The organism is Streptomyces sp. CA189 (assembly GCF_056428985.1).
On record NZ_JBWJVM010000061.1, the window covers coordinates 1 to 54,248 of the forward strand.

Genomic DNA, 54,248 nt, shown 5'->3' on the forward strand with positions numbered 1-54,248 from the left:
TCGCCGCCCACCGCGTCCAGCGCCCTGCCCTCGCGGAACCAGCGACAGGCACTCGGGGGACATGTATCCCACGCCTTCGCCGACTCCTTGAGATCCATGCAGTCGACCGTAACGGCACTCACCCAAATGGACCATCACTCACAAGAGTGGACCAAAGAACCAGCAGTTCCCTACCCCTCGCACGCGTCCCGCGGCTCGGCCTCCACCACCTCCAGCACCCGCACGGGCGAGAGGCCGCGTACCAGCGTCAGCGTGTACCCGCCCTCCAGCGCGTACGCGAACAGCGAGGGCGAGGCCCGTATCCAGCTGTAGTCGGCGGCGGTGGCCGAGCTCGCTGATGTCATACGGCGCATCCTCACACCCCCCACTGACAAGCCGCAGCCCCCGCCCGGACGGACGGGGGCGGGGGCTGCGGTGGTTGGGCGGCGGGGGTCAGGCGGTGACGAGGACCTTCGCCGGGTCGGCGTCGGAGTCGGAGTCGGCCTCCGTGGAGTCGGACTGGGCCTTGGCCTCGGACGGGGCGGGCTCGTCCAGCAGGGACGAGGAGGCGGACGCGTAGGCCGCCTTGTCCAGGATGCCTTCGCGGGCCGCCACGATGACCGGGATCAGCGCCTGCCCGGCCACGTTCGTCGCGGTGCGCATCATGTCCAGGATCGGGTCGATCGCCATCAGCAGGCCCACACCCTCCAGCGGGAGGCCCAGCGTGGAGAGGGTCAGGGTCAGCATGACCGTGGCGCCCGTCAGGCCGGCCGTCGCGGCGGAGCCGATGACCGAGACGAAGGCGATCAGCAGGTAGTCGGTGATGCCGAGCTGCACACCGAAGATCTCCGCGATGAAGATCGCGGCGAGCGCCGGGTAGATCGCGGCGCAGCCGTCCATCTTCGTGGTGGCGCCGAACGGGACGGCGAAGGAGGCGTACTCCTTCGGGACGCCGAGGCGCTCGGTGACCTTCTGGGTGACCGGCATGGTGCCGACCGAGGAGCGGGAGACGAAGGCCAGCTGGATGGCCGGCCAGGCGCCCTTGAAGAACTGGAGCGGGTTGACCTTGGCGACGGTCCACAGGAGCAGCGGGTAGACGCCGAACATCACGAGCGCGGAGCCGACGTACACGTCCACGGTGAAGGTGGCGTACTTGCCGAGCAGGTCCCAGCCGTACGTGGCGATCGCGGTGCCGATCAGGCCGACGGTGCCGATCGGGGCGAGGCGGATGACCCACCACAGGGCCTTCTGGAGCAGCTCCAGGACGGACTCGGCGAGGTTCAGCACCGGCTGGGCCTTGCTGCCGAGCTGGAGGGCGGCGATACCGGCGACGGCGGCGAGGAAGACGATCTGCAGGACGTTCAGCTCGGTGAACGGCGTGATGACGTCGGTCGGCACGATGCCGGTCAGGAAGTCCAGCCAGGACCCTTCGCGCTTCGGCAGCTTGCCGTCCTGCGGGGTGAGGCCGGTGCCGGAGCCCGGGTTGGTGAGCAGGCCGATGGCGAGGCCGATGGCCACCGCGATCAGCGACGTGATCATGAACCAGAGCAGCGTGCGCGAGGCCAGCCGCGCGGCGTTGTTCACCTTCCGGAGGTTGGTGATCGACACCAGGATGGCGAAGAAGACGAGCGGGGCGACGGCCAGCTTCAGGAGCTGGACGAATATGTCGCCGATCTGCTCCAGGGTCGTACCGAGCCAGCTGATCTCCTGGCTGCGGGAGAGCCAGCCGAGCAGCACACCGAGCACGAGGCCGGTGACGATCTGGGCCCAGAAGGGGAACGAGAACGAGGACTTCTTCACCGGGGCGGGGGCCTCGGCGGCAGGGGTCTGCGGTGACGCGGACACGGACACTCTCCGGGTGGTTCTGCGGTGTGTGCGGTGGGGTGGTGGTGCGGTGCGGCAGCACCCGGAAAAGCCAAGAGCCGGGCGGGCGGGACCGCTGCTGTGCCAGGGCTGGTCGCGGGACTCAGCGACAACAGCAACAGGCCGCGGACGCGCGGCGGCAGAGGTCGACGTGCAGGCGCGCCACGAGCGGAACGCTCGTGATCGTCTGGTGCGCTGCTGTCGTCAACATGTTGAACACGCTAACACTTCACCTTTGAGAATCTCAAAGGGTCCCTTTGGGTCTGCGCGGGCCGGAAACCCCGGCGAACTCCCCGGAAAACGCCGAAAGCCCCGGCATGACGGGCGGTGACCCGATGCCGAGGCAATTCGATGTGTGATGAAGCTAACTGGCGCGCGCGGCCTCGTCGACCGCGTCGTCCTCCTGGCTGCGGTTCGCGGCGAGCTTGTCCTTCGCGCCCGCGACGCGTCCGGAGATGGCCGCGGACATCTCGTCGCGCTGCTTGCGCAGCAGGACGAAGGAGAGCGGCGCGGAGAGCACGAGGGCGAGCAGCACGACCCAGGCGGGGTTGGCGTCACCGAGACCGGAGGGCACCCAGCCCAGCCGGACCAGACCGGCGACGAGGACGAGGCACCCGACGAAGATCCCCAGGCGCATCGCGGTGTAACGGATCGTCGCGCTCGGCTTGAGGGACACGGTGACCCCTTCTCTCTCGTCGTCCTACGGCGGTACGTGTGCCCGTCCAGTGAAGCACGCCGGACCCCCGCTCCGGCCCGGCGGGGTCGCGCCCCGCGGGGCCCCGCAGGTCAGTGCAGCGGCAGCAGGAGGGTGACGTCGTCGCGGTCGTCGCCCGGGGCCACGCGGATGGCGCCGGGGACGCGGCCGACCTCCTTGTAGCCGCAGGCGGCGTAGAAGTCCTCCAGACCCAGCCCGCCCCGGCAGCTGAGGCGGATCGCCTCGATGCCGTCCATCGTGCGGGCGGCGTCCGCGAGGGCCGCCATCAGCGCGCGGCCGGCGCCGCGGCCCTGGAGGGCGGGGTCGACCATGACCGTGTAGACCCAGACCCAGTGCTTCTGCAGCCGGTGCTGGTTGGGGGCGATGACGGCGGTGGCGCGCACCCGCCCGGCGGCGTCGCGCCCGACGAGCAGCCGGCTGCGGCCCTCGGCGGCCGCGGCGAGGTGCTTGCCCACGTCGGGGCGGACGTCCTCGATCGCCACGGGCGGTACGAAGCCCACCGCGCCGCCGGCGTTGGACACGTCGGTCCAGAGCGCGGCGAAGTCTTCAGCCAGGGCGGGGTCCACGACCGGATCGAAGGTGAAGGTAAGGGCCATTAGGCTAGATTACCTATTACCCGATGGGGTGCGCAATGTGCCCCGACCCCCCACGAGGGGAGGACCGGGGCACAGGGCATCAGGACAGCCGGACAATCGACCAGACAAGCAGCCGGACGTCAGACCCGCATCGCCTGCGGGGTCTCGCGGAGCTCCGCGTCCGGGCCGGGGTACTCGCGGATGATCTCGTAGCGCGTGTTGCGCTCGACCGGGCGGAAGCCCGCCTCGCGGATCAGTTCCAACAGGTCCTCGCGGCCCAGCTTGTTCGGGGTGCCGTAGTTGTCCGCGTCGTGCGTGATCTTGTACTCGACGACCGAGCCGTCCATGTCGTCCGCGCCGTGCTGGAGGGCGAGCTGCGCCGTCTGCACGCCGTGCATCACCCAGAACACCTTGACGTGCGGGACGTTGTCGAAGAGCAGACGGGAGACCGCGAAGGTCTTCAGCGCCTCGGCGCCCGTCGCCATCGTCGTACGCGCCTGGAGCTTGTTGCGTACCTTGCCGTCCTTCATGTCCACGAAGTCGTGCTGGTAGCGCAGCGGGATGAAGACCTGGAAGCCGCCGGTCTCGTCCTGCAGTTCGCGCAGCCGGAGCACGTGGTCCACGCGGTGGCGCGGCTCCTCGATGTGCCCGTAGAGCATCGTCGCCGGGGTCTTGAGGCCCTTGGAGTGCGCGAGGCGGTGGATGCGCGACCAGTCTTCCCAGTGGGTGCGGTGGTCGACGATGTGCTGGCGGACCTCCCAGTCGAAGATCTCCGCACCGCCGCCGGTGAGCGACTCCAGACCGGCCTCGATCAGCTCGTCCAGGATGTCGGAGGCCGACATGCCGGAGATCGTCTCGAAGTGGTGGATCTCGGTCGCCGTGAACGCCTTCAGCGAGACGTTCGGCAGCGCCTCCTTCAGCGCGGAGAGCGAGCGCGGGTAATACCGCCAGGGCAGGCTGGGGTGCAGGCCGTTGACGATGTGCAGCTCGGTGAGGCTCTCGTTCTCCATGGACTTCGCCAGGCGGACGGCTTCCTCGATGCGCATCGTGTACGCGTCCTTCTCGCCCGGCTTGCGCTGGAACGAGCAGTACGCGCACGAGGCCGTGCACACGTTCGTCATGTTGAGGTGGCGGTTGACGTTGAAGTGGACGACGTCGCCGTTCTTGCGCGTGCGCACCTCGTGGGCGAGGCCGCCGAGCCAGGCCAGGTCGTCCGACTCGTAGAGGGCGATGCCGTCCTCACGGGTCAGCCGCTCGCCGGAGCGAACCTTGTCCTCCAGCTCACGCTTGAGCCCAGCGTCCATGCCGGTCCTCTCCATCTGTCCTCGAATCCGCGCGGTCCGTGTGCCCCACAACCGCGCCCCAACCGTACTCTCAGCGCCCTCAGGCCTCCTCCGGCAGGCCCCCGACCCGGTTCTCCCACTTGGTGGAGAGCACGATCGTCGTGCGCGTGCGCGAGACGCCCTTGGTGCTGGAGAGCTTGCGGATGATCCGCTCCAGCCCGTCCACGTCGCCGGCCCGGACCTTGAGCATGTACGAGTCGTCGCCGGCGATGAACCAGCAGTCCTCGATCTCGGTGAGGTCGCGCAGCCGGCGGGCCACGTCCTCGTGGTCCGCGGCGTCGGAGAGCGAGATGCCGATCAGTGCCGTGACGCCGAGGCCGAGCGAGGCCGCGTCCACGGTCGCGCGGTAGCCGGTGATGACCCCGGCCGTCTCCAGCCGGTTGATCCGGTCGGTGACGCTGGGGCCGGAGAGGCCCACGAGCCGGCCCAGCTCGGCGTACGAGGCGCGTCCGTTCTCACGAAGTGCCTGGATGAGCTGCTTGTCCACCGCGTCCATGTACCTGGAACCTTCCATTATTCGGCATTCCCTCAAGTTTACGTATAGAATCAAAGGCACACAGGGTCGACACCCTGTGAATCTTTCAACAGATCAAAGACGATCTGACGATTTTCAGGAGTGGTTCACCGTGTACACGATCGAGATGGCCTACGCGCACATGCGACAGCTCCAGGAGCTGGCCAACCGATCCCGCACCGACCAGCCCGCCGCCGCACACCGAGTCGACAAGACCCGCAAGCCGGGGCGCGCCAAGAAGCGCTAAGCGCCACCGCTCGCCTCCCGGGCCTGCCCGGGAGCGGGCAGACGGGAGCCACCGAGCTCCCCCTCCCACCGGCGGTACAGCCCGTGCGGCACCCCTGCCGCGTCGAGCACCCGCCCCGCGACGAAGTCCACCAGATCCTGGATGTGCGTCGCACCCGCGTAGAACGCCGGAGAGGCGGGCAGCACCACTGCGCCCGCCTCGTCCAGGCTCACCAGATGCTTCAGCGTCTGCCCGCTCAGCGGGGTCTCCCGAACCGTCACCACCAGCCGGCGCCGCTCCTTGAGCGTCACGCTCGCGACCCGCTGGAGCAGGTCCTTCGACAGCCCGAGCGCCACTCCGGCCACACAGGCCGTGGACGCGGGCACGATCAGCATCCCCTTCACCGGGTACGAGCCGCTGCTCGGTCCGGCCGCCAAGTCCCCCGCGGGCCAGTAGCGCACGCCGTCCAGGTCCGGGCTCGCGAAGGTCGCGGGCTTGCCGTCGGCCCCCCGCTCCAGCCACTCCCCCAGATCGTCCCGCCAGTGCGCGTCGCGGAAGGCGATCCCCGTCTCGTCCAGCAGGGTCAGCCTGGACGCCCGGCTCACCACCAGGTCCACGCTCTCGCCCGCCGCCAGCAGCCCGCGGATCACGGCGGCCGCGTACGGCGTCCCGGACGCCCCGGAAACCCCGACCACCCACGGGGTGCGCTTGCCCTCAGTCATACCTCCGAGACTATCCGGCCACCGCCGAGGGGCACTGGCTAAGGTGTCCGCACGTTCAAGGGGTGGACACGCAAGCGTGGGGAGCAGGGTCGTCATGAGCGGGAGCGGAAGCGGAAGCGGGATGCGCGCGGGCGGTACGGACGCGGCGGCGGGTGCGGGCCGATGGACCCGGACCGGGCGGGCCCTGACCGCCGCGAAGCTGATGCTGGGCTGGATTGCGCTGCTCTGGCTGATCGAGGCCGTCGACTACGCCACGGGCCACGCGCTCGACTCCTACGGGATCACCGCGCGGGAGGCCGACGGCCTGAGCGGGATACCTCTGGCGCCCTTCCTGCACTTCGGCTTCGACCACGTGGCCTCCAACAGCGTCCCGCTGCTGGTACTCGGCTTCGTCACCGCGCTCAGCGGCATCGGCCGCTTCCTGGCCGTCAGCGCGGCCATCGTGCTGGCCGACGGCTTCGCCGTCTGGCTGATCTCCCCGCCCCACAGCGTCACGGCGGGCGCCTCGGGCCTGGTCTTCGGCCTCTTCGGCTACCTGCTGGTCCGCGGCTTCGTGGAACGCAGCCCCCTGGGCGTGGCGGTCGCCGTCGTCATCGCCGCCGTCTGGGGCACGACCTTCCTGGCCGGAGCCCTGCCGACGGACTCGATGGTCAGCTGGCAGGCCCACCTCTTCGGCCTCCTGGCCGGCGCGGCGGTGGCCCTGGTGGCCCGGCCGCGGCCGGAGGTGGCGGCGGTCTAGGCGGCGGAGCCGGGGTCGACGGGGAGGATCGCCGTGTCCACCGAGACCCTGCCGATGCCTGTCTCCACCGTGACCGTCTTCCCGTACGGGATCACGTCACGGCCCCGGTAGCCGTCGGGGCCGGGATTCCACAGGGTCGTGCACCGCGCCTTGTAGGGGTCGAAGATCAGGTAGTGCGGGATGCCGCGCCGGGCGTAGGCCCGGTCCTTGATCTCGTAGTCGTTGCGCACGCTGCTCGGGGAGACGACCTCGATGACGAGCTCGACCAGGTCAGGCGGGTAGGCGCTGAGGTTCCTGTCCGCCTCCGCCTCGGGAATGACAGCGAGGTCGGGGCAGAACTCGTTCTCACCGTCGAAGGGGACGGCAACGTCGCTGATAAAACCCCACTCCGGCGGAATCTGGGCTTCCAGCGTGTTCCACAGCAACCGGATGGTCCTGGCGTGGTGCGGCTTCAGTGGACTCATCACGATGGCGCCCTCGACAATCTCCATCCGGTACCCGGGGAACATGTCCTCGAACCGGCTGAGCTGTGAGTGCAGGCGCTCGGTCTCCGAGACGGTCACGTCAGCCTCCCTGTCCATGCACTCGATGGTATGCCGCACGCTAGCCACCGGGGCAGGTCGCGAACCGCCGAATCCGGCAGGGCACACACGATCGAGTTACAGCGACAGCCCCCGCACCACCAGGTCCAGCAGGGCGCAGACGAACAGCGCCATGCCGATGAAACCGTTCACCGTGAAGAAGGCGCGGTTCAGGCGGGACAGGTCGTGGGGCGTGACGATGGTGTGCTCGTAGACGAAGGCGGCCACGACGATCAGCAGGCCGACCCAGAACAGCCGGCCCGCGTCCGTCGCCACCGCGTACCAGGCCAGCAGGGCCGTGGCCACGACGTGCGCGCCGCGCGCGCCCCACAGGGCGGCCGGGATGCCGTAGCGGGCGGGGACGGACTTGACGCCCTCCGCGCGGTCCGCGGCCACGTCCTGGCAGGCGAAGATCAGGTCGAAGCCGCCGATCCACACGCCCACCGCGAGGCCGAGGATCACCGCGTCCCAGGACCACTCGCCGGTGATCGCGATCCAGGCCCCGACCGGGCCCATCGCCTGGGCGAGGCCGAGGATGGCGTGCGGGAAGTTCGTGAACCGCTTCCCGTACGGGTACACCACCATCGGCACCACGGCGATCGGCGCCAGCATCAGGCAGAGCGGGTTCAGCAGCGCGGCCGCGCCCAGGAAGACCGCGAGGGCGATCCCGGCCCCGGTCCAGGCGGAGCGGACCGAGACGGCGCCCGTCACCAGCTCCCGGCCGGCGGTCCGCGGGTTCCGCGCGTCGATCTCCCGGTCGATGATCCGGTTGGCGGCCATCGCGAAGGTCCGCAGCCCCACCATGCAGACGGTGACGAGCAGCAGCTTGCCCCAGTGCATCCGCTCGTCGAGCGTGTACATGGCGGTGAGCGCGGCGATGTAGGCGAAGGGCAGCGCGAAGACCGAGTGCTCGATCATCACGAGCCGCAGGAACGCCTTGACCTTGCCGGTGGCCTGCGGCGCGGGACCGGATCCGACGACCTCGTCGGCGGTGGTCATCATGCGAGGGTTCTCCGGAACTCTTCGATGTCGGCCAGCAGCTCCGCCGCCGGCAGAGCGCCCAGCTCCAGGCTCTGGGGGGCGGCCCCGTCCTCCTCGCCCTCGGGCGGGGTGACATGGGCGGTGACCAGCCAGGCGTCGCCCGAGGGGCGGGCCTCCAGGCGCAGGAAGTTGCCCGCCTCGGCCGTGAACGGCTCGGCCGCCGCCAGCGCGAGCTGCAGCTGCTCCGCGAAGCCGTCCGCCTCGGTGTCCCGGGCGCCCGGCAGCTCGAAGCCACCGCCGTCCTCGGCCACCTCGAACATCACGGCCCAGGTGTCCCCGGGCCCGGCGAACTCCTCGGGGCTCACTCCCGCCTCGCGCGCGGCCAGCACCACCCCGGGCTGCGCCGGGTCGATCTCCGGGCGCGCCAGGGCCACGTACGCATCGGGCGTGCCGATGACCAGCTCCGGGCCGCCCACCTCGATCGGGCTCACAGTCCGTACTCCTTCCAGCGGCTGTCCACCAGGGCGGCGGTGGCCGGGTCGGACTCGACCATGTCAGGCCAGCCGCCGTCCCGGGTGTAACCCTCCGTCGGCAGCTTCTTCGTGGCGTCGATCCCCGCCTTGCCTCCCCAGAACTGCTGGTAGGAGGCGTGGTCCAGGTGGTCCACCGGGCCCTCCACGACGGTGAGGTCGCGGGCGTAGTCCGTATTGCCGAGCGCCCGCCAGGAGACCTCGTGGAGGTCGTGGACGTCGCAGTCCTTGTCCACCACGATGATCAGCTTGGTCAGCGACATCATGTGCGCGCCCCAGATGGCGTGCATGACCTTCTGCGCGTGCTTCGGGTACTTCTTGTCGATCGAGACGATCGCGCAGTTGTGGAAGCCGCCCGACTCGGGGAGGTGGTAGTCCACGATGTCCGGGACGATGATCTTGAGGAGCGGGAGGAAGAAGCGTTCCGTCGCCCGGCCCAGCGGGCCGTCCTCCGTCGGCGGCCGGCCGACGACGATCGACTGGATCAGCGGACGCTTCCGCATCGTCACGCAGTCGATCGTCAGCGCGGGGAACGGCTCCTGCGGGGTGTAGAAGCCGGTGTGGTCGCCGAAGGGGCCCTCGGGGAGCGTCTCCCCGGGCTCCAGCCAGCCCTCGATGACCACCTCGGCGTTGGCCGGGACCTGGAGCGGGACGGTCTTGCAGTCCACCATCTCGATCCGCTTGCCCGCCACGAACCCGGCGAAGAGGTACTCGTCGATGTCGCCCGGCAGCGGCGCGGTCGACGCGTACGTCACGGCCGGCGGGCAGCCGAAGGCGATCGCGACCGGCAGCCGCTCACCGCGCGCCGCGGCCACCGCGTAGTGGTTGCGGCTGTCCTTGTGGATCTGCCAGTGCATGCCGATGGTGCGCTTGTCGTGGCGCTGGAGGCGGTACAGGCCGAGGTTGCGCACGCCCGTCTCCGGGTGCTTGGTGTGCGTCAGGCCGAGGTTGAAGAAGGAGCCGCCGTCCTTGGGCCAGGTGAAGAGGGCCGGGAGCTGGTCCAGGTCCACGTCGTCGCCGGTGAGGACGACCTCCTGGACGGGCGCGGAGTCGCCCTTCACCTTCTTCGGCGGGACGTGCACCATCGAGCCGAGCTTGCCGAAGGCCTCGCGGACTCCGATGAAGCCCTGCGGCAGCTCCGGCTTCAGCAGGCCGCCGATCTTCTCGCTGATCTCGGCGTACGACTTCAGGCCGAGGGCCTTCAGCAGTCGCCGGTCGGTGCCGAAGACGTTCATGGCCAGCGGCATCGCCGAGCCCTTGACGTTCTCGAAGAGCAGCGCGGGTCCACCCGCCTTGTTCACTCTGTCGACGATCTCCCCGACCTCTAGGTACGGGTCCACTTCGGCCTTGATGCGCTTGAGGTCGCCCTCCCGCTCGAGGGCCCGGAGCAGCGAGCGGAGATCGTCGTAAGCCATGCACGCAATTGTGGCATCCCCGCCCAGGGCCCGAACCGCGGCGGGCCCTCTACCCTGGAAGAGTCCACGGCGGGCCTGCCCGGTCCGCACCGTTCTTCTGGGGGTCGGTCCCACACCGTGCTGCGCTATCTGCCGTTCCTGCTGATCATCGCGCTGACCATCTACGCCTTCATCGACTGCCTGAACACGCCGGAAGAGGAGGTCAAGCACCTTCCGAAGGTCGTCTGGGTCATGATCATCCTGCTCTTCTCGATCATCGGTCCTGTGGTGTGGCTCTTCGCGGGCAAGAAGCGGGTGCCCGGCGGTGGCGGCCGGCCGCGTCCGGGCCGCCGCACGTGGGTGGCCCCGGACGACAATCCGGAGTTCCTGAAGTCCCTGCGCGAGGAGCGGGACGAGAAGAAAGAGGAGAAGGACAAGGACAAGGACTGAGTCCTACGGGGCTGCGGCGCCCGGCCCCTACGGGGCCCCGGCCCCGGCCCGCGCCGCCGCCCGCTGCGCCGCCTGCGCGAAGGCCCGTACCGCCCCGGTGTCCTCGCCCGCTCGCCAGACCAGTCCGTACCCGACCGGCTCGGCGTCCGCCACCGGTACGTGGGTGACCCCGGGGCGGGCGTGGTAGGCCGCCGCGTGGGCCGAGGTCAGCAGGGCGCCCCGGCCCGCCGCGACCAGCATCAGCGCCTCCTGCAGGTTCGTCACCTCCGGGCCGCGCCGGATCGGCCGACCGCCCGGGGTGCGCGCCGGGGCCTGGTGTTCGCGCAGGTACGCGGGCAGGTCCCCGGCGACGGCCAGCAGCGCGACCCCCGCCAGCTCCTCCAGCGTCACGGAGTCCCGCGCGGCCAGCGGATGCCCGGCGGCCACGGCCAGCGCCCGCGCCTCGGTGAACAGCGCCGGCCCCTCCCCCAGATCGGGTTCGCGGACCGGGAACTCCGCGAAGGCCACGTCGAAGGCCCCGCCGCGCAGTTGCCCGTACGGGTCGGAGAGCGGCACCTCGCACACCTCGACGCTGATGCCGGGGTGCGTGCTGCGCATGGCCTGCGCGGCGCGCAGGACGAGCTCACCCGCGGGCGGGGTGGTGAAGCCGACGTGCAGCACCCCGTCCGCCGCGCGGGCGGTGGCCGCGGCCCGCTCCAGGGCGGCGGCGATGCCGCGGTGGTGGGGTTCCAGGTCGGCGCGGAGCTGGGCGCCGAGCGCGGTGAGGGCGACGCTGCGGCTGGTACGCAGGAAGAGCGGGGCGCCGACGCGCCGTTCGAGGCGCTGTACGAGCTGGCTGACGCGGGCTCGGGAGAGCAGCATGCGCTCGGCGGTGCGGCCGAAGTGCAGCTCCTCGGCCAGGATCAGGAAGCAGTCCAGCTCATCGCGATCGGTAAGCATGACTGAACGAACGTTGAGGTCTTCGCCGTTGTTCCCGTACGGGCGGCGGGCGAGGGTTGTTGAGCCGGCAACTTCCCGCTCTTCCCTCCCTCTTCTTCCCTTCTGCGAGGTCTCCGTGGACTCCATCGATCCCATCCGGGGGCGCCGGCTCGGCGTCCTGCTCGTCCTGTGCGGCGCCATCTTCCTCGAAGGCATCGACGTCGCGATGCTGAACGTGGCCCTGCCGTCCATCCGCGCCGACCTCGGCCTCGAAACCGGCACGCTCCAGTGGGTGATGAGCGCCTACGTGCTCGGCTACGGCGGCTTCATGCTGCTCGGCGGCCGCGCGGCCGACCTCTTCGGACGCCGCCAGATGTTCATCGCCTGGCTGACGGTGTTCCTGCTCTTCTCCGGCCTCGGCGGGCTCGCCACCGAGGGCTGGCAGTTGATCGCCGCCCGCTTCGTGACCGGGGTCGCCGCCGCCTTCATGACCCCGGCGGGCCTCTCCATCATCACCACCGGCTTCGACGAGGGGCCCCAGCGGGAGAAGGCGCTGCTCGTGTACTCGGGCACGGCCGCCGCCGGGTTCTCCGTCGGGCTGGTCGCGGGCGGGCTGCTCGCCTCGGTGGGCTGGCGCTGGGTGTTCTTCGCCCCCGTGGCGCTGGCCGCGCTGATCCTGGCAGGCGCGCTGGCCTTCGTACCGAAGGAGGCCGGTTCCGAGCGGGCCGCACGCCGCGAGCGGGGCCGGATCGACGTGTGGGGCGGGCTGCTCGTGACCGCGGGCGTCGTGCTGCTCGTCCTCGGCGTGGAGGAGCTCTCGGCGCTGCCCGCGGTGGCGGGGCTGGCGCTGCTCGGGGCGTTCGCCCTCGTCGAGCGGCGCACGGCCGAGCCCCTGGTCCGGCTCGGCATCCTGCGCTCGCCCGGGCTGCTGCGGGCCAACGCGGCGGCGCTGCTGTTCTCGGCCGCGTTCTTCGGCTTCCAGTTCCTGGTGGTGCTCTACCTCCAGGAGGTGCGCGGCTGGTCCACCCTGCAGACCAGCCTCGCGATGCTGGTGATCGGGATCGACGCGGTCCTGTCGCCGACCGTGGTGCCGAAGCTGGTGGCGCGGTACGGCAACGGCCGGCTGATCCTCGGCGGCCTGCTGCTGGCGGCGCTGGCGTACGGGATGTTCCTGCCGCTGGGCGCCGACTGGTCCTACCTGCTGATGCTGCCGAGCCTGATCCTGCTCGGGCTGGCCTTCGCGCTGGTCTACGGGCCGCTGACCATCGTCGCCACCGAGGGGATCGCGGAGGAGGAGCAGGGCCTGGCGGGCGGCCTCCTCTACACGGCGTTCCAGTTCGGCGCGGCGCTCGGGCTGGCCGGTGTGACGGGGGTGGCGGCCGGCGCCGCCGAGCCCCTGGACGGGTACCGGGCGGCGCTGCTCGTCCCCTTCGTGGCGGCGCTGGTGGCCGCGGCCGTCAGCCTGCCGGGGGTCCGGCGGGGCTCACACCGCCCAGGGCAGGGGGCGGGTGCCCTCGGTGCCGGGGACGGAGACGAGGCCGTCGGCGCGCATGGCGACGTACACCTCGGTGTCCGCCAGGGCGTGGACGTGGCGCAGGACGTCCGGGGGTAGCACCACGGAGTCACCTGCGGCGACCTTCTCGGTACGGCCGCCGCAGGTGACGTCCAGGGCCCCGGCGGTGACCGTCCAGACCTGCTCGCGGCTGACGGAGTGCTCGGGTCCGGTGATTCCGGCGGGGATGGCGGCGTGCCAGGTGCTCAGTTCGGCGCTGCCCCGGCTGGGGGAGGCGAAGCCGGTCATGGTCGCGTTCGGGGTGCTGATGACGTGGTCGGCGGACGGGGTGATGACGCGCAAGGCGGTTCCTTCGCTTCCGGGACAGGTGAGTCAAGCTGCTTTACTCAGACGAGTAAAGCAGCTTGACTCACCTGTGTCACCATGTTTCCGTGACCACCCACCAGAGCGACGACGGCAGCGGCGACCACGACGGCATCGAGCTGACCTTCCTCCTCGGCCTCGGCTTCCAGCTCCTGCTCGGCGAGTTCACCCGCCGCCTCGAAGAGGCCGGGTACGCCGACGGCCTGCGCCCCCTGCACGGCATGGCCTTCCAGGCCCTGGGGGCCTCCGGCGCCACCGCGACCGAGCTCGCCGAACGGCTCGGGGTGACCAAGCAGGCCGCCGGGCAGCTCGTGGACGACCTGGAGCGGCGCGGCTACCTGCGCCGCACCCCGCACCCCGAGGGCGGCCGCCGCAAGCTGGTGGTCCTGACGGAGGCCGCGACCGCCCACCTGGGGGCGGCCGGACGGGTGCTGCACGAGCTGGAGGCCGAGCTCGGCCGCGGCAGCGTCGACCTCGGCGCCCTGCGCACCGAACTGGGCCGCCTGGTCCACACCCTGAACGGGGACGGCCCCCTCCCGCCGCTGCGCCCCACCTGGTGACGGGGCGGCGGCGGACCGAGAACACCGGAAACACAGGAGGGGCCGGGCGGCCTTTCGGCTGCCCGACCCCTCCTGTGTTCCGTCCGACTGTTCGTCCGACTGGGGCTAGACGCCCGCGTACGAGTGCTTGCCGCTCAGCAGGATGTTCACGCCGTAGTAGTTCCAGATCCAGCAGGCGAACGCGAAGAGCGCGAGGTACGCGGCCTTGCGGCCCTTCCAGCCGGCCGTGGCGCGGGCGTGCAGGTAGCAGGCGTACGCCACCCAGGTCACGAAGGACCAGACCTCCTTGGGGTCCCAGCCCCAGTAGCGGCCCCACGCGTCGCCGGCCCAGATCGCGCCCGCGATGATCGTGAAGGTCCACAGCGGGAAGACGGCCGCGTTGATGCGGTACGAGAACTTGTCGAGCGAGGCCGCCGACGGGAAGCGCTCCATGACCGAGGTGGCGAACTTGCCGGGCTGCCCGCCCCGCACGAGCTTCGCCTCGTAGGAATCGCGGAAGAGGTACAGGACCGCGCCGGCCGCACCGATGTAGAAGACCGCACCGCAGATGATCGCGGTGGAGACGTGGATCAGCAGCCAGTACGACTTCAGCGCGGGGACCAGCTGGTCGCTGTCGGTGTAGAGCACCGTGGTGGCGATGCCCAGGTCGAGCAGGACCGTGGTGACCAGGAACAGGCCGAGCCAGCGGACGTTCTTCTTCAGCGCCAGGAGCAGCAGGTACGTGCCGACGGCCACCGTGGAGAAGGTGATCGAGAACTCGTACATGTTGCCCCAGGGGGCCCGCTCCACGGACATCGCGCGGGCGACGACGCCGGCGGCCGCGAGGAGGAAGCCGAGGGTGGTCAGCGAGACCGCGATGCGCCCGTACAGGTCGCCCTGGACGGTGCCGCCGGCCGCGCCGGGGCCGTCCGGGACGTCACGGGTGCCGGCGGCGCTGCGCGTGACCACCGTGGGCTTGTCGAGGACGGCGGTGCCGGCCTTGCCCCGCACCTGGACGGCGGGAGCGGCGGCCTTGGCCCCGGACGCGGCGCCGGACGCGGCCCCGGAGTTGGTGAGCGCGGCGGCCGTACGGGCCACCTTGCTGCGGCTGCCGAAGATCCACTCGGCGATGTGGGCGAAGAAGGCGAGGGTGTAGACCGCCATGGACGCGTAGATCAGGTTGTTGCTGAGGTGAGCCAGACTCTCGTTGGCTGCGGCCGCGAGCTGCATCACGCGCGCTCCCCTTCGACTTCTTCGGCTTCTTCGGCAGGTTGGGTGGATTCGACAGGCGAGGCGGGCGCCGCCGTGGGCGCCTGCTGGTGAAGCGCGCCGGCCAGGACCGCCAGCTCCTCCGGAAGCTTGGCGGACTCGCTGCGGCCGAGGCCCGCCATCTCGACCACGGTCACCCCGTCCTTGCCCCGGACCGCGCGCACCCAGATCCGGCGGCGCTGGATGAAGAGGGAGCCGGCGAGTCCCGCGATGGCGGCGACGGCGCCCGCGAGGGCGAGGCCGCTGCCGGGCTGGTGGGTGATCGAGAAGGTCGCCCAGCGCTCGATGGACTCGAACTTCACGGTGCCCTGGCCGCCGGGCAGTTCCATGGTCTCCCCGGGCAGCATCCGCTTCGCGAGCGGCTGGCCGTCCTCGGTCTTGAACTGCTCCATCTTGGAGGTGTCCAGCTGGTACACGTTCTGCGGCAGGCCCGAGTCCACCCCGAGGCTGCCGTGCCACGCGTTCAGCGCGAGTGCCGGGAAGTCCAGCTCCGGGAACTGCGAGAACATCGTGCCCTGGCCGGCGCCCGCGAAGGTCGGCACGAACATCGCCGCGAAGCCGAGCTGCGTCGTCTTCCCGTCCTTGTCCTTGTAGCCGTCGGTGACCTTGATGGCGCCGGTCGAGGTGAGGTTGCCGTCCTGCGGCAGCATCGGCACGGCGTCCTTGTAGATCACCTTGCCGGTGGAGTCGGTCACCGAGATGACCGGCGCGTAGCCGTGGCCGAGCAGGTAGACCTTGGAGCCGTCCACCTCCATCGGCTTGTTGACCTGGATCTCGCGCTTCTCCGGCTTGCCGTGCGCGCCGTTGCTGAAGGTGACGTACGCCTTGAAGTCGCGCGGGGTGCCCTTCTGCGGGCCCGTGCGCTCGAACGTCGCGTCGAACTTGTCCAGGGTGAAGGAGAAGGGCGGCAGGTCCGCGGAGTCGAAGAGGCCGCCGGCCTTGAAGTCGTCGTACTGGGTCAGCGTGTTCGAGAAGCCCTTGCCGCGCAGGACGAGCTTGCCGCCCTCGGACTTGAAGTACTGGCCCCAGGCGAAGGCGATCAGCATGACGATCAGCGCCACGTGGAAGATCAGGTTCCCGGCCTCGCGCAGATAGCCTTTCTCGGCCGAGACCGATCCCGACCCCGATCCCGTACCTGTCTCCGTACGGAAGCGGCGGCGGCCGAGCAGGCCGTGCGCGGAGGCGAGCACCTCGTCCGGGGGGGTGTCCGTGCGCCAGGTCGCGTACGCGGGCATCCGGTCGAGCCGCTTGGGCGCGGCCGGCGGCCGGCCGGTGAGCTGGCCGACGAACTGCCAGGAGCGCGGCAGGATGCAGCCGATCAGCGAGATGAACAGCAGCAGGTAGATCGCGGAGAACCACACCGAGCTGTAGACGTCGAACAGCTGGAGCTTCTCGGCGACGCCCACCCAGGAGGCGTGCTCCTTCTTCCAGGCGGCGACCTTCATCAGGTCGACCTGGTTCTGCGGGACCAGCGAGCCCGGGATGGACGCCAGCGACAGCATGAAGAGCAGGATCAGCGCCACCCGCATGGAGGTGAGCTGCCGCCAGAACCAGCGGGCCCAGCCGAGCACCCCGATGCCCACGGGGCCGCCGGGGGCGTCCTCCAGGGGGGCGGTGGACAGCTGCGCGCCGGCGGCCGCCTCGGCCGAAGCCTCGGCGGAAGCGGAATCCTCGGACTCCGGGGCATCGTGCGGCGCCTCGGTGGACGCCTTGTCGGTCGTACTCATGTCCGTGTAGTCCTCAGATCCCCACCGTGAAGCCTTGGGTCCAGCTCTGCATGTCGCTGACGATGCTGCTCCACAATCCTGTGACGAGCAGCAGACCGGTCAGGATCAGCATGCCGCCGCCGATGCGCATCACCCACGCATAGTGCTTCTTCACCCAGCCGAACGCGCCGAGCGCCTTGCGGAAGGCGAGGGCGGTGGCGATGAACGGCAGCCCCAGTCCCAGGCAGAAGACCACGGTCAGCAGCGCGCCGCGGCCCGCGGTGGCCTGGTCGAGGGAGAGGGTGCCGACGGCCGCGAGGGTCGGGCCCATGCAGGGGGTCCAGCCGAGGCCGAAGAGCACGCCGAGCACGGGTGCGCCGATCAGGCCGACGGTCGGCTTCTTGTGGAAGCGGAACTCGCGCATCGTCAGACCGGGGATCGCGCCCATGAAGAACAGGCCGAGCAGGATCACCAGGCCGCCGAGGACCCGGGAGATGACTTCCTTGTTCGCGTCGAGGGTCTGCCCGAAGTAGCCGAACAGCGCGCCGGTCGAGACGAACACGGCCGTGAACCCGAGGACGAACAGGCTCGCACCGCCCAGCATCCGGCCGCGGCGGGCCTCGGCGAGGTCGGCGCCGCCGACGCCGGTCACGTAGGAGAGGTAGCCGGGGACCAGGGGCAGCACGCAGGGCGAGAAGAAGGAGACCAGCCCGGCGAGCAGGGCGATCGGCAGGGCCAGCAGCAGGGCGCCGTTGAGGACGGTCGTGTTCACGCCGGTCGGTTCGGCGGCGAGGACCACGTCGGAGAGCGGCCCGGAGAGCCCTGCGAGTCCGGGGAGTGCGGTGACCACGAGGTCACTTCTCCGCGAGGACGGGCTCGATCATCGAGCGCAGCTGCTCCTCGCTGACCGCGGCCAGGGTGCGGGAGGCGATCTTGCCGTCCTTGTCGAGGACGAGCGTGGAGGGGATGGCCTGGGGGTTCAGCGTGCCCTTGGGGAACCGGAGCATCAGCTTGCCGTCCGGGTCGTAGAGGCTCGGGTAGGTGATCCCGTAGGTCTCTTCGAAGGAGACGGCGTTCTGCTTGGTGTTGTCGCGGGTGTTGATGCCGACGAAGGCGATGTCCTGACCGGCGTCCGCCATCTCCTTGGAGACCTTGGCGAAGGACGGGGCCTCGGCCCGGCACGGCGGGCACCAGGAGCCCCAGACGTTGAGGACGACGACCTTGCCCTTGAGGGTGGTGGTGTCCAGCGTCTTGCCGTCCACCGTCTCCCCGTCGAGCTTGGGGGCCTCGGTGCGGTCGGCCTTGGCGACGGTGGAGACGCCTCTGGAGCCCGTCACGTAGTTGCCGCCGGCGGAACCGGAGGATTTGCTGCCGCCGTCCGCATCGCTGCACGCCGTGAGGGTGAGGGCGCCGGCGAGGGTCACCGCGGTCAGCAGGGTGGCGCGGCCGCTGGTCGAGCGGCTGCGGCGGGGGGCGCGGCTAAGGCTCATGTGAAAAGTTTCGCATGTGCCGTTTGCGGATCTTCCGCGCCCCCCGGACGGTCTGTTAAGCCGCTGGTCAGGTGCTGACCCGGGGCGGGTCAGACGGCCGTGAGATACGTGCCCCAGCCACCGGTCGGCGCCTGACCGGGGCCGAGCGTGCGCAGCTTGGCGAGCACCTTGGGGTCCTGGACGTCCAGCCAGTCGGTGAACTGCCGGAAGGATACGAGGCGTACGTCCTTTTTGTCCGCCATACCCTTGAGGGACTCCTCGACGGCGTCCATGTAGATGCCGCCGTTCCACTCCTCGAAGTGGTTGCCGATGAAGAGGGGCGCGCGGTTGCTCTCGTAGGCCCGCTTGAAGCCGCCCAGGTAGGCGCCGGTGGCCTGGGTGCGCCAGGCCGGGTAGTTGGACGGGACGCCCTTGGTGGTGTTCTTGGACTGGTTCGCGAGGATGTTGTAGTCCATCGACAGCACCTCGAAGGAGTGCCCGGGGAAGGGGAGCGACTGCAGCGGCAGGTCCCACAGGCCGCCGCGCTTGACCGGCCACTGCTGGAGGCCGCCGGGCGAGCTGGAGTCGTAGCGCCAGCCCAGCTTCTGGGCGGTGGGCAGCAGGTTGTCCTGGCCGAGCAGGCAGGGGGTGCGGGCGCCGACGAGCTCCTTGCGGTAGTCGAAGGGCAGCGGTTCGAGGTCGGTCCAGCCGGTGTTGGTGCGCCAGTTGGTGACGAAGGACACGGCCTGGTCTATCTCGCTCTGCCAGTCCTCCGGGGTCCACTTGCCGACCGACCCGGAGCCGCCGCAGAAGTGCCCGTTGAAGTGGGTGCCTATCTCGTGGCCGTCCAGCCAGGCCTCGCGCACGTACTTCAGGGTGTTGCGGACGTTCTCGTCCTTGAGGTAGCCGATGTCGGAGGCGCCGACGGGGTTCTTCGGCGGGCGGTAGAGGTGCTTCTTCGACTCGGGCAGGAGGTAGATCCCGGACAGGAAGAAGGTCATCGCCGCGCCGTGGTCCTTGGCGAGCTTGAGGAAGCGGGGGAAGAGGCCGTTGCCGATCTCCCCCGCGCCGTCCCAGCTGAACACCACGAACTGGGGCGGGGTCTCGCCCGGCTGGAGGGGTACGGGGGCGGCCGGCTGGTGCGGCTGCGGCCCGGTGTCGGCGGTGGATCCGTCGCCGATCGGCTTGACCGCCGGGCCGGGCGGGGCGGTGGGCGGCGTGGCGCCCGACGGGTTGACCGGTCCGGGGTTGCCCGCTCCGGACGGGCCGCCGACGCTGCAGCCGGCCATGCCGGCCGCCGCGGCGGCTCCAAGTCCGAGCCCGAGTACTCCTCTTCGGCTGAAGCCGCGCATATCGCTCATGAACTTCATACAAACGGACATTTCGGCGATGTCGAGGGGTGACACGGCCTCATCCGGCAACTTGTATGAAATTAGCCAGAGTCTTGACCAAACGGGCACGGACCGAGGGGTTGCGCCTCGAACCGGGCTGCGCCCTGGGCTCATGACTCCGGGCCCAGCCCCCGAGGGGGACGGGCCCGGAGTCATCCGTACCGTGCGGCCGGGGCTAGGCGCCGAACGCCTTGGACTTGCCCTTCACCGGCTTCGCCCCCGCGAGGAGGTGCGCCGGGACCAGGTCCCGGGCCGGCTCGCTGTAGCCCACCGACACCAGCTTGTCGCCCTGGTACGTGAACGAGGTCAGCGAGGCCAGCGTGCACTGGCGGCGGCGCGGGTCGTGCCACAGCCGCCGCTTCTCCGCGAAGCTCCGCACGATCCAGATCGGGAGCTGGTGGCTGACCGCCACCGCCTCGTGGCCGCGGGCCGCGTCACGGGCGGACTCGATCGCGCTCATCATCCGCACGACCTGCTCGACGTACGGCTCGCCCCAGGACGGCTTGAACGGGTTCGTCAGGTGCTTCCAGTTCTCGGGCCTGCGCAGCGCGCCGTCCCCGACCCCGAAGGTCTTGCCCTCGAAGACGTTGCCCGCCTCCAGGAGGCGGCCGTCCGTCGCCAGGTCCAGCCCGTGCGACTTGGCGATCGGCGCCGCCGTCTCCTGGGCCCGCTCCAGCGGGGAGGCCACGACGTACGTCACGTCCCGGTTCTCCAGGTGCTCCGCGACCCGGTCCGCCATCTTGCGACCCAGCTCGGAGAGGTGGTAGCCGGAGCGGCGGCCGTAGAGCACGCCGTCCGGGTTGTGCACCTCGCCGTGGCGGACCACGTGGACGACGGTGACCTCGTTGCCCCCGACCGGGGCTCCGGCGCTCGCTCCGGCGCTCACGCGGTGGCCTCCGCGGCGGCCCGGGCGGCGGCCGGCAGGGCGGCCGCGATGCGCTCGATCGCCTTGTCGTCGTGGGAGGTGGACACGAACCACGACTCGAACGCCGACGGCGGCAGGTAGACACCCTGTGCCAGCATCGAGTGGAAGAAGCCGTTGAAGCGGAACGCCTCCTGCTTCTTCGCATCGTCGTAGGTGCGGACCTCGTCCTCGGTGAAGAACACGGAGAACATGTTGGAGGCGGTCTGCACCCGGTGCGCGACGCCCTCCTTGGTCAGCGCCTCGGTGACCAGCCCCTGGATCCGGCTCGACACCGCGTCGACCTTCTCGTACGCCGCCGCGTCCAGCAGCCGCAGCTGCGCGAGACCGGCGGCCGTCGCGATCGGGTTCCCGGACAGCGTGCCCGCCTGGTAGACGGGACCCGCGGGCGCGAGGTGGCCCATGACGTCCGCCCGGCCGCCGAACGCCGCGGCCGGGAAGCCGCCGCCCATGACCTTGCCGAAGGTCATCAGGTCGGGCTTGACCCCGTCCACGCCGTACCAGCCGGCGCGCGAGGTACGGAAGCCCGTCATGACCTCGTCGGAGATGTACAGGGCGCCGTTCGCCCGGCACAGGTCGGCGAGCCCCTGGTTAAAGCCCTCCCCCGGGGGCACGACGCCCATGTTGCCGGGCGCGGCCTCGGTGATCACACAGGCGATCTCGCCGGGGTGCGCGGCGAAGGCCGCCCGAACCGATTCCAGATCGTTGTAGGGGAGCACGATCGTGTCCCCGGCCTGCGCGCCCGTCACCCCGGGGGTGTCCGGCAGCGCGAAGGTCGCGAGCCCGGAGCCGGCGGCGGCCAGCAGCGAGTCCACGTGCCCGTGGTAGCAGCCGGCGAACTTCACGATCTTGGCGCGGCCGGTGAACCCGCGGGCGAGGCGGATCGCGGACATGGTCGCCTCGGTCCCGGAGGACACCAGGCGGACCTGCTCCACGGGCTCGATCCGCGCGACGATCTCCTCGGCGAGCGCGACCTCCCCCTCACCGGGGGTGCCGAAGGAGGTGCCGCGGACGACGGCGGCCTGGATGGCCTCCACCACGGCCGGGTGGGCGTGGCCGAGGATCATCGGCCCCCACGAGCAGACCAGGTCGACGTACTCGCGCCCGTCGGCATCGGTCAGGTACGGACCGGTACCGGACACCATGAACCTGGGCGTTCCGCCCACGGCTCGGAAGGCGCGCACGGGAGAGTTCACGCCGCCAGGCGTCACGAGGGACGCGCGGTCAAAGAGAGTCTGCGAGACTTTGGCTTCATACGGGTACGGGTAGCTCACACCAGCCATGGTCTCAGAGGCCGCGACTGACTTGCGGACGGGCGTTTCACCGCGCCGCCCCGGGGGAGGTCACTGCCATGATGATCAGGCTGCGTGGCGGGGGTCACGGGGCCGGGGCAGGCAAGACCAGTCGGGTGGAGATATGCAACGCGGTGGTGGACCGGGCGAGGGCACGGACGGCCTGGACCCGCAGCGCGCCCGGGAACGTCGCCGCGGCAAGCACCGCCGACGCGCCACGGACGCGGCAGAACCCGTACCGGGCCCGACGCAGGACCCCGACGGCCTCCCCAGGGGCCGCGGCATGGGCGTGACGTACAAGTACTTCGGCGCACCCGACGGAGCCACGGCCGCGCGCGTCCCGGTGACGATGCGGCCGGAGGAGCTGGGCGGCGACGAGCTCGGCATGGGCGGCATGTTCACCAAGATCAAGCCGGAAACGGTCGCGGCGATGGTCCTGACCGGCATCGAGGGCATACCCCTGCACAAGGTGCCCCCGCTGGAGCTGGTCGTCCTCCACCCCGACTACGCCGTCGTGAAGCTCCCGATGACCGTCGTCGACCCGCTGCGCGGCATCGGCGAGGAATCGGTCGGCGCCGCCGCCTTCATCTGGTCCACGGTCCCCGACCGCGGCGGCCCCCGCGACGCCTTCAACGTCTACCAGCTGCTCCACGAGTGGCAGGATTTCAGCCATCGCCTCCACGAGGCGGGGCACCAGCCGTACTGCCTGGTCTGGCCCTGACCGATCTGGCCCTGACCGGTCTCGCCCTGACACGCCTGGCCCCGACCGGTGTGGCCCCGACTGGTGTGGCCCCGACCGGTTCGCGAGAGCCGCGGGCCCGCCCCGGGCGACGTGACGTCTGAGGGGCAGGCCCCGCGGGCCGGGGAGTGAGCCTTTCGCTACGGGCAGCTCAGGCGGGTGTCGCCCGAGTCGGTGGTGCACGTGTCGGTGCCGAGGCCGCCGTTGGCGGTGTCGTTGCCGGAGACGCCGTCGACCGTGTTGAGCAGGTCGTTGCCGTAGTAGCCGGTCAGCGTGTCGTTTCCGCTGCCGCCGTTCAGTGTGTCGGTGCCGAAGCCGCCGTCCACGTTGTCGTTGCCGGGGCCCGCGTGGACGGTGTCGTTGCCGTAGCCGGCCCGGACGATGTCGTTGCCGCTGAGGGCGCAGATCACGTCGTTGAAGTAGCCCCCGGTCAGGGTGTCCGCACCGCTGGTGCCGACGATCGTGCAGCCCCGCGCGTTGTTGACCGTGCTGGTCGCCGTCGCCGTGTTGTTGGCGGGCACCGGGTCGGTTTGTGCCGCGCTGACCGTGGCCCGGTCGGACAGGGTGCCCGTGGCCCGGGGTTCGGCGACCACCGTCACCGTCGCCTGGGCGCCCGGGGCGAGGGAGCCCAGAGCGCAGGTGGCGCTGGTGGACGTGGTGGTGCAGGTGCCCTGGCCGGGCGTGGCGGACAGGAGGGAGCCGGGTCCGGTGAGGGTGTCGGCCAGCGTGACGCCGGTGGCAGCCGTCGTGGTGCTCGTGTTCGTCACCGTCACGGTGTAGGTGGCCTGGTCGCCGATGGAGACGGCGGCGGGTCCGGTCTTGGTGACGGACAGGTTCACTCCGGGCGGGGGCGGCGGCGTCGCGGCGACCTGGTAGCGGACCAGTCCTTGGTCGTCGCCGTTGTTGCCGGCGAGGACGATCTTGCCGTCGGACTGCAGTGCCACCGCACTGGCGGTGTCGAAGAAGCCGAAGTACACGTCGGTGGTGACCTTGCCGCCGGTTCCGAAGCCGCCGTCCAGGGTGCCGTCGGTGTTGTAGCGGGCCACCGCGAAGTCGGTCTGGCTGATGCCCGCGGCGACGATCTTGCCGTCGGGCTGCAACGCCAGGTCGGAGCTTCCGTCCAGGGTGCCGGTTCCGAAGTCGGTCGTGACCTTGCCGTCGCCGTCGAAGCCGCTGTCGAGACTGCCGTCGGTGTTGTAGCGGGCCAGTGCGAAGTTGAAGGCGCTGGTCCCCGCCACGACGGTCTTCCCGTCGGGCTGCACCTTCACTCCACCGGCCACGTCGGCCTCGGCGAAGGCGGTGGTCACCCTGCCGTCGCCGTCGAAGCCGGTGTCCAGGCTGCCGTCCGCGTTGTAGCGGGCGACCGCGAAGTCGGAGGCGTTCGCCGGGTAGTTGTACCCGGCGCGACCGGTGATGACGATCTTGTCGTCCGCCGGCAGCAACGCCACGTCGAAGGCGGTCGCGGAGCCGCCTTCGAAGGCGGTGCTGACCATGCCGTCGCCGTCGAACCCGGTGTCGGGACTGCCGTCGGGGTGGTAGCGGGCCACCGCCACCTCGGCCCCGCTCATTCCGACGGCGACGATCGCACCATCGGCCCGCACCGCTACCGCGAAGGCCTCCTGCGAGCCACCCGTTCCGAAGTCGGTGAGCACGGTGCCGTCGCCGCCGAAGCCGGTGTCGAGGCTGCCGTCGGTGTTGTAGCGGACCACCGTGAACGCGTACCAGCCGCTCACCGGATGCACGCTGCGGCCGACCACGACGATCTTGCCGTCCGGCTGCACCGCCACCCCGTTGGCCACGTCCTCGTTCTCGTTCTCGTTGCCGCCGCTCACGTCGGTCAGGACCCGACCGTCGCCGTCGAAGCTGGTGTCGAGGCTGCCGTTGGTGTTGTACCGGGCCAGCGCGAAGTCGGCCGCGCCGCCCGGCGGAGGCTCGGCGAGACCGACGGTGACGATCTTGCCGTCCGGCTGCAACGCCATGTCGCGGCTCTCGTCGTAGCCGCCGAAGTTGGTGACGACCTTGCCGTCGCCGTCGAAGGTCGGATCGAGGTCGCCCGGCGCGGCGAGCGCGGCTCCCGGCAGGGTCAGGACCAACGCCAGACCGGTGGCGGCCGCCACCCCGGTTCGCTCCAGCGTTCTTCTCAGACCAGCAGTGAATGTGGACATGGAGGCCTTTCGTCTGCTCGCCGCCGGCGTCCGGCGGTTCGCCGCCTTCAGTGACAGGCCACAGCCTGTTGGCACCTTCGCGGCGGAGCGGCTACGGCTGGCCCCCCTGCGCCCACTGGCTGCCTCGATCCACCCCCACGGGTGAGGCCGCCGCCCGGCCTCAGGCCGTCAGGACGATGCGGCCCCGGGTGCCCGGGTCCGCGAGGTGGGCGTGCGCCTCGGGGGCCTCCGCCAGCGGGAAGGTCCGCGCCACCCTGAGCGCCAGCTCCCCCGCGTCGACCAGCGACACCAGCCGGGCCAGGTGTGCACCGTCCGCCGCGACCTCCTGTTCCACCACGCGGACGCCCCGCTCCGCCGCCGGGGCCGCGCCGGGGATCAGACCGACGTAGGCGCCGCCGTCGCGGACGAAGGCCAGGGCCGGCCCGCCGAGGACCGCCGTGTCCACGACGCCGTCCACGGCGGCGGCCGGAGCCGAGCCGCGCGGGACGAAGTGGGCCGCGCCCAGGGACCGTACGAGCTCCTCGTCACCGGCCCCCGCCAGGGCCGTCACCACGTAGCCCGCCCGCGCCGCCAGTTGGACCGCCAGCCCGCCGACCGCCCCCGCCGCGCCCGTGACCAGGACCGAAGACCCCGGGGCCAGTTCCAGCAGGTCCACCGCGCGGGCGGCGGTCAGTCCGCTCAGCGGCAGCGCGGCCGCCGTCACCCGGTCGACCGAGGCCGGGGCCGGAGCGAGCGCCGACGCGTCGAGCACCGCGTACTCCGCGTGCGTACCGAGCGGCTTGACCGGGCCGTAGTGCAGGCCCACCACCCGGTCGGCGACCGCCCAGCCGTCCACGTCCGCGCCCAGCTCGTCGATCTCGCCCGCCACGTCCCACCCGAAGCCCAGCCGCTCCCCCGTACCGCCGAAGACCCCGGCGCGTACCGCACCGTCGACCGGGTTCAGGCCGGCCGCCCGGACCCGTACCCGGACCTGCCCGGCGGCCGGCCGCGGGACCGGCACCCGTACGACCTCGACCCGCTCGGGGCCGCCGAAGCCTTCGGCCACGGCCGCCAGCATCGTCGTCGGGCCGGTCGTCTGCTTGGTCTCGCTCATCGTGATCGCCTCTTCCGCAGGCTCGTTCTCCGGTTCCGGTGTTCCCGGTGAGAACTAACCTAGGGAGAGTTACTCTCGAATCGTAAGTACGCACCTCCGAGTGCGTACCCGACCCGGAAGTGGGGCACCCATGGCCACCCGTACCGCCGAGGCCCGCCGCGAAGAGGCCCGCGAGGCCTACGACGCCTTCCTGAAGGAGTGCCCCACCAGCCGGCTCCTGGCCCGCATCAGCGACAAGTGGGTCGGCCTCATCGTCAGCGCGCTCGCCCAGGCCGAGGACCGGACCATGCGCTACAGCGAGCTCGGCCGCAGGATCCCCGGCGTCAGCCAGAAGATGCTGACCCAGACCCTGCGCTCCCTGGAGCGCGACGGCCTCGTCGCCCGCACCGTCACGCCCACCGTCCCGGTCCGCGTCGACTACCGGCTCACCGACCTCGGCGGCAACCTCGGCTGCCTGCTCAGCTCCGTGAAGGAATGGGCCGAGAACCACTTCGACGAGGTCAACGCCCATCGCGAACGGCACGACGCGGCAGCCGCGGCAGTCGCGGCCGTCGCGGCGGCGGACACGTAAATCCGCCGCCGACCCCCGCCCCTCGATGGCATGCTGAGCCCGTGAACGGACCCGGCATTCAGCTCACCCTCGCCCCCGAACTGCACGTGTTCGCCGCGCCCGCGCGCCGCGGCACCCGCGTACCGACCACCACCGACGGCGCCTCCAGCCTCGGCCACGTCGTCGAATCGGCCGGCGTCCCCCTCACCGAAGTCGGCCGGATCCTCGTCGACGGCGCCGAGACGCCCCTCGCCCACGTGCCCCGGGAGGGCGAATCCGTCGAGGTCTTCGGCGTCGACCGCCCCCAGCACCTCCCCGGCGTCCCCGAGACCACGCCGCTGCGCTTCCTCCTCGACGTCCACCTCGGCACCCTCGCCCGCCGCCTGCGGCTGCTGGGCGTGGACGCGGCGTACGAGAACGAGGACATCGGCGACCCCGCCCTGGCCACCCGCTCCGCCGCCGAGCAGCGCGTCCTGCTCTCCCGCGACCGCGGACTGCTGCGCCGCCGCGAGCTGTTCGCCGGCGCGTACGTCTACAGCGACAACCCCGACGAGCAGGTCCGCGACATCCTGGGCCGGTTCGCCCCGGCCCTCGCGCCGTGGACCCGCTGCACCGCGTGCAACGGCACCCTGCGCGAGGCCGACAAGGACAGCGTCGGCGACCGGCTTGAGGGCGGCACGCAGCGCTCGTACGAGGTCTTCGCCCAGTGCGCCGACTGCGAGCGCGTCTACTGGCGCGGCGCCCACCACGCCCGGCTGGAGCGGATCGTCGACGAGGCCGTCGCCGAGTTCGGCGGCGTCGGCACCCCGTAGCGGCGCACGCGCCGGGGCCCGTACGCGGCAGCCGGGCCGGCCGGCAACGGGCCACCGGCCCGCAGCCGGCTCAGAACGCGTACATGTCCCCCGTGTCCAGGGCCAGCACCACGTGCTCGTTGTTGGCGTGGTTCCGGTCCGTCGCGCCGCCGTTCCACCACGTGTCGACCCGCACCACCACCTCCGTGGCCGGCTCCTTCAGCCGCAGCACCAGCCCGATGTGCCGCCCCCGCCCGCGCAGCGGCAGCTCCCCGGTCTCGCACACCACCTCGCGCAGCCCGGCCCGCGCGCAGCCCTCCGCCAGTTCCTGCCGGTCCGCGAGGTCCGCCGACAGGCGCAGCCGTACGGTCGCGTTCGCCAGGGCGGACGGACCCTCGTTCTCCGGAACCAGCAGGATCCGCAGCCGGCCCCCGGTCAGGGCCACCCGCCCGTGATAGGCCACATCGGCCTCCGCCTCGGGCCCCGGCCCGGCGGCGCGGGCGTTCCCCACACCGCTCCCCGTCCCGCCGAGCAGCACCAGCAGCCCGGCCATCACCACACTCCGTACGGCACCTCGGCGCACCGCGACCACCTCCACGCGCGGACGCTAGCCCTCCCGCCCACCCGATGGTCGGACCATCACACGAACGTGGGCGAGCCCTCCTCCCCCGCTCGCTCATTCGCTCCGCATAGGGTTCCGGCCATGCTCATCGCCCGCTCCGCCGCCCTCTTCGCCCTCGCCGCACTCCTGGAGATCGGCGGCGCCTGGCTCGTCTGGCAGGGCGTCCGCGAGCACCGGGGCTGGGCCTGGATCGGCGTCGGAGTCATCGCCCTCGGCCTCTACGGGTTCGTCGCCACCCTCCAGCCCACGGGCGACTTCGCCCGCGTCCTCGCCGCCTACGGCGGGGTCTTCGTCGCCGGATCCCTCCTCTGGGGCGTGGTCGCCGACGGCTACCGGCCCGACCGGTGGGACATCGCGGGCGCCCTCGTCTGCCTCGCCGGCATGGCGGTGATCATGTACGCCCCGCGCGGCCGGTGACCTGCGCGGCGACCCGCCTATGCTGGCCCGTACTCACCCGCACTCACCCGTACGAACGCACGAGGAGCCAGCATGAGCACGGCCACCCGAACCGCCGTAGTCACCGGCGCGAGCAGCGGCATCGGCGCGGCCACCGCCCGGCAGCTCGCCGCGGCCGGCTACCACGTCGTCCTCACCGCCCGCCGCAAGGACCGCATCGAGGCCCTCGCCGCCGAGATCACGGCGGCCGGCCACGCCGCGACCGCGCACGCCCTCGACGTCACCGACCGCGCCGCCGTGGACGCCCTCGCCGCCTCCCTCGACCGCTGCGACGTGCTCGTCAACAACGCCGGCGGCGCCATCGGAGCCGACCCCGTCGCCACCGGCGACCCCGCCGACTGGCGCACGATGTACGAGGTCAACGTCATCGGCACGCTCAACGTCACCCAGGCCCTGCTCCCGGCCCTGACCGCCTCGGGCGACGGCACGGTGGTCGTACTCTCCTCCACCGCCGGCCACGCCACCTACGAGGGCGGCGCCGGCTACGTGGCCGCCAAGAACGGCGCCCGCGTCCTCGCCGAGACCCTCCGCCTGGAGATCGTCGGCCAGCCCGTCCGCGTCATCGAGATCGCCCCCGGCCTGGTCAAGACCGAGGAGTTCGCGAAGACCCGGTTCCGCGGCGACGCGGAGCGCGCGGAGAAGGTCTACGCCGGCGTGGCCGAGCCCCTCTCCGCCGACGACGTGGCCGACACCATCACCTGGGCGGTGACCCGTCCCAGCCACGTCAACATCGACCTCCTGGTGGTCCGCCCCCGCGCCCAGGCCTCGAACACGAAGCTCCACCGCGAGCCGTAGCCGGTCCTCCCTTACGGGACCAACCCGGCACTCTTCAGGTGCGGCATCAGGGCCGCCGGCCTCAGCCCGGCGGCCTTCGCCGCGTCCAGGGCCCGCTTCAGGTCCGCGCCGAGCGTCGGCGTGAAGTGCAGCAGCACGATGTCCCCGGCCTGCAACTGCGGCGTGGCCGGCGTCTCGCCCCACGTCGTGAAGTCGTGCGTCCACGTGATCAGCGCCTTGACCCCGCACGCCTTCGCGGCCAGCCGCACCTCGTCGTTGACGGCCCCGTACGGCGGCCGCAGCAGCTTCGGCTCCCGCCCGAAGGCCGCGGCGACCTGCTCCCCGGCCCCGCACACCTCGGCGTCCTTCCCCGCGGCGTCGAGCGTCGTCAGATCAGGATGGTTGACGGTGTGGTTCTCCACGTTCACCGACCGCCCCTGCTCGACCAGCCCGGTGAAGTACTGGGCGTCGTACGAGAACGCCCCCGGCAGCAGGAACAGCGAAGCGGGAACCCGCTGCTCAACCAGCGTCTGCGCAACGGCAGGATCGTGCGCCCACCCGTCGTCAATGGTGATGAACACGACCTTCTCACTGGTCGGCACATGCGACACGACGGGCGGCAGCCCGACGCTCCGCCCGGCAGCCCGAGCCACTTCCGCCGTCCCCACGGCATCGGCGGTCCCCACGGCCGCGAGAGTGAGCGACAACGACGCGAGCGCGGCAAGCACCGCACGAGATCTCCACATGCGGCACACCTTGGTCTAGACCAACTCCCAGCGTCAAGACCCCGGACGGCGACTTCCTCCAGCCGAACCCACCTGCGCTTTAACGGAGTTGACGACTCCGGCCTCCCGGCGGGCCGAATATGCCCGTACGGGTGAAGTCGAGCGAAATCTCGACGCCCACGACCACACCCCGGCAGCGTGAGTCGCCAGAAGGAGGTAGCCACGCCCATGCCCCACCACACGACCCCGATCGCGGAAGCCGCCGACCGGCTCTCCAGGGAGCTTCCCGGACACCGAGTGGAGATCCTCCCGGGGAGGCTCACTGCGGCACCACCAGCCGACGGGCGGCACGCCCGGACCCTGACCCTGCTCACTGTGACCTTCCACGAGGCCGGAACCGAGAAGGCCGGCCTGGAAGTCCTCCAGGGCATCGGCATTTCACTTCCCACCGGCGAGGACGACTACGCGGTCCCGGATTTCTCTCTCGTGGAGGCCGACTTCCTTGACCGTGAGGTCACAAAGAACTGCTTCCGACCCGACGCCTTCCGCATGATCCTGGAGGTCACCTCCTCGAACTGGGCGAACGACACCACCAGGGTGGAGAGCTACGCCCGGGCCGATGTCCCCGTCTACGTCATCGCTGACTGCCAGCACGACGAAGTCGTGATCTACACGGACCCTCGCGCCACCTGCTACCGCTTGCGCAGAACCTTCAAGCGCGGCACGCTGCTCCCCCTCCCCGACTACCTCGGGGTGACCCTCGAACTGCCGGTGGACATGCTCCTCGACTGACGGCTCCACGCAGCCGAATTCATCACCCCTCAGCGACATGTGACACTCCACCATGCGTTCGAGTGAAGCCCCTCCCGAAGGCCCCAAGTCGCCTGAATTCACGCCTAGGTTCGGTGGCAACAGAAACGGCCCCCGCCCGGGATGGCAGTCCCGGGCGAGGGCCTCACCGACAAGGAAGCAGGACTTCCTCATGGCTGGTCAGGACCCTAGCGCCCCCGCGCGCTTCATGGATCTCCAAGACCCCCGCTACGCTTACATGTTCGGCTTCCTCCAGGCCGACGGACACCTGTCCCAGCAGAGCCGCCAGCGCGGCCGCCTCACGGTGGAGCTCAACGTGCGCGACATCGACCTGCTGCACGAGTTCCAGCAGCTCACCCCGTACAACAGCTCCGTGACGGAGCGCACACGATCCACCAACTTCGCCGCCTCCTCGCACACCGCGATCTGGTCGACCTACTCCCAGGAGGCGCGCACCATCGTCAACGAGCTCGGAATTCCGTACGGCCGCAAGTCCAGGACCATCACACCGCCCCACGTCGACTTCTCCCGCCCCGATTACGTACGCGGCGTGATCGACGCAGACGGATCGGTCGGCTACACGGGCCAGGGCTTCCCCTTCGTCTCGCTGACGACCGCGAGTACGGCCATCGGCGCCTACCTCTGCCACTACGCCAAGAAGATCACCGGAGCAGAGCGCACCATCAAGCGGAACACCCGAGATGGCGTCTACAACATCATCTACACCAACGAAACAGCCGTTGGACTGGCCTCACACCTGTACTACGACGGCTGCTTGTCCTTGGATCGCAAGAGGACGTCGGCAGAGTCCTTGAAGGGATGGATCCGACCGAAAGGCATGCCTAGGGTCACCCCGCGCCGCCGCTGGACCCTGGCAGAGGACTTGAAACTGCTCGAACTCGGCGACGCCGCTATCGGCGCCGCCGCACTGGGCCGCACCGAAGGGGGTTGCAGGCAGCGCCTCACCCGGTTGCGCACAAGTGGCGGACCTTGGCTCCAGAGCTGACGCACTCAGCCTGAAAGGCCGGAACCCATAGGGTTCCGGCCTTCCGTCGTTCCACTCGGCCCCGACTCAGCCCTTCACGCAGATAACGGCCTTGAGCTTGGCCACGACCTCGACCAGGTCGGTCTGCTGGTCGATGACCTGCTCGATCGACTTGTACGCGCCCGGGATCTCGTCCACGACGCCCGAGTCCTTGCGGCACTCCACTCCCTTGGTCTGCTCCGCGAGGTCGCGCACCGAGAACTTCCTCTTCGCCGCCGTACGGCTCATCTTCCGACCAGCACCGTGCGAGGCCGAGTTGAAGGACTTCTCGTTCCCGAGTCCCTTCACGATGTACGAGCCCGTACCCATCGAGCCCGGGATGATCCCGAAGTCACCGCTGCCGGCGCGGATCGCGCCCTTCCGCGTGACCAGCAGGTCCATGCCGTCGTACCGCTCCTCCGCCACATAGTTGTGGTGGCAGCTGATCTCCTGTTCGAAGGAGACCTTGGCCTTGCGGAACTGCTTGCGGACTACCTCCTTGAGCAGGCTCATCATCACGGCACGGTTGAACTTCGCGTACTCCTGAGCCCAGAAGAGGTCGTTGCGATAATCCTGCATTTCCGGCGTCGCTGCGAGGAACACCGCGAGATCCCGGTCGATCAGGCCCTGGTTGTGCGCGAGCCCTCGTGCCACGTTGATGTGGAAGTCCGCCAGCTCGTTACCGATGTTCCGGGACCCCGAGTGCAGCATGAGCCAAACCGCCCCGGACATGTCAGTTGAAAGTTCAACGAAATGATTCCCGGATCCGAGTGTCCCCATTTGCCGCAATGCCCGGTCCCGCCGGAACTTCACCGCGTCCGCGACATAGTCGAACCGCTCCCACAGATCCCCGAACCCACTCTCCGAGAACCCGTACAGCCGCCCCGGATCCACCGCCTCCCGGTGCATCCCCGCCCCCACCGGAATCGCCTTCTCGATCTGCGACCGCAGTCCCGACAGGTCCCCCGGGAGGTCGTTCGCGGTCAGCGAGGTCTTCACGGCCGACATGCCGCAGCCGATGTCCACGCCCACCGCCGCCGGACAGACCGCGTCCTTCATGGCGATGACCGAGCCGACCGTCGCGCCCTTGCCGTAGTGCACGTCCGGCATGACGGCGAGGCCCTTGATCCAGGGAAGGCCGGCGGTGTTCTGGAGCTGACGCATCGCGCTGTCCTCGACCGACGCCGGGTCGGTCCACATCCGGATGGGAACCTTCGCCCCGGGAACTTCTACATACGACATTTCACCCTCAACACCCCGTCAACACCACAGAAGTCAGAAAACGCAAAAAGCCTCGCTCATGGCCTCAAATACGACAGGAGACCGGCGCCGGCACCAGCGTGTGCGATAGACATTGTGTCCATCCGCGCCCCAGCCGCGGCAACGCATTTTCCCGAAGGGAGCCGGTGGAACGTGCAGCGCAAGACGGTACGAGTTCGTGGAGTCCTGCCAGCCATCGCGATGCTCGCCGCCCTCACGGCCGGCCTCACCGCCTGCACCGACGGCGGCGGGTCCGGAACCACCATCGACGCGAAGGCCGGCGCGAACGCCGGTACGAACGCCCAGCCCGGCAAGTACCGCAGCCTGCCCATGCCCTGCAAGGCCGCCGACGCCAAGAAGGTCAAGGCGATGCTCCCGGCCGCCGAGGGACTCGCCCCCGAGGCCCTCGAAGCGCTCTACGCCGGGGTCGCGGACGCCTCGTACGACGCCGACCGGCGCGTCGGCTGCCGCTGGACCGCGCAGACGCCGGCCGAGACCCGGCTGCTGTCGGTGGACTTCGAGCGCGTGGTCTCGTACGACCGGGCCGCCACGAGCGACGACGACAAGGCGCGGCAGGTCTACGGCCGCCAGCTCACCGCCGCCAACCTGCCCGCCCCGGCGCCGTCCGGGTCCGGGGCCCCCGCCGCGACGCCGAGCCCCGCGCCGACGCCGAGCACGGGCGCCAGTACGGACCCGGGTGCGAGCGGCGGGCCCGGTCCGAGCGGCAGCCCCTCCGCCCCGGCCGAGCTCGGCTCCCGCGCGCTCGAAGGGCTCGGCGACGAGGCCTTCCTCGACGACAAGCTCGCCGCGGCCGGCGCCACCGCCGCCCAGGCGCGGACCGTCCGCATTGTGTTCCGTACCTCGAATGTCATCGTCACCGTCGAGTACAGCGTCCAGCCCGCGCTCCCCGGCACGGTCCCGCCCAGCGGTGAAACCCAGGACAGGGCACGGCAGTTGGCGCAGGCCCTCGTGGAGCGGTTCGAGGAGTAGCCGGGCCCGGCGGCAGGGGGCGCGGGGGCCCGTCGTGACGGCGCGCACAGCAGCCGGGCGCCGGGTCGGGCTACCGTTGCTCGGGTCCCGCGCCCGTAAGAGGGCCCAAACGAGCCCGCACGAAGACCCACAACGTCTGAAGGAATCATGCACCGATCAGCCTCGCGCCTCACCCGCGTCCTCGCCTGCGCAGCCGTCCCGGTGATCCTCACGGTCGCCGGCTGCTCGTCCGACTCGGGCGAGAAGTCGGGCGCCGACAGCGGCAAGAAGCCCGAAGCGTCCTCGTCCGCCCAGCCGAGCACCAAGCCCTCCAAGGAGGCGCTGGAGAAGGCCGTGTACTCCACGCTGCCGGAGCCGTGCAAGGTGGTCGCCGCGAAGACCATCGAGACGATCGTCCCGAAGGCGAAGGACACCAACGGCACCGCCGCCAAGTCGAACGACCTCAGCAGCCGCGCCACCTGCACCTGGAACGGTCTGGACGAGGCCGGCCTGAAGGGCTCGCAGTACCGCTGGCTCTCGATCTCCCTGGTCCGCTACGACTCCCTCGCCTCGGTCGGCACCGGCACCAAGCGCGCCGAGGACGAGTACGCCAAGCAGGTCGAGAAGGCGAAGACCGTCGAGGGCGCGGAGAACGTGAAGCCGGAGGAGGCGGGCGGCATCGGCGACCAGGCCACCTCCGTCACCTTCACCACCAAGAAGGACGGCGACTTCTTCAACACGACGGTCATCGCCCGCACGCACAACGTCGTCATCACCCTCGACTACAACGGCACGGCCTACGAGGGCGCGGCCGCCCCGGACCAGGCCAAGCTGCTCCAGGACGCCATCGCGGCGACCAAGGAGACCGTGGCCTCGGTCGCGGCGAGCAACCAGGCCGCGCAGCCGGAGCAGTCCGCTCAGCCGGAGCAGCAGCCCTCTCCGTCGGCCTCCTAGAAGGCGCTGCGTCGAACTCCTAGAAGGCGCCTGCGTCGAACTCCTAGGACGCGCCGCGCCGTCGGCGGCCGGTGCCCGGAGCCCCCGGGTCCGGACCGCCGACGTCCCTTTCCCCGTACGCGCGTACGCTGTGCCCTGCCGTAGCTCGACAAGGGGAGGGGATCGCGGGTGGCCGCGATGCAGCTGACTCGTACGCACCGGATATTGATCGGTGTGGTGGTCGCCGGAGCCGTCGTCATTGCGGGGATCGGGTTCGCGGGTTCGTACTCCGCCGTGCGCGCCCTCGCCCTCCAGAAGGGCTTCGGTACCTTCTCGCTGGTCTTCCCGATCGGCATCGACATGGGCATCTGCGTCCTGCTCGCGCTGGACCTGCTCCTGACGTGGATCCGGATCCCGTTCCCGCTGCTGCGCCAGACGGCGTGGCTGCTGACGGCGGCCACGATCGCCTTCAACGGCGCGGCCGCCTGGCCCGACCCCCTCGGGGTCGGCATGCACGCCGTGATCCCGATCCTCTTCGTGGTCACCGTGGAGGCCGCCCGCCACGCGGTGGGCCGGATCGCGGACATCACCGCCGACCGGCACATGGAGGGCGTCCGCATCACGCGGTGGCTCCTCTCCCCCATCCCCACCTTCAAGCTGTGGCGCCGGATGAAGCTGTGGGAGCTGCGCTCCTACGAGCAGGCCGTCGGCATGGAGCAGGACCGGCTGATCTACCAGGCCCGCCTGCAGGCCCGCTACGGCCGCGCCTGGCGCCGCAAGGCCCCCGTCGGGGCCCTGATGCCGCTGCGCCTGGCCCGCATCGGCGTCCCCCTCTCGCAGACCGCCCCCGAAGGCCTGGCGGCGGCCGGCATCGACCCCCTCCTCATCCCCCCGGCCCCGGCCCCGGCCCAGACGGCTCCGGACCAGACGGCTCCCGCCCTCCCGGCGGGCGCCGAGGCCGCGCAGCAGCCGGCGACGGCGACAGGGGCGGCCCTGGCCGTACCCGCGCCCGCCGACGCCGCGCAGCCCCACCAGCTCGCCGGGCCCGGGCACCCGTACGCGCAGGGCCCGGGCGGGGCGCAGGGCCCGCAGGGCCACCCCGACGCCGCGCCCTTCGTGGTGGACCCGACGGCCATGCCGGCCGCGCACAACAGCGCGTGGTTCGCGGCCCCCCGCGCGCCGCAGGCCGCGTACGAGGGCGGCTACAACCCGCAGTACGTCGAGGGCCTGGAGCCGACCCCGGTGATGCCCCCGACCGGCCCGGAGCAGCAGGCGGAGCCGGAACAGCAGGAGGAGCAGGAAGGGGGGCAGGAACGGCAGGAGCTGCCGATACCGGGTCCCCGCCAGGAGGAGGCCTTCCCGGAGGCCGAGCCGCCGAGCGACGACGACGTGAAGTTCGCGGAGGCGGCGTACGAGGTCTTCCGCTCCCACTTGGAGGAGAACGGCGAGGTCCTGACCGCCGAGCAGCTCGACATACTGCTGGCCGATCGGTACGGAGTGGTGCATCCGCGCAGCGCCTCGCTGATCCGCAGGATCTTCCCGCAGCTCAAGCAGCGCTACCAGACCGAGCTGGAGAACGAGCACATCGCGTAACCCCCCCACCCCGGGGATGTGAGGAGGGCCCGCACCCCGTCAGGGGGTGCGGGCCCTCCTCACATCCGCGCGGACGCGGAACCTCAGGCGGCGAGCAGCTTGCGCACCCGCTCCGCCCCCACCGCGAGCAGCAGCGTGGGCAGGCGCGGGCCGGTCTCGCGGGTCACGAGCAGCCGGTACAGCAGGGCGAAGAACGTCCGCTGGGCGACCTTGAGCTCCGGCGTCGGCTTGGCGTCCGGCTCCAGGCCGGCCATCACCTTCGGCACGCCGTAGACGAGCGTGGTGAGACCGTCGAGGGACCAGTGCGAGTCGAGCCCGTCCACGAGCCGGCGCAGCGACTCGCGCCCCTCGTCGTCGAGGGAGGACAGGAGCTCCACGTCGGCCTCCTCGCGCACCAGCGTCCGCTGGTCGGCGGGGACCTGGGTGGTGATCCAGTTCTCGGCGCGGTCGAGGCGCGGGCGCACCTCGTCGAGCGAGGTCAGCGGCCGATCCGGTTCCAGGTCGCTCAGGATGCGCAGGGTCTGCTCGTCGTGTCCGGCGGTGATGTCCACCACCGAGGCGAGCGTCCGGTACGCCATCGGGCGCGGGGTGCGCGGCAGCTCGTGCGAGGCGACGCGTACGGCGCGGGCGTGGGCGGCGGCGTCGGCGGGCAGCACGGAGCCGTCGGCGACCTTGGCCTCCAGCTTGTCCCACTCGTCGTAGAGCCGCTGGATCTCCTGGTCGAAGGCGATCTTGAAGGACTGGTTGGGCTTGCGGCGGGCGTAGAGCCAGCGCAGCAGCTGCGGCTCCATGATCTTCAGCGCGTCGGCCGGGGTCGGGACCCCGCCCTTGCTGGAGGACATCTTGGCCATGCCGCTGATGCCGACGAAGGCGTACATCGGGCCGATCGGCTGCTCGCCGCCGAAGATGCCCACGATCTGCCCGCCGACCTGGAAGGACGAGCCCGGCGAGGAGTGGTCGACGCCCGACGGCTCGAAGATCACGCCCTCGTAGGCCCAGCGCATGGGCCAGTCGACCTTCCAGACCAGCTTGCCGCGGTTGAACTCGCTGAGCTTGACCGTCTCGGTGAACTCGTCCTCGGTGCAGACGTAGGTCAGCTCGGTGGTCTCGTCGTCGTAGGACGTCACCTTGGTGAAGTCCTTGCCGCACTCGGCGCAGTACGGCTTGTACGGGAAGTACTCCGTGCCGTCCGTGCTGCCGTCGTCCTCGGCGGCAGCGCCCGAGCCCTCCGCAGCCTCCAGCTCGGCCTCGTCGACCTGCTTCTGCTGGGGCTTCTTGCCGCCCGGCTTCTGCTTGGTGCGGTACTGGTCGAGGATCGCGTCGATGTCGCCGCGGTGCTTCATCGCGAACAGCACCTGCTCGCGGTAGGTACCGGCGGTGTACTGCTCGGTCTGGCTGATCGGGTCGTACTCGACGCCGAGCTCGGCCAGCGCCTCGACCATGGCGGCCTTGAAGTGCTCGGCCCAGTTCGGGTACGCGGAGCCTTCGGGGGCGGGCACGGCGGTCAGCGGGCGGCCGATGTGCTGGGCGTGCGATTCCTCGGTGACGCCGGGGATGCCCTTGGGGACCTTGCGGTACCGGTCGTAGTCGTCCCAGGAGATCAGGTGCCGGACCTCGTGGCCCCGGCGGCGGATCTCGTCCGCGACCAGGTGCGGGGTCATGACCTCGCGGAGGTTGCCCAGGTGGATCGGGCCGGAGGGGGAGAGGCCGGACGCGACGACGATGCCCGGAGCGGTAGCGACTGATGTCGCCGTGCCCGGGGCTCGGCGCTCCGCCTCGGCGATGACCTCGTCCGCGAAACGGGAGACCCAGTCGGTCTCGGTGCTGCTCGGGGCGCTCTGAGCCACGACACGTCCTTCGTTCTCGAATGCTGGCTTCTCGCCATTCTCCCAGACGGAACAGAGCGCTCCGAAGTTTGTCGGCGGGTTACCGGCGCCGCCGCATCGCCGGTATATCCCGGGATGTGGACAGCCCCCGCGTGGGATACTCGGTCCTTGTCGGAAACCCCAAGTGCACGCTCAAGCACGACCTCACAGGAACGGCAGCTCATGGCCTCGGTCCCTTCCCTCGCTTCCTCCGTCAACCAGCGCGTCGCCGACGCACTCGCCTCCGCCCTGCCGGACGCCGGTGCGAGCGACCCGCTGCTGCGACGAAGCGACCGGGCCGACTTCCAGGCCAACGGCATCCTGGCGCTCGCGAAGAAGGCCAAGGCCAACCCGCGTGAGCTGGCGACGACCGTGGTCGAGGGCATCGACACCGCCGGCCTGATCCAGGAGATCGAGGTCTCGGGCCCCGGGTTCCTCAACATCACCATCACCGACAAGGCGATCGTCGAGACGCTGGCGGCCCGCGCCGCCGACGACCGTCTCGGCGTGCCGCTCGCCGCGAACCCCGGCACGACGGTGATCGACTACGCGCAGCCGAACGTGGCCAAGGAGATGCACGTAGGCCACCTGCGTTCCGCCGTGATCGGCGCGGCGATGGTGGAGATCCTCGAATTCACCGGTGAGAAGGTGGTCCGCCGCCACCACATCGGCGACTGGGGCACCCAGTTCGGCATGCTCATCCAGTACCTGCTGGAGCACCCGCACGAGCTGGACCACAAGGCCGAGGACGGCGCGGAGGTCTCCGGCGAGGAGGCCATGTCCAACCTGAACCGCCTCTACAAGGCCTCGCGCACGCTCTTCGACTCCGACGAGGAGTTCAAGACGCGGGCCAGGGCCCGGGTGGTGGACCTCCAGGCCGGCGAGCCGGAGACCCTGGCCCTGTGGCAGCGGTTCGTCGACGAGTCGAAGATCTACTTCTACTCCGTCTTCAACAAGCTGGACATGGACATCCAGGACCCCGACGTCGTCGGCGAGTCCGGCTACAACGACATGCTGGTGGAGACCTGCAAGCTGCTGGAGGACTCGGGCGTGGCCGTCCGCTCCAACGGCGCGCTCTGCGTGTTCTTCGACGACGTCAAGGGCCAGGACGGCAACCCGACCCCGCTGATCGTCCAGAAGTCCGACGGCGGCTTCGGCTACGCCGCGACCGACCTCTCGGCGATCCGCGACCGGGTGGGCACCCTGGGCGCGACCGAGCTGATCTACGTGGTCGACGCGCGGCAGTCCCTGCACTTCAAGATGGTCTTCGAGACGGCCCGCCGGGCCGGCTGGCTGAACGAGGACACCAAGGCCGTGCAGCTGGCCTTCGGCACCGTGCTGGGCAAGGACGGCAAGCCGTTCAAGACCCGCGAGGGCGAGACGGTGCGGCTGGTGGACCTGCTGGACGAGGCCGTCGAGCGGGCGACCGCCGTGGTCCGCGAGAAGGCGGAGAAGATCGGCCTGACCGAGGCGGAGATCGTCGAGAACGGCCAGTACGTGGGCATCGGCGCCGTGAAGTACGCGGACCTGTCCACCTCGGCCGCCCGCGACTACAAGTTCGACCTCGACCAGATGGTCTCGCTGACCGGTGACACGTCCGTGTACCTCCAGTACGCGTACGCCCGGATCAAGTCGATCCTGCGCAAGGCGGGCGAGGCGGGCGACCGCAAGCCGGTCGCGCACCCGGAGCTGGAGCTGGCCCCGGCCGAGCGCGCGCTGGGCCTGCACCTGGACCACTTCGGCGAGCTCATCGCCGAGGCGGCCGCGGAGCACGCCCCGCACAAGGTGGCGGCGTACCTCTACCAGCTGTCCTCGCTGTTCGCGACGTTCTACGAGCAGTGCCCGGTCGTGAAGCCCGAGCCCGAGCTCGTCGTCGGCGAGAACCGCCTGTTCCTGTGCGACCTGACCGCCCGCACCCTCAGCAAGGGCATGTCCCTCCTCGGCATCCGCACCCCCGAGAAGCTCTGACACCGGGCGCACGGCACCACGGCGGCCCCCGTCTCCCCCACCGGGAGACGGGGGCCGCGGCGCTACCCACGAGAGCGAAGGAGCACGCCGACGCCATGGAGATCGAGATCAACGAGGACATCCTCGTAGGCCAGGACGAGGACTTCGACGAGGCCGCCATGGCCGCTGTACGGGCCGGCATCGCCCGGGCCCTCGCGCCCGACGCTCGCAACTCACCCGCACGAGCCGAGCCGCGCTGACTCAACCCGCCCCGAACACCTCGACCTTGCACCGAGCGCTCCCCGAACGGGCGATCCGGGCGTCGCACGTGACAAGCGGCACCTGGAGTCCCTCGGCCAGAGCCACGTAGGTCGCGTCGTACGCGGAGAGGTTCGCGTACAGCTGGCGGACCCGGGGCAGGACGGGAAGGTGCTCCATGCGCCGGACCGGCAGTGCCGTGAAGTCGTCCCAGGCCACGTCCAGCTGGCGGTCCGAGAGTTTGCCTCCGTGGTGTCGGCCGAGCAGGGCGTGTGCGACTTCCACATCGAGCAAGTAGGGAGCGGCGAGTCGTTCGCCCACCACCCGCTCACGCACGGCCTCGCCCGCCGGACCGGCGTCGGCGACCAGCATGACAACCGCGCTCGCGTCGATCACGATCATTCGCGCCGCCGTCCGGCGTCGAGGTCACCGAGAACCTCGTTCAGGCTCAGCTCGGCCGATACCCGGGAACGGATCCGCGCGACGACATCCTCGACGGACGGCGTGGCAGCCTGTTCCTCCAGCAGGGTCCGGGCGTACGCCTGCAGGGACTGGCGGTTGCGCGCAGCTCGTATCTTCAGCTCGGCGAGCGCTTCGTCGGACAGGTCGCGGACATACAGGGTGGCCATGCAACAAGACTAGTTGCACTGCCAGCATTCTGCTAGCAGTGCAGCACGCCGCCCGCTTCACCCAGACGGGCCGATTCCGGCCATACCTGCCGGGTAGGGGACGGGCCGTCCATCCCCTACCCACCCCGACGGAGGGCCCCGTGCCCGACATGAACGGTCCCTACAAGCCCGGCACCCCCTGCTGGATCGACCTGATGGTTCCCGACCAGCAGGCGGCCATCGACTTCTACGCCGACCTCTTCGGCTGGCAGGGCGAGATCGGCCCGCCCGAGACCGGCGGGTACTCCGTCTGCACCCTCAAGGGCAAGCCGGTCGCCGGGATCATGAAGGCGATGAACCCGGACGGCACCGTCCCCGACCCGATGCCCCCGACCGTGTGGACCACGTACCTGGCCACGGACTCCCTCGACGCCACCCTCAAGTCCGTCACCGACGCGGGCGGCACGGTCGTGCTGGGCGCGATGGACGTCATGGACCTCGGGCGGATGGCCGTCCTCGCCGACCCGACCGGCGCCGTCATCGGCCTGTGGCAGGCCGGCACCTTCGACGGAGCGGGCATCGTCAACGAGCACGGCGCGCTCATCTGGAACGAGCTGAGCACCGGCGACGTCCCCGCCGCGAGAGCGTTCTACGGCGCCGTCCTCCCCGTCACCACGGCCACGTCCGAGATGCCGGGGGCCGGCGGGTACACGGAGTTCCAGGTCGACGGCCGCGCGGTGGCCGGAATGATGGACCTGAAGGACCTCCCGCCGGGGACCCCGCCGAACTGGATCCCGTACTTCAGCGCCGACGACGTCGACGAGATCCAGGCCGCCGCCACCCGCGCCGGAGCCTCGGTCATGGCCCCGGCCTTCGACATGGCGGCCGGCCGCATGGCCGTGCTGGCCGACCCGCAGGGCGCGGTCTTCGCGGTCATCAAGGCGAAGCCGGAGATCGTCGACTGACGGGCCGTACACCCGCGTGAAGGGGCTCACAGGGCACGTTCCGCCTGTGCGCCCCCTCTTCGGGGCCCTCCGCGGATCGCGCCGGTCACGTGATCGATTTGCGTACCGGAATCCCTCCCACCCCCCGTAATCTGGCCAAGTTCAAAAAGGGGAGGGAACCCAAGCATGAAGTTCAAGCGAATAGCCACCGTGGCCGCCGCGGCAGTCGTCGGCCCGATGGTCCTCATGACCACGCCCGCGATGGCGGACGAGCAGCAGCAGCCGGCGGTGTCCGTACCGGACGCGGCACCGAAGGACGACACGGCACCGGACGCCGAGCCGACGCCGGAGACCGAGCCGGAGACCAAGCCGGAGACCGGTCAGACCACTCCGGTGACCGAGCCCGCGCCCGCGCCCGAGACGGCCCCGGTCGCTCCGCCCGTGACCCCGCCCGTCACGCAGCCCGTGACTCCGCCGGTGGCGACGCCCGAAACCCCGGCGCCCGCGCCGGTCAACCCGCCCGCGGCGGGCGGGGAGGCGGCGCAGACCAACGACACCCCGCCGGACTCGAAGCTCGCGGGCCCGGCCGTCACCCTGGCCGGCCTCCCGAAAGACGGCTTCAAGCCCGACGGCAGTTGGACCCCGCTGACCCTGACGGTCGACAACTCGTCGAACACCGAGGTCACCGACTACACCCCCCGGATCCAGTACTCCTCCGGCGGCGCGGTCGAAGAACTGTTGTCCTCCAACGTCAAGGTCGAGCACCTCGTCACCGACGCGGCGGGCAACAAATCCTGGAAGACCGCCGATTACATCTACATCTACGACCATGACTTCTACGCGTTCGGCCTCGGCACGGAGGTATCCGTCGCGGCCGGATCGGTCTACACCGTCGACGTACGGATCAGCTTCGCCAAAACCACGCCCCTGGTCCCCTTCGCCCTGACCTCCTCCGGTCTGAGCATCCGTGAAGACGGCGGGAATGCCTGGTCCCCCGAGACCCGCTACGTAACGAAGATCGCCGGCGCGCCCCGCTTGCCCGACGTGATCTACAAGGGTCCGGAGCTCTCGCTGTACGGCACGCCCGCCGAGGGCTTCAAGGCGGGAGGCGACTGGCAGGAGCTCGACGTCCTCGCCGCCAGTGATCGCTATGACCTGGTGCTGAAGAGGTTCCAAGTGGACCTCGCCGTGGAACACCTGGGCACCTCCCAGCTGAAGTCCGAACACGTACAGGTCGAGCTCTACGGAAAGAACGGCTGGGAGCCGGTAGAGCGCTCCTCCGCGGACAAGGGGCTCGTGTCCGTCGGCGTCTGGCAGGGACCGTTCCCCCGCGAGCAGACCGTCGAGGTCAAGGTGCGCGTCCGCTTCACGAAGGACGCCCCGGCCGGCGACATCAAGCTGCGGCTGGCCGGCGCTTCGGACGAGAACTTCGGCGAGGAGGGTCTTGCCGACGCGTGGGTCAGGAGCTCCTCGGACCCCCAGCCCTCGAAGATCCACGCCGCCGACCCGGACCCGGTCGACCCGGCCGACCCGGACCCCGTCGACCCGGGCAACAACCCGGGACCCAACGGTGGCAGCAAGCCGATCGGCAACAACGGCACCGGCACCGGCACGCCCCCCGGCGGCCACCTCGCCGAGACCGGCAGCAGCCCGGCCTCCAGCTGGGCCCTCGGCGGCGCCGGCGTGGCCCTGGCCATGGGCGCCGCCCTGGTCGCCGGCACCGGCCGCCACCGCCGCCGCACCACCTGAGTCAGCGGTAGCGGGTCACACCCAGACCCCCTCGCGTGACGGGGCTCACAGGGAACGTTTCCCCTGTGGGCCCCCTCCTCTGTGTGCCGGAGGGTTTCACCACCGAGGGGGCACACCGTGAAGGACACGACACGCAGGCGCACCGGGCGGGCGCTCGCCGCGCTGCTCGCCGCCGACGGGCTGGCCCACCTGTACTGGGCCACGGGCCTGACCTGGCCCGCTCCCGACGAGCGGACCCTGTCGCTGGCCGTGCTCGGCTCCGAGGTGTCCTTCGGCCCGCCCGTCGTCCTGCCGCTCGCCGCGCTCACCCTGACCGGGGCCGCCGCCGTCCTCGCGCACGCGCACGGCCGGGGCGGGCGGCCCGCCCGCCTGGTGACGGCCGCCGTCGCCGCCGGGCTGGCCGTACGGGGCCTCGCGGGCCTGGGCTGGGCCGCCGGTCTCCTCGACAGCCCGGCGGACGGCCCCTTCCGCGCCCTCAACCTCGCGCTGTACACCCCCGCCTGCCTCGGCTTCGGCTGGGCCGCGGCCCGGCTGGCCCGGGCCCGGTGAGCGCGCCCGGCCGCCCCGCCGCGGGGCCCCTCACCCACGCCGCCCGCGACCGCGGAGTCGCCCTCGCCCGCGCGGCCCGGGGCGGAGACACCCTCGCGCTGCACGACCTCCTCGACCACCTGACCCCGTACATCGCCCGGATCTGCCACCCGATCGCCCTCGCGGACGGCCCGGACGCCACGCAGGAGGCCCTGCTCTCGGTCTTCCGGTCCCTGCGCTCCCTCCGCGACCCGGAGACCCTGTACGGCTGGGTCCGGTCCATCGCCGTCCGCGAGGCCGTCCGCACCGCCCGGCGCGCGTCCCGCGACCGCCCGGCCGAACTGGCCGACGTACCCGGCCGGGACGACCCGCAGCTCGCCACCGACATCGACGACGTCCTGGCCCGCCTCTCGCCCGCCCACCGGGCCGTCCTCGTACTCCGCGACGTCGAGGGCCTCGACGAGGAGTCCGCCGCCGCCCTGCTCGGCGTCCCGCCGGGCACCGCCAAGTCCCGGCTGCACCGGGCCCGTACGAGCTTCCGGAAGGCGTGGTCCGCATGACGACCCACCCGCACGCAGTGGACACCGTCGCCCGCCTGCGCATCATGGCGGCCGGCGTCCCCGGAGCCCGGGTCGTCGAGGAAGTCCTCCCCGCCCCCCTGGAGGCCGTCTGGGCGGTGATGTCGGACCTGGAGGGCGAGTTCGGCCGCTTCCAGCCCGACATGCGCACCGTGCGCGTGCTCCGCGTCACGGGCGACCGCGTGGAGGCCCTGGCCCGCAGCAAGTACGGCCTGCGGGCCCACTTCCACGGCGTCCTGCGCCCCGGCTGGTGCTGGCTCCAGAGCCGCTTCCTGATCATCGGCATGGCCGCCGCCCCGACCCCCGAAGGCGGCACCCGAGTGGCCCTGACGGGCGGCGTACGCGTCCCCGGCCGCGCGGCCATCGTCCCGCTGGGCGCGGAACGCGAACTCCGCGAGGCGATGACCCGCCTGGCGGTCCGGACCGGCGCCTGAAGCCCGCGTGAGGGAGCTCACAGGGCACGTTCCGCCTGCGATCCCCCTACCCGAGGCGCTCCGCAGACCTTGCCGGTCGCGTGATCGATTCGCGTACAGGAATCCCTCCCACCCCACGTAATCTGGCCAGGCTCAAAAAGGGGAGGGAACCCAGAAGTGAAGATCAAGCACATAGCCGCCGTGGCCGCAGCAGCAGTAGTCGGCCCGACGGTCCTTATGACTGCGCCCGCGATGGCCAGCGAGCAGCAGCCGCCGACCGTGTCCGTACCGGACTCCGCGCCGAAGGACGACACGACGCCGGCCGCCGAGCCGACGCCGGAGGCCAAGCCTGTCACCGAGCCGGTGACCGCGCCCGTGGCCCCGCGCGTCGCGCAGTCCGAGACCCCGGCATCCGGGGAGTTGGAGGGCGGGGGGCCGGGGGTGTGGGACTCGGTCACCATCGCCCCGGAGGTCACGGTCGCGGGCATCCCCGAGGCCGGTTTCAAGGCGGACGGCGGGTGGACCCCGCTCACCGTGAAGGTCGACAACTCGGCCCACATCGAGGTCACCGGCTTCACGCCGCTGATCACCTTCAGCTTCAGCGATCCCACGGACAAGCTGAAGGCCGACCAGATCAAGATCGAGCGGCTCGTCACCGACGCGGACGGCAACAAGTCCTGGAAGCCCGCCGATCCCCGCACCCCGCGTTTCGACAGGCACACGACCAAGGTCTTCACCTACGGGCTCGGGACCGAGAAGACCGTAGCCCGCGACGCGGCGCCCTACACGATCGACGTGCGGATCAGCTTCGCCGCCGACACGCCGGTAGTCCCCTTCACCATTCATTCCGACGGTCACAGCATCCGCCCGGCGGACGGTGGCAACGCCTATGCGAAGGACACCTGGTACTACACCAAGATCGCCGGAGCCACCGATGATCGCCTGGACTACACACACATCGAAGGCCCGGCCCTCACCATGACGGGAGTCCCCGCAAACGGCTTCCAGGTGGGCGGGGCCTGGCAGGACCTCACCGTGCGTGTGGACAACACCGGCAAGCAGACCTGGCCCATCTCCAACGTCTCTCTCTACCTGGACCGCCCCGACGGGGTCTCGGCGAAGGACAGCCCCGTCAAGGCCGAGTTCTACGGCGACAAGGGCTGGCAGGCCCTGCCGGAGTACAGCACTCTCAGCCACACGACCTTCGAGCTGAAGTCCGTCCCGGGGAAGTACGACTACCCCGTCGCAGCCGGGGCGGTCTTCGACCTGAGGGTTCGGATCCGCTTCGCCGCGAACGCCAAACTCGGAGACATCGTCCTCCGGGCAGCCGTTGACGGCATGTCCAGCGTCAAGCACCCCTACAAATTCATGAAGAGCCGGTCCGCGGGCCATCTGACCCGCCTCGTCGTGCTCGACCCGGGCACGGGCGGCACGGGCGGCACGGGCGGCACTGGCGGCACCGGCGGCACCGGCGGCACCGGCGGCACGGGCGGCACCGGCGGCACTGGCGGCACCGGCGGCACCGGCGGCACTGGCGGCACGGGCGGCACGGGCGGCACCGGCGGCACGGGCGGCACTGGGGGCACCGGCGGCACGGGCGGCACCGGCGGCACTGGGGGTACTGGAAACCAGGGCAACCATCCCGCCCCCGCCGGCGGCGCCAAGCCGATCGACAACACCGGCACCGGCACGGGCACCGGCAGGCCCCCCGGCGGCCACCTCGCCGAAACCGGCAGCAGCCCGGCCTCCACCTGGGCCATCGGCGGCACCGGTATGGCCCTGGCCCTGGGCGTGGCCCTGGTCGCCGGCACCGGCCGCCACCGCCGCCGCGACACCACCGCCTGAGTCAGCAGCAGCGGAACTCGCACCAGACGACCTTGCCCGGCGCCCGGGGCAGCACGCCCCAGGTGTCGGCAAGGGCGTCCACGAGCACGAGCCCCCGCCCGGGCGCCCGCTCCCCGATCCGCGACAGCCCGGGCCCGCTGTCGTGCACCTCGACGCGGACGGTCTCGTCGTACGTGAGCAGCCGCAGCAAGTAGCCCCGTCCGCGCGGGACCCCGTACCGCAGCGCGTTGGTCGCCAGCTCGCTCACGCAGAGCAACACATCGTCCCGCCGGGAGGTCCTGCCCCATGCATCCAAGGTGTCACGTGTGAAGTGGCGTGCGGCGCTGACGGTTTGGGGTGAGCGCAGGTAGGGGCGCTCCTGCACCAGGGCGGGTTGAGTATGAAGGTTCACCCGCCGATCGTCGCGCTAGGTGACTAGCGTGGAGCAGTACGGCAACCCGTACTCAGTGATGAGTACGGGTTGGCACGGGGTAGTGCAGCCGCCAGGGTGGGGAGTTCATCGTCATGCCACCGAGGAAACGCGCACGGCCGAACGCGACGACCATGAAGATGGTCGGGAGGATGGTCGCCGCGGCCCGGATCGCCAAGAACCTGACGCAGAAGCAGCTCGGTGTGTTGGTACAGCTGGACGAAGAGACCATCGCGTCCATCGAGCAGGGGCGGCGGGCGCTGATGCCGAACGTCGCGGAGCTGATGGATCACCATCTGGGGCTGCCAGGGCTACTGACCGTTGCTGCACACGAAATGCCGCTGGTGGACACGACTCCTCCATGGGCGGAGGAGTACATGGATCTGGAGAGCAGAGCCGTTGCACTCTCCTGGTACGAGTCCATCCGCATCCCGGGGCTGCTCCAGACCGAAGGTTACGCAAGGGCCCTGTTCCGCAACCGCGTACCGGCCCACCCCGAGGAAGAGATCGAAGCTCTCACCGTCCGCCGTGTAGCCAGGCATGCCATCTTGCGCCGCAAGGCCTCACCGAGCATCAGCTTCATCCTCTGGGAAGCCGCGTTCCAGGCTCGCATCGGCGGAGAGGAGGTCTATCTGGAGCAGCTGCACCATCTGCGCACCTGTATGGACCTGCCGAACATCACACTGCAGATCCTGCCCTTTGGGCAGACCACCCACCCAGGCCTCAACGGTCCGTTCATTCTTCTGGAGACGCCGGACCACCAGCACTTCGCGTACTCCGAAATGCAGCGCGGCAGCCTGTTGATCTCCAATCCGGACGAGGTCAGCATCCTCGCCCGCAGGTATGCAATGCTGCGGACTCAGGCCCTCAACACCGAGCAGACGAGAGGCCTGTTGAGCCGCCTGCTAGGAGAGACATGAGTGCCACGACCGCACCGAAGTGGTTCAAGTCGAGCTACAGCGGCGACGACGGCGACGCCTGCCTGGAGGTGGCCATCGCCTGGCGGAGGTCCACGTACAGCGGCAGCGAAGGCGGCGCCTGCGTAGAGGTCGCCACCTGCGCGACCCAGGTCCACGTCCGCGACTCCAAGATCACCGACGGACCAGTGCTGGACCTGACCCCCGCCGCCTGGGCCGCCCTCACGGAGTGGACCGCTCGCTGATCAGCTCGGCCAGCCCGTCCAGCAGGCGCCCCAAGCCAAAGCGGAACTGGAAGTCCGGCTCGTCGGAGCCGGTGAACGCGTCGGACTCCAGCAGCCGGGTCACCGCCGGATGGGTGTCCGGGCCGGTGAGCAGCCGCAGCGTGCGTACGTACTGACCGACGACCTTGTCCGGTGAGACCCCGGACTTCACGATGGCGTCCATCATGTCCGCGGCCATGGTCGCCTCGTTCCGCACGAGGCCGCCGACGAGGATGATCGTCGAGAGCTTCGCGGATTCCCGCAGGCCCGTCCCCGCCATGGAGGCGAGCCCGCGGTCCATCCAGGCGAGCTGGTTCGGGGTGGCCGGCGGGGCCGTGATCGGGATGCGCAGGATCCACGACTTGGTCATGAGGAGCTTGCGCTGTGCTTACGCCCAGTGCGACAGGAGTTCCCGCCAGCCCCAGCCGTCCGCCTCCGGCGGGAGCGGCGGCGGGGTGCCCACGCCCGCGTCCGACATCAGGATGCACAGCTCTTCTTCTTCGCCGTGACGTACCGTTGAAGTGCTCTCCCGGGTGAAGCCGGGAGACTCCTGCTTACCTTGCGGTAGCGGGCTTGGCGCGCTTGCCGCGCCTGACGACTGCCCTTCCGGCAGCCGGGAGGAGCGCGAGGCCCGTCCGGTACAGCTGCAGGACGTTGCGCGCTGCGTTGTGGTCGGCGTTGCCCGACCAGCCGCAGTCCGGGTTCTTGCACACGAACACAGCCTGCGACTCCCGACTACCGGGGGTGGGGACACCACAGGCCGAGCAGCGTTGGGAAGTGCCCGGGGCGGGAACCTTGTGCAGGGTGCCGCCGTGCCGGGCGGTCTTGTACGTCAGCATGATGACCGTCCGGCCCCACGCCTCCCCGTTGATGGAGCGGTTCAGCCCTGAGCGCGCTCGCCGGGCTTTCGGCACTGCTCACGCTGCGCGGCGCGCTGCTCCAGACGCAGGAGCTTCGCCTGCTCCTTGCCGGTCAGCCACTCGCCGTGCTCGTAGGTTTCGCCGTCTGAGAGGGCGATGGGGACGGTGACGCCCACGTCGATGCCGATGTCCGGCCCCTGGTGGCGGTCGGGCTTGGCCTCCAGGGTCTGGACGCGGAAGGCGATGTGCCAGCCCAGCGCGTCCTTGACCAGCCGGGCCCCGGTGATCCGGTTCTCCCCGTTGGCGTGCTTGCCAACGGGTATGTCTTTGGTCCACCGGAAACGGACCCGGCCCACCTTGGGAATATTGGCCATTCCCCAGCGGCGATGCACACGTGTGATGTTCAGGTCACGGCCCTGCGGAATGTCCACGGACATCACCGTGCGGAACCGGCCCTTGAAAATGGGTGCGTCGGCGCGGCCGTCCCAGCAGTTCTTCCACGCCTGGAAATACGTCTTCAACACCGCTTGCGCGGCCTGTGCCGGAAGAACAGCGAGAAAGTCGCTGTCCTCGCGGGCCTGCCGGATCACAGCATCCGCATTCACCAGAGTCCGCTTATCCTTCGGCATCATCCGCCACCACGCGTGCAGCAGGTTCCACATCGTACGGGCCGCGTGCGCCTGGCCATCAGACCTCAACACCCCGGCAGGAGACAGCGCGAGCCGGGCCCGGTGCCCGAACTGCCACTTGACCAAGGTGTCTTGACTCATAATCTAGAACCCGTACAGGCGGAAAGCGTTCACCGACGCCATGCCGACCCGCACCGAAGAGATCATGCGGGAGGTCTGCGCAGACTTCGAGGCCGAGCTGACACAGTTCAACGGCGAACAAGACCACGTGCACTACCCGCCGAAAGTCCAGCTCTCCAAATTGGTCAACTCCCTCAAGGGCGTCAGCTCCTGCAGGCTCCACCAGGAGTACAACAGCCATGTCCGTCGGTACCGGCCCGAAGCGATCTTCCTGGACGGGCCGACCGCCCGGCTCGACCCACGCAGCCGCCAGGACCTGTGGGAACTCGTACGGGAACTGCGCGTTCGTCCCCATCGGCACCATGCCAGGCTGGCTCCACGGTTTCGCCGACCACCAGCCGCTGACCCCGGTGATCGAGTCCCTCCGGGCCCTGCTCCCGGCCCAGCCGGCGGGCGACGCCCCCTGGGTGGCCCTGGCGTGGTGCGCGGCCATCGGCGTGGTACCCGTGGTCCTGGCTGCCTTCGTCTTCGAACGGCGGACGCGGTAGGCAGGCGCGGACGGGCGCGGTGCGCCGATACGGCACACCGCGCCCAGATCTCGACGCATCAGTCACGTCAGTGCAGCGGGTACGAGTGCCTGCCCGTCGCCTCGTCGATCTCCGAGTGCGCCTTCTGCAACATCTGGGACGCGATGTCCATGAGCGCGCGAGCGCCCGCGATCTCTTCCCCGACCCTCAACTGCTCCGGGTCGGAGGGGTGGCGCATGGCGTAGCCGTGCGCCCGTATCTCGGAGCCGTCCCCGAGTCTGACCAGGGCCGCCGCACTGGTGCGGTGGCCCTCCTCGGTGAATTCGAGCTCCACATGCCACCCGACGAGCGTGGACATGATCCATCACCTCCAGGGGTCACCCTGCTTCCAGGGTGCGCCTACCCGGGACGCGATGCGAATCGGTACGGTCCCGCCCGTGCCGACCGCGGTCCGGCTCAGCCGGTCTTCGTAGGCCGCGAGCGCCCGAAGCGGCGGACGAGCGGGGTCTCGACCCAGGCGAAGAGCCCCCAGGACATCAGGACCGTGACCACCCCGACGCCCGCCAGGAGGCCGAGGGTGACCGGGAGCGAGTACATCTGCTCCTCGCCCAGCCAGACCATCGCGCGGTGCCGGAACGGACTGGGCAGGCCCTCGATGTCCGCGCTCGCGGCGGCCGCGATCAGCAGGACGATCGGCACGATCATCACGGCACGCTGGCCGTAGAGGTAGGGCACGTGGAAGGTCAGCCAGTAGCCGGCGGCCAGCAGCAGGCCCGACCGGACCATGCCGATGTTGCGCCAGCGCCCGTGCTTCACGGCGAGCGCCACCAGGATGCCGAGGGCGAAGTCGGCCATGCGGACCGGGGGCAGCACGTAGCTGAACCAGTACTGGGAGACCGAGCTGTCGTGACCGCTGGGGATGCGGTCGCCGCTCGGGAACAGGGCGTACGCGACGGCGGGGGTGGCCACCACCGTGGCGATCGCGCCGGTGATCCAGTACTTCAGGTGACCGGGGTCGATCCGCTTGAAGGCCGCCAGCAGGGCGGGGAAGCACAGGTAGAAGACCGCTTCCACAGCCAGCGACCAACTCGGCGCGTTCACACTGAAGTTGGTCATGCACTCAGGCCACCAGACCTGCACCATGAACAGGTTGGCCACCGCTACACCCGCGGAGGTGTAGTACAGCGCGAACAGGGACAGCGCGAGCGCCCAGGTGACCACGTAGTTCGGGTAGATCTTGGCGAACCGGCGCCGCCAGACCCCGTGGTGGTGTCCCGCTCCCGCGCCGACCAGGTCAGGACGAACCCGCTGAGGACGAAGAAGAAGGTCACGCCGAGCCCGCCCGCCTGGGTGAACCAGCCGGCCAGCCGGAACTCGGTGTCGTCGTCCGCGAGCAGCCGCAGCGGGGGTATGGGGAGGAAGGCGTGATGGTCGAAGACCAGCAGCGCGGCGGGGAAGCGCAAGCCGGTGAGGGAGTCCAGCCGGACCGCGCGGGGCGACGGGACGGTGTTCCGGGGCGGCGGCGTGCTGGGGCGGGCCGGCGGCGCAGAACCGGTCATGACGTGGTCAGTGGCCACGGGGCTTCCTTCTGGGACGCGGTCCTGCGGTGCGGCCGCCCTGATCGGCAGGTGGAGCGCCTTTGTACCGACGCCCGCTCGTTGCACGCTCAATAGGCCCGGCGCGACCGATTCCGCTCGTTGACGCCGACGTCCCACACCCCGGCCCCGATGCCCCGGAACGGGCCGAAGCCCGCGCCCATCCCGGGCGCGGACCGTACCCGAAGCCGCCCTGCTCAGCTTTTGTGATGGCTACGGAGCGTTTTCCCTGAGCAACTGGCCGACTTCAGGTAGTCGTTCTCCGCCACCAACTCCGCCGCCAGTTCGTCCCTCTCGGCCCTCAGCCTCTTCCAGGCGAGGACCCCGGAAGCGGCGGCCAGGCCGAGGCCGGCCCCGGCCGCGACAACTGCCGCGACCCTGCCTCTGCCGGACTTGCCTGCCGTCCGCTCGGCCTCTTCCACAGCCTCGGGGGGGCAGAACGGGTACAGCCCTGTCAGCCCTGTCAGCCCTATCGCTCGGCGCGCAGCCAGCCCGCGACCTCCGTCGCCCAGTACGTCAGGATCGTGTCCGCGCCCGCCCGCTTGATGCCGAGCAGGGTCTCCAGGATCGCCCGGTCGCGCTCGATCCAGCCCTTCTCCGCCGCCGCCTCGATCATCGCGAACTCGCCGCTGATCTGGTACGCCGCCACCGGGACGTCCACCGACTGCGCGACCCGGTAGAGGATGTCCAGGTAGGGCCCGGCCGGCTTGACCATCACCATGTCGGCGCCCTCCTCCAGGTCGAGGGCCAGCTCGCGCAGCGACTCCCGGGCGTTCGCCGGGTCCTGCTGGTAGGTCTTGCGGTCGCCCTGGAGCGAGGAGGCGACGGCCTCGCGGAAGGGGCCGTAGAAGGCGGAGGAGTACTTCGCCGTGTACGCGAGGATCGAGACGTCCTCGTGGCCCGTCTCGTCCAGCGCGTCGCGGATGACGCCGACCTGGCCGTCCATCATCCCGCTCGGGCCCACCACGTGGACGCCCGCGTCGGCCTGGACCTGCGCCATCTCGGCGTAGCGCTCCAGCGTCGCGTCGTTGTCAACGCGCCCGTGCTCGTCCAGGACCCCGCAGTGGCCGTGGTCCGTGTACTCGTCCAGGCACAGGTCGGACATGATCACCAGATCGTCCCCCACCTCCGCCTTCACGTCGCGGATCGCGACCTGGAGGATCCCGTCCGGCTCCGTGCCCGCCGTGCCCCGCGCGTCCTTGTTCTCGTCGGCCGGGACGCCGAAGAGCATGATCCCCGAGACCCCGGCCTCGACCGCCTCCACGGCCGCCTTCCGCAGCGTGTCCCGGGTGTGCTGGACCACGCCCGGCATCGCCGAGATGGCGAGCGGCTCGCTGATGCCCTCCCGGACGAACGCCGGGAGGATCAGGTCCGAGGGGTGCAGCCGGGTCTCCGCGACCATCCGCCGCATCGCCGGGGTGGTGCGCAGCCGACGGGGCCGCGAGCCGGGGAAGGATCCGTACGCGCTCATCTTCAGGTCGCCTCTTCGAGCATCGATCGGTGGAGAACAGTCCAGACAAGGGTAGGGCCCGGGTGCACTCGCACCCGGGCCCCACCAAGTAACACCGCTAAGAACGTCCGCCAGTAGGTGCCCGACTGGGCGGCAGTAGTAGGGCAGGCACGGTTCGCCCGATCATGGAGTTCTCTACGCTTCATGATCACCGGGGGATCCGTGCCTGCCGTCCCATCATGCAT

General features: G+C 70.7%; 60 protein-coding genes and 3 pseudogenes. 27 read left to right on the plus strand and 36 right to left on the minus strand.

The annotated features are described in order from the left end of the window. Positions 1 to 170: 170 nt before the first annotated feature. The 7 genes from AC061S_RS32455 to AC061S_RS32485 form a co-directional block, all read right to left on the minus strand. Positions 171 to 344 (minus strand): DUF6461 domain-containing protein, encoded by a 174-nt coding sequence (locus AC061S_RS32455; protein WP_478689464.1) that lies wholly within the window; start codon positions 342 to 344, stop codon positions 171 to 173. Positions 345 to 432: 88 nt separating this feature from the next. Beyond that, positions 433 to 1,830 carry a dicarboxylate/amino acid:cation symporter gene (locus AC061S_RS32460; protein ID WP_478689465.1) on the minus strand — a complete coding sequence of 466 codons (1,398 nt, stop codon included), beginning with the start codon at positions 1,828 to 1,830 and terminating at the stop codon, positions 433 to 435. A gap of 115 nt (positions 1,831 to 1,945) precedes the next feature. Next, the gene (locus tag AC061S_RS32465; protein WP_356510414.1) at positions 1,946 to 2,053 is read right to left on the minus strand and encodes a putative leader peptide; all 108 of its coding nucleotides are present in this window, start codon (positions 2,051 to 2,053) and stop codon (positions 1,946 to 1,948) included. A gap of 153 nt (positions 2,054 to 2,206) precedes the next feature. After that, positions 2,207 to 2,479 (minus strand): DUF4229 domain-containing protein, encoded by a 273-nt coding sequence (locus AC061S_RS32470; RefSeq protein ID WP_478689509.1) that lies wholly within the window; start codon positions 2,477 to 2,479, stop codon positions 2,207 to 2,209. A 149-nt stretch (positions 2,480 to 2,628) separates the two neighbouring features. Next, positions 2,629 to 3,153 carry an N-acetyltransferase family protein gene (locus AC061S_RS32475; RefSeq protein WP_478689466.1) on the minus strand — a complete coding sequence of 175 codons (525 nt, stop codon included), beginning with the start codon at positions 3,151 to 3,153 and terminating at the stop codon, positions 2,629 to 2,631. Between the two features lie 119 nt (positions 3,154 to 3,272). After that, positions 3,273 to 4,436: an aminofutalosine synthase MqnE gene (mqnE, locus tag AC061S_RS32480; RefSeq protein ID WP_327254377.1), complete on the minus strand. Its 1,164-nt coding sequence runs from the start codon at positions 4,434 to 4,436 to the stop codon at positions 3,273 to 3,275. 79 nt (positions 4,437 to 4,515) lie between these two features. Then, on the minus strand, positions 4,516 to 4,971 hold the full coding sequence (locus tag AC061S_RS32485) for an Lrp/AsnC family transcriptional regulator (RefSeq protein ID WP_478689510.1): 456 nt from the start codon (positions 4,969 to 4,971) through the stop codon (positions 4,516 to 4,518). Positions 4,972 to 5,101: 130 nt separating this feature from the next. On the opposite strand from AC061S_RS32485, the gene AC061S_RS32490 reads away from it, so the two are divergent. Continuing rightward, positions 5,102 to 5,236, plus strand: coding sequence for a hypothetical protein (locus AC061S_RS32490; protein ID WP_275431884.1), 135 nt, complete (start codon positions 5,102 to 5,104; stop codon positions 5,234 to 5,236). Here the strand turns inward: AC061S_RS32490 and AC061S_RS32495 are convergent. Further along, positions 5,233 to 5,937: a UbiX family flavin prenyltransferase gene (locus AC061S_RS32495; protein WP_478689467.1), complete on the minus strand. Its 705-nt coding sequence runs from the start codon at positions 5,935 to 5,937 to the stop codon at positions 5,233 to 5,235. The genes AC061S_RS32490 and AC061S_RS32495 overlap by 4 nt on opposite strands. A gap of 121 nt (positions 5,938 to 6,058) precedes the next feature. Here AC061S_RS32495 and AC061S_RS32500 point away from each other — a divergent pair, with 121 nt between their 5' ends. Then, positions 6,059 to 6,676, plus strand: coding sequence for a rhomboid family intramembrane serine protease (locus tag AC061S_RS32500; protein WP_478689511.1), 618 nt, complete (start codon positions 6,059 to 6,061; stop codon positions 6,674 to 6,676). On the opposite strand, the gene AC061S_RS32505 is transcribed toward AC061S_RS32500, so the two are convergent. From AC061S_RS32505 to AC061S_RS32520, 4 genes are all read right to left on the minus strand, one after another. Beyond that, positions 6,673 to 7,257, minus strand: a complete 585-nt coding sequence (locus AC061S_RS32505) for a Uma2 family endonuclease (protein ID WP_478689468.1) — start codon at positions 7,255 to 7,257, stop codon at positions 6,673 to 6,675. The two genes, AC061S_RS32500 and AC061S_RS32505, sit on opposite strands and share 4 nt — an antisense overlap. Before the next feature lie 78 nt (positions 7,258 to 7,335). Then, on the minus strand, positions 7,336 to 8,259 hold the full coding sequence (gene mqnP / locus AC061S_RS32510) for a menaquinone biosynthesis prenyltransferase MqnP (RefSeq protein ID WP_478689469.1): 924 nt from the start codon (positions 8,257 to 8,259) through the stop codon (positions 7,336 to 7,338). After that, positions 8,256 to 8,729, minus strand: a complete 474-nt coding sequence (locus AC061S_RS32515) for a hypothetical protein (protein WP_478689470.1) — start codon at positions 8,727 to 8,729, stop codon at positions 8,256 to 8,258. The genes mqnP and AC061S_RS32515 overlap by 4 nt, the downstream gene beginning before the upstream one ends. After that, positions 8,726 to 10,183 (minus strand): menaquinone biosynthesis decarboxylase, encoded by a 1,458-nt coding sequence (locus AC061S_RS32520; protein WP_243340066.1) that lies wholly within the window; start codon positions 10,181 to 10,183, stop codon positions 8,726 to 8,728. Before AC061S_RS32520 ends, AC061S_RS32515 begins: the two co-directional genes overlap by 4 nt. A 117-nt stretch (positions 10,184 to 10,300) precedes the next feature. On the opposite strand from AC061S_RS32520, the gene AC061S_RS32525 reads away from it, so the two are divergent. Continuing rightward, entirely contained in the window at positions 10,301 to 10,612 is a 312-nt protein-coding gene (locus AC061S_RS32525; RefSeq protein ID WP_478689471.1) for a PLDc N-terminal domain-containing protein, read from the plus strand. Between the two features lie 27 nt (positions 10,613 to 10,639). Here the strand turns inward: AC061S_RS32525 and AC061S_RS32530 are convergent, their stop codons facing one another. Next, positions 10,640 to 11,551, minus strand: a complete 912-nt coding sequence (locus tag AC061S_RS32530) for a LysR family transcriptional regulator (RefSeq protein ID WP_478689472.1) — start codon at positions 11,549 to 11,551, stop codon at positions 10,640 to 10,642. Positions 11,552 to 11,684: 133 nt separating this feature from the next. On the opposite strand from AC061S_RS32530, the gene AC061S_RS32535 reads away from it, so the two are divergent. Next, complete coding sequence (locus AC061S_RS32535; RefSeq protein ID WP_478689512.1) at positions 11,685 to 13,142, plus strand: MFS transporter; 1,458 nt, start codon at positions 11,685 to 11,687, stop codon at positions 13,140 to 13,142. Between the two features lie 9 nt (positions 13,143 to 13,151). Here the strand turns inward: AC061S_RS32535 and AC061S_RS32540 are convergent. Then, positions 13,152 to 13,331, minus strand: a pseudogene (locus tag AC061S_RS32540) (cupin domain-containing protein); the annotation flags it as partial. 143 nt (positions 13,332 to 13,474) lie between these two features. On the opposite strand from AC061S_RS32540, the gene AC061S_RS32545 reads away from it, so the two are divergent. Next, positions 13,475 to 13,966, plus strand: a complete 492-nt coding sequence (locus AC061S_RS32545; RefSeq protein WP_478689473.1) for a MarR family winged helix-turn-helix transcriptional regulator — start codon at positions 13,475 to 13,477, stop codon at positions 13,964 to 13,966. A gap of 105 nt (positions 13,967 to 14,071) precedes the next feature. Here the strand turns inward: AC061S_RS32545 and ccsB are convergent, their stop codons facing one another. From ccsB to hemL, 7 genes are all read right to left on the minus strand, one after another. Beyond that, positions 14,072 to 15,175 (minus strand): c-type cytochrome biogenesis protein CcsB, encoded by a 1,104-nt coding sequence (gene ccsB, locus AC061S_RS32550; RefSeq protein ID WP_478689513.1) that lies wholly within the window; start codon positions 15,173 to 15,175, stop codon positions 14,072 to 14,074. Further along, positions 15,175 to 16,941 carry a cytochrome c biogenesis protein ResB gene (resB, locus tag AC061S_RS32555; RefSeq protein WP_478689474.1) on the minus strand — a complete coding sequence of 589 codons (1,767 nt, stop codon included), beginning with the start codon at positions 16,939 to 16,941 and terminating at the stop codon, positions 15,175 to 15,177. Before resB ends, ccsB begins: the two co-directional genes overlap by 1 nt. A 13-nt stretch (positions 16,942 to 16,954) precedes the next feature. Further along, entirely contained in the window at positions 16,955 to 17,719 is a 765-nt protein-coding gene (locus AC061S_RS32560) for a cytochrome c biogenesis CcdA family protein (protein ID WP_478689514.1), read from the minus strand. Between the two features lie 55 nt (positions 17,720 to 17,774). Continuing rightward, positions 17,775 to 18,410: a TlpA family protein disulfide reductase gene (locus AC061S_RS32565; RefSeq protein WP_478689475.1), complete on the minus strand. Its 636-nt coding sequence runs from the start codon at positions 18,408 to 18,410 to the stop codon at positions 17,775 to 17,777. An 89-nt stretch (positions 18,411 to 18,499) separates the two neighbouring features. Beyond that, complete coding sequence (locus AC061S_RS32570) at positions 18,500 to 19,741, minus strand: polysaccharide deacetylase family protein (RefSeq protein WP_478689515.1); 1,242 nt, start codon at positions 19,739 to 19,741, stop codon at positions 18,500 to 18,502. 214 nt (positions 19,742 to 19,955) lie between these two features. Then, entirely contained in the window at positions 19,956 to 20,666 is a 711-nt protein-coding gene (locus AC061S_RS32575; RefSeq protein ID WP_478689476.1) for a histidine phosphatase family protein, read from the minus strand. Beyond that, on the minus strand, positions 20,663 to 21,985 hold the full coding sequence (gene hemL / locus AC061S_RS32580) for a glutamate-1-semialdehyde 2,1-aminomutase (protein WP_478689477.1): 1,323 nt from the start codon (positions 21,983 to 21,985) through the stop codon (positions 20,663 to 20,665). Before hemL ends, AC061S_RS32575 begins: the two co-directional genes overlap by 4 nt. Before the next feature lie 292 nt (positions 21,986 to 22,277). Between hemL and AC061S_RS32585 the strand changes: the two genes are divergently transcribed. Beyond that, complete coding sequence (locus tag AC061S_RS32585) at positions 22,278 to 22,715, plus strand: hypothetical protein (RefSeq protein ID WP_008738524.1); 438 nt, start codon at positions 22,278 to 22,280, stop codon at positions 22,713 to 22,715. Positions 22,716 to 22,873: 158 nt separating this feature from the next. On the opposite strand, the gene AC061S_RS32590 is transcribed toward AC061S_RS32585, so the two are convergent. Both AC061S_RS32590 and AC061S_RS32595 read right to left on the minus strand, forming a co-directional pair. After that, a complete protein-coding gene (locus AC061S_RS32590) occupies positions 22,874 to 24,898 on the minus strand; it encodes a calcium-binding protein (protein WP_478689478.1) in 2,025 nt (674 codons plus the stop codon). Positions 24,899 to 25,058: 160 nt separating this feature from the next. Further along, positions 25,059 to 25,955 (minus strand): NADP-dependent oxidoreductase, encoded by an 897-nt coding sequence (locus AC061S_RS32595; RefSeq protein ID WP_478689516.1) that lies wholly within the window; start codon positions 25,953 to 25,955, stop codon positions 25,059 to 25,061. Between the two features lie 166 nt (positions 25,956 to 26,121). On the opposite strand from AC061S_RS32595, the gene AC061S_RS32600 reads away from it, so the two are divergent. Next, entirely contained in the window at positions 26,122 to 26,562 is a 441-nt protein-coding gene (locus AC061S_RS32600; RefSeq protein WP_478689479.1) for a winged helix-turn-helix transcriptional regulator, read from the plus strand. 41 nt (positions 26,563 to 26,603) lie between these two features. Beyond that, on the plus strand, positions 26,604 to 27,353 hold the full coding sequence (locus AC061S_RS32605) for a Mut7-C RNAse domain-containing protein (RefSeq protein ID WP_478689480.1): 750 nt from the start codon (positions 26,604 to 26,606) through the stop codon (positions 27,351 to 27,353). Between the two features lie 70 nt (positions 27,354 to 27,423). Here the strand turns inward: AC061S_RS32605 and AC061S_RS32610 are convergent, their stop codons facing one another. Further along, a complete protein-coding gene (locus AC061S_RS32610; protein ID WP_478689481.1) occupies positions 27,424 to 27,930 on the minus strand; it encodes a hypothetical protein in 507 nt (168 codons plus the stop codon). 105 nt (positions 27,931 to 28,035) lie between these two features. Here AC061S_RS32610 and AC061S_RS32615 point away from each other — a divergent pair, with 105 nt between their 5' ends. Both AC061S_RS32615 and AC061S_RS32620 read left to right on the plus strand, forming a co-directional pair. Further along, positions 28,036 to 28,371: a YnfA family protein gene (locus AC061S_RS32615; protein ID WP_478689482.1), complete on the plus strand. Its 336-nt coding sequence runs from the start codon at positions 28,036 to 28,038 to the stop codon at positions 28,369 to 28,371. A gap of 72 nt (positions 28,372 to 28,443) precedes the next feature. Then, positions 28,444 to 29,205 (plus strand): SDR family NAD(P)-dependent oxidoreductase, encoded by a 762-nt coding sequence (locus AC061S_RS32620; protein ID WP_478689483.1) that lies wholly within the window; start codon positions 28,444 to 28,446, stop codon positions 29,203 to 29,205. 11 nt (positions 29,206 to 29,216) lie between these two features. Here AC061S_RS32620 and AC061S_RS32625 read toward each other — a convergent pair whose 3' ends face one another. Then, positions 29,217 to 29,765 (minus strand): polysaccharide deacetylase family protein, encoded by a 549-nt coding sequence (locus AC061S_RS32625; protein WP_478689484.1) that lies wholly within the window; start codon positions 29,763 to 29,765, stop codon positions 29,217 to 29,219. A gap of 372 nt (positions 29,766 to 30,137) precedes the next feature. On the opposite strand from AC061S_RS32625, the gene AC061S_RS32630 reads away from it, so the two are divergent. Next, positions 30,138 to 30,701 (plus strand): Uma2 family endonuclease, encoded by a 564-nt coding sequence (locus tag AC061S_RS32630; protein ID WP_478689485.1) that lies wholly within the window; start codon positions 30,138 to 30,140, stop codon positions 30,699 to 30,701. A 190-nt stretch (positions 30,702 to 30,891) separates the two neighbouring features. Then, complete coding sequence (locus AC061S_RS32635) at positions 30,892 to 31,725, plus strand: hypothetical protein (protein WP_478689486.1); 834 nt, start codon at positions 30,892 to 30,894, stop codon at positions 31,723 to 31,725. A 66-nt stretch (positions 31,726 to 31,791) separates the two neighbouring features. On the opposite strand, the gene AC061S_RS32640 is transcribed toward AC061S_RS32635, so the two are convergent. Next, positions 31,792 to 32,985: an RtcB family protein gene (locus AC061S_RS32640; RefSeq protein WP_478689487.1), complete on the minus strand. Its 1,194-nt coding sequence runs from the start codon at positions 32,983 to 32,985 to the stop codon at positions 31,792 to 31,794. A 171-nt stretch (positions 32,986 to 33,156) separates the two neighbouring features. Between AC061S_RS32640 and AC061S_RS32645 the strand changes: the two genes are divergently transcribed. The 3 genes from AC061S_RS32645 (at position 33,157) to AC061S_RS32655 (ending at position 36,498) form a co-directional block, all read left to right on the plus strand. Further along, complete coding sequence (locus AC061S_RS32645; RefSeq protein ID WP_478689488.1) at positions 33,157 to 33,993, plus strand: DUF3558 domain-containing protein; 837 nt, start codon at positions 33,157 to 33,159, stop codon at positions 33,991 to 33,993. Between the two features lie 147 nt (positions 33,994 to 34,140). Further along, positions 34,141 to 34,926, plus strand: a complete 786-nt coding sequence (locus AC061S_RS32650) for a DUF3558 family protein (RefSeq protein WP_478689489.1) — start codon at positions 34,141 to 34,143, stop codon at positions 34,924 to 34,926. 177 nt (positions 34,927 to 35,103) lie between these two features. Further along, complete coding sequence (locus AC061S_RS32655) at positions 35,104 to 36,498, plus strand: DUF2637 domain-containing protein (RefSeq protein WP_478689490.1); 1,395 nt, start codon at positions 35,104 to 35,106, stop codon at positions 36,496 to 36,498. Between the two features lie 83 nt (positions 36,499 to 36,581). Here the strand turns inward: AC061S_RS32655 and lysS are convergent, their stop codons facing one another. Next, positions 36,582 to 38,345: a lysine--tRNA ligase gene (lysS, locus tag AC061S_RS32660; RefSeq protein WP_478689491.1), complete on the minus strand. Its 1,764-nt coding sequence runs from the start codon at positions 38,343 to 38,345 to the stop codon at positions 36,582 to 36,584. 201 nt (positions 38,346 to 38,546) lie between these two features. On the opposite strand from lysS, the gene argS reads away from it, so the two are divergent. Beyond that, a complete protein-coding gene (gene argS / locus AC061S_RS32665) occupies positions 38,547 to 40,331 on the plus strand; it encodes an arginine--tRNA ligase (protein WP_478689492.1) in 1,785 nt (594 codons plus the stop codon). A gap of 95 nt (positions 40,332 to 40,426) precedes the next feature. Continuing rightward, positions 40,427 to 40,570, plus strand: a complete 144-nt coding sequence (locus AC061S_RS32670) for a hypothetical protein (RefSeq protein WP_478689493.1) — start codon at positions 40,427 to 40,429, stop codon at positions 40,568 to 40,570. Between the two features lies 1 nt (position 40,571). On the opposite strand, the gene AC061S_RS32675 is transcribed toward AC061S_RS32670, so the two are convergent. Together AC061S_RS32675 and AC061S_RS32680 are read right to left on the minus strand one after the other, a co-directional pair. Then, the gene (locus AC061S_RS32675) at positions 40,572 to 40,970 is read right to left on the minus strand and encodes a type II toxin-antitoxin system VapC family toxin (RefSeq protein ID WP_478689494.1); all 399 of its coding nucleotides are present in this window, start codon (positions 40,968 to 40,970) and stop codon (positions 40,572 to 40,574) included. Then, positions 40,967 to 41,197 carry a FitA-like ribbon-helix-helix domain-containing protein gene (locus AC061S_RS32680; RefSeq protein WP_478689495.1) on the minus strand — a complete coding sequence of 77 codons (231 nt, stop codon included), beginning with the start codon at positions 41,195 to 41,197 and terminating at the stop codon, positions 40,967 to 40,969. The genes AC061S_RS32675 and AC061S_RS32680 overlap by 4 nt, the downstream gene beginning before the upstream one ends. Positions 41,198 to 41,346: 149 nt before the next feature. Between AC061S_RS32680 and AC061S_RS32685 the strand changes: the two genes are divergently transcribed. From AC061S_RS32685 to AC061S_RS32710, 6 genes are all read left to right on the plus strand, one after another. Continuing rightward, on the plus strand, positions 41,347 to 42,141 hold the full coding sequence (locus tag AC061S_RS32685; RefSeq protein WP_478689517.1) for a VOC family protein: 795 nt from the start codon (positions 41,347 to 41,349) through the stop codon (positions 42,139 to 42,141). Positions 42,142 to 42,306: 165 nt separating this feature from the next. After that, a complete protein-coding gene (locus tag AC061S_RS32690; RefSeq protein WP_478689496.1) occupies positions 42,307 to 43,869 on the plus strand; it encodes a hypothetical protein in 1,563 nt (520 codons plus the stop codon). Between the two features lie 117 nt (positions 43,870 to 43,986). Continuing rightward, positions 43,987 to 44,418: a DUF3995 domain-containing protein gene (locus AC061S_RS32695; protein ID WP_478689497.1), complete on the plus strand. Its 432-nt coding sequence runs from the start codon at positions 43,987 to 43,989 to the stop codon at positions 44,416 to 44,418. Continuing rightward, the gene (locus AC061S_RS32700; RefSeq protein WP_478689498.1) at positions 44,415 to 44,957 is read left to right on the plus strand and encodes an RNA polymerase sigma factor; all 543 of its coding nucleotides are present in this window, start codon (positions 44,415 to 44,417) and stop codon (positions 44,955 to 44,957) included. Before AC061S_RS32695 ends, AC061S_RS32700 begins: the two co-directional genes overlap by 4 nt. Beyond that, complete coding sequence (locus AC061S_RS32705) at positions 44,954 to 45,409, plus strand: hypothetical protein (protein WP_478689499.1); 456 nt, start codon at positions 44,954 to 44,956, stop codon at positions 45,407 to 45,409. The genes AC061S_RS32700 and AC061S_RS32705 overlap by 4 nt, the downstream gene beginning before the upstream one ends. Before the next feature lie 156 nt (positions 45,410 to 45,565). After that, entirely contained in the window at positions 45,566 to 47,233 is a 1,668-nt protein-coding gene (locus AC061S_RS32710; RefSeq protein WP_478689500.1) for a hypothetical protein, read from the plus strand. A gap of 1 nt (position 47,234) precedes the next feature. On the opposite strand, the gene AC061S_RS32715 is transcribed toward AC061S_RS32710, so the two are convergent. After that, complete coding sequence (locus AC061S_RS32715; RefSeq protein WP_478689501.1) at positions 47,235 to 47,624, minus strand: ATP-binding protein; 390 nt, start codon at positions 47,622 to 47,624, stop codon at positions 47,235 to 47,237. Between the two features lie 170 nt (positions 47,625 to 47,794). Between AC061S_RS32715 and AC061S_RS32720 the strand changes: the two genes are divergently transcribed. Beyond that, entirely contained in the window at positions 47,795 to 48,562 is a 768-nt protein-coding gene (locus AC061S_RS32720; RefSeq protein WP_478689502.1) for a helix-turn-helix domain-containing protein, read from the plus strand. Continuing rightward, positions 48,559 to 48,804 (plus strand): DUF397 domain-containing protein, encoded by a 246-nt coding sequence (locus tag AC061S_RS32725; protein WP_478689503.1) that lies wholly within the window; start codon positions 48,559 to 48,561, stop codon positions 48,802 to 48,804. The genes AC061S_RS32720 and AC061S_RS32725 overlap by 4 nt, the downstream gene beginning before the upstream one ends. Here the strand turns inward: AC061S_RS32725 and AC061S_RS32730 are convergent. Both AC061S_RS32730 and AC061S_RS32735 read right to left on the minus strand, forming a co-directional pair. Further along, a complete protein-coding gene (locus AC061S_RS32730) occupies positions 48,782 to 49,192 on the minus strand; it encodes a TetR/AcrR family transcriptional regulator C-terminal domain-containing protein (RefSeq protein WP_478689504.1) in 411 nt (136 codons plus the stop codon). The two genes, AC061S_RS32725 and AC061S_RS32730, sit on opposite strands and share 23 nt — an antisense overlap. Positions 49,193 to 49,376: 184 nt before the next feature. Further along, positions 49,377 to 50,452, minus strand: a pseudogene (locus AC061S_RS32735) (RNA-guided endonuclease InsQ/TnpB family protein). Between the two features lie 13 nt (positions 50,453 to 50,465). Here AC061S_RS32735 and tnpA point away from each other — a divergent pair. Further along, a pseudogene (gene tnpA / locus AC061S_RS32740) lies at positions 50,466 to 50,684 on the plus strand (IS200/IS605 family transposase); the annotation flags it as partial. Beyond that, the gene (locus AC061S_RS32745; protein WP_478689505.1) at positions 50,671 to 50,979 is read left to right on the plus strand and encodes an ABC transporter permease; all 309 of its coding nucleotides are present in this window, start codon (positions 50,671 to 50,673) and stop codon (positions 50,977 to 50,979) included. The pseudogene tnpA and the gene AC061S_RS32745, both read left to right, overlap by 14 nt. A 67-nt stretch (positions 50,980 to 51,046) precedes the next feature. Here AC061S_RS32745 and AC061S_RS32750 read toward each other — a convergent pair whose 3' ends face one another. The 4 genes from AC061S_RS32750 to hemB all read right to left on the minus strand — a co-directional run bounded on the left by AC061S_RS32750 (position 51,047) and on the right by hemB (position 54,024). Further along, entirely contained in the window at positions 51,047 to 51,316 is a 270-nt protein-coding gene (locus AC061S_RS32750; RefSeq protein WP_243340114.1) for a DUF1876 domain-containing protein, read from the minus strand. A gap of 98 nt (positions 51,317 to 51,414) precedes the next feature. Beyond that, the gene (locus AC061S_RS32755; protein WP_478689506.1) at positions 51,415 to 52,179 is read right to left on the minus strand and encodes an acyltransferase family protein; all 765 of its coding nucleotides are present in this window, start codon (positions 52,177 to 52,179) and stop codon (positions 51,415 to 51,417) included. Beyond that, positions 52,119 to 52,535, minus strand: a complete 417-nt coding sequence (locus AC061S_RS32760; protein WP_478689507.1) for an acyltransferase family protein — start codon at positions 52,533 to 52,535, stop codon at positions 52,119 to 52,121. Before AC061S_RS32760 ends, AC061S_RS32755 begins: the two co-directional genes overlap by 61 nt. Before the next feature lie 487 nt (positions 52,536 to 53,022). Further along, positions 53,023 to 54,024: a porphobilinogen synthase gene (gene hemB, locus AC061S_RS32765; protein ID WP_478689508.1), complete on the minus strand. Its 1,002-nt coding sequence runs from the start codon at positions 54,022 to 54,024 to the stop codon at positions 53,023 to 53,025. Between the last annotated feature and the right edge of the window lie 224 nt (positions 54,025 to 54,248).

Excerpts from the sequence above, each read along its gene's own strand:
- AC061S_RS32620 (WP_478689483.1), top strand. The coding sequence starts at position 28,444 with ATGAGCACGGCCACCCGAACCGCCGTAGTCACCGGCGCGAGCAGCGGC.
- AC061S_RS32675 (WP_478689494.1), bottom strand. The coding sequence starts at position 40,970 with ATGATCGTGATCGACGCGAGCGCGGTTGTCATGCTGGTCGCCGACGCC.
- AC061S_RS32500 (WP_478689511.1), top strand. The coding sequence starts at position 6,059 with ATGCGCGCGGGCGGTACGGACGCGGCGGCGGGTGCGGGCCGATGGACC.
- AC061S_RS32590 (WP_478689478.1), bottom strand. The coding sequence starts at position 24,898 with ATGTCCACATTCACTGCTGGTCTGAGAAGAACGCTGGAGCGAACCGGG.
- AC061S_RS32650 (WP_478689489.1), top strand. The coding sequence starts at position 34,141 with ATGCACCGATCAGCCTCGCGCCTCACCCGCGTCCTCGCCTGCGCAGCC.
- AC061S_RS32600 (WP_478689479.1), top strand. The coding sequence starts at position 26,122 with ATGGCCACCCGTACCGCCGAGGCCCGCCGCGAAGAGGCCCGCGAGGCC.
- AC061S_RS32470 (WP_478689509.1), bottom strand. The coding sequence starts at position 2,479 with ATGCGCCTGGGGATCTTCGTCGGGTGCCTCGTCCTCGTCGCCGGTCTG.
- mqnP (WP_478689469.1), bottom strand. The coding sequence starts at position 8,259 with ATGATGACCACCGCCGACGAGGTCGTCGGATCCGGTCCCGCGCCGCAG.
- AC061S_RS32640 (WP_478689487.1), bottom strand. The coding sequence starts at position 32,985 with ATGTCGTATGTAGAAGTTCCCGGGGCGAAGGTTCCCATCCGGATGTGG.
- AC061S_RS32635 (WP_478689486.1), top strand. The coding sequence starts at position 30,892 with ATGGCTGGTCAGGACCCTAGCGCCCCCGCGCGCTTCATGGATCTCCAA.
- AC061S_RS32730 (WP_478689504.1), bottom strand. The coding sequence starts at position 49,192 with ATGACCAAGTCGTGGATCCTGCGCATCCCGATCACGGCCCCGCCGGCC.
- hemB (WP_478689508.1), bottom strand. The coding sequence starts at position 54,024 with ATGAGCGCGTACGGATCCTTCCCCGGCTCGCGGCCCCGTCGGCTGCGC.
- AC061S_RS32750 (WP_243340114.1), bottom strand. The coding sequence starts at position 51,316 with ATGTCCACGCTCGTCGGGTGGCATGTGGAGCTCGAATTCACCGAGGAG.
- AC061S_RS32615 (WP_478689482.1), top strand. The coding sequence starts at position 28,036 with ATGCTCATCGCCCGCTCCGCCGCCCTCTTCGCCCTCGCCGCACTCCTG.
- mqnE (WP_327254377.1), bottom strand. The coding sequence starts at position 4,436 with ATGGACGCTGGGCTCAAGCGTGAGCTGGAGGACAAGGTTCGCTCCGGC.
- AC061S_RS32705 (WP_478689499.1), top strand. The coding sequence starts at position 44,954 with ATGACGACCCACCCGCACGCAGTGGACACCGTCGCCCGCCTGCGCATC.
- AC061S_RS32495 (WP_478689467.1), bottom strand. The coding sequence starts at position 5,937 with ATGACTGAGGGCAAGCGCACCCCGTGGGTGGTCGGGGTTTCCGGGGCG.
- AC061S_RS32585 (WP_008738524.1), top strand. The coding sequence starts at position 22,278 with ATGGGCGTGACGTACAAGTACTTCGGCGCACCCGACGGAGCCACGGCC.
- AC061S_RS32690 (WP_478689496.1), top strand. The coding sequence starts at position 42,307 with ATGAAGTTCAAGCGAATAGCCACCGTGGCCGCCGCGGCAGTCGTCGGC.
- AC061S_RS32655 (WP_478689490.1), top strand. The coding sequence starts at position 35,104 with ATGCAGCTGACTCGTACGCACCGGATATTGATCGGTGTGGTGGTCGCC.
- ccsB (WP_478689513.1), bottom strand. The coding sequence starts at position 15,175 with ATGCAGCTCGCGGCCGCAGCCAACGAGAGTCTGGCTCACCTCAGCAAC.
- AC061S_RS32520 (WP_243340066.1), bottom strand. The coding sequence starts at position 10,183 with ATGGCTTACGACGATCTCCGCTCGCTGCTCCGGGCCCTCGAGCGGGAG.
- resB (WP_478689474.1), bottom strand. The coding sequence starts at position 16,941 with ATGAGTACGACCGACAAGGCGTCCACCGAGGCGCCGCACGATGCCCCG.
- AC061S_RS32565 (WP_478689475.1), bottom strand. The coding sequence starts at position 18,410 with ATGAGCCTTAGCCGCGCCCCCCGCCGCAGCCGCTCGACCAGCGGCCGC.
- AC061S_RS32745 (WP_478689505.1), top strand. The coding sequence starts at position 50,671 with ATGTCCGTCGGTACCGGCCCGAAGCGATCTTCCTGGACGGGCCGACCG.
- AC061S_RS32530 (WP_478689472.1), bottom strand. The coding sequence starts at position 11,551 with ATGCTTACCGATCGCGATGAGCTGGACTGCTTCCTGATCCTGGCCGAG.
- AC061S_RS32455 (WP_478689464.1), bottom strand. The coding sequence starts at position 344 with ATGACATCAGCGAGCTCGGCCACCGCCGCCGACTACAGCTGGATACGG.
- AC061S_RS32630 (WP_478689485.1), top strand. The coding sequence starts at position 30,138 with ATGCCCCACCACACGACCCCGATCGCGGAAGCCGCCGACCGGCTCTCC.
- AC061S_RS32595 (WP_478689516.1), bottom strand. The coding sequence starts at position 25,955 with ATGCTGGCGGCCGTGGCCGAAGGCTTCGGCGGCCCCGAGCGGGTCGAG.
- AC061S_RS32670 (WP_478689493.1), top strand. The coding sequence starts at position 40,427 with ATGGAGATCGAGATCAACGAGGACATCCTCGTAGGCCAGGACGAGGAC.
- hemL (WP_478689477.1), bottom strand. The coding sequence starts at position 21,985 with ATGGCTGGTGTGAGCTACCCGTACCCGTATGAAGCCAAAGTCTCGCAG.
- AC061S_RS32570 (WP_478689515.1), bottom strand. The coding sequence starts at position 19,741 with ATGCGCGGCTTCAGCCGAAGAGGAGTACTCGGGCTCGGACTTGGAGCC.
- AC061S_RS32720 (WP_478689502.1), top strand. The coding sequence starts at position 47,795 with ATGGTCGCCGCGGCCCGGATCGCCAAGAACCTGACGCAGAAGCAGCTC.
- AC061S_RS32505 (WP_478689468.1), bottom strand. The coding sequence starts at position 7,257 with ATGGACAGGGAGGCTGACGTGACCGTCTCGGAGACCGAGCGCCTGCAC.
- AC061S_RS32680 (WP_478689495.1), bottom strand. The coding sequence starts at position 41,197 with ATGGCCACCCTGTATGTCCGCGACCTGTCCGACGAAGCGCTCGCCGAG.
- AC061S_RS32485 (WP_478689510.1), bottom strand. The coding sequence starts at position 4,971 with ATGGACGCGGTGGACAAGCAGCTCATCCAGGCACTTCGTGAGAACGGA.
- AC061S_RS32465 (WP_356510414.1), bottom strand. The coding sequence starts at position 2,053 with ATGTTGACGACAGCAGCGCACCAGACGATCACGAGCGTTCCGCTCGTG.
- AC061S_RS32475 (WP_478689466.1), bottom strand. The coding sequence starts at position 3,153 with ATGGCCCTTACCTTCACCTTCGATCCGGTCGTGGACCCCGCCCTGGCT.
- AC061S_RS32725 (WP_478689503.1), top strand. The coding sequence starts at position 48,559 with ATGAGTGCCACGACCGCACCGAAGTGGTTCAAGTCGAGCTACAGCGGC.
- argS (WP_478689492.1), top strand. The coding sequence starts at position 38,547 with ATGGCCTCGGTCCCTTCCCTCGCTTCCTCCGTCAACCAGCGCGTCGCC.
- AC061S_RS32685 (WP_478689517.1), top strand. The coding sequence starts at position 41,347 with ATGAACGGTCCCTACAAGCCCGGCACCCCCTGCTGGATCGACCTGATG.